Annotated in this window: 51 protein-coding genes and 1 riboswitch (2 of these 52 only partly in view); of the genes, 18 read left to right on the top strand and 33 right to left on the bottom strand. The window is 62.1% G+C overall.

Annotated features, from left to right (window positions below; all coding sequences use genetic code 11):
- From dusA to J5278_RS09075, 4 genes are all read right to left on the bottom strand, one after another.
- Window positions 1-105, bottom strand: partial view of a tRNA dihydrouridine(20/20a) synthase DusA gene (gene dusA, locus J5278_RS09090; RefSeq protein WP_247749140.1) — the beginning only. It extends 861 nt beyond the left edge of the window; the window shows 105 of its 966 coding nt (coding positions 1-105); it begins with the start codon at window positions 103-105; its stop codon lies off the left edge, out of view.
- Between the two features lie 228 nt (window positions 106-333).
- Window positions 334-534, bottom strand: coding sequence for a hypothetical protein (locus J5278_RS09085; RefSeq protein ID WP_209183960.1), 201 nt, complete (start codon window positions 532-534; stop codon window positions 334-336).
- Between the two features lie 223 nt (window positions 535-757).
- Window positions 758-979, bottom strand: coding sequence for a hypothetical protein (locus J5278_RS09080; protein ID WP_111218049.1), 222 nt, complete (start codon window positions 977-979; stop codon window positions 758-760).
- A gap of 46 nt (window positions 980-1,025) precedes the next feature.
- Complete coding sequence (locus J5278_RS09075; protein ID WP_209183961.1) at window positions 1,026-1,505, bottom strand: DUF2938 domain-containing protein; 480 nt, start codon at window positions 1,503-1,505, stop codon at window positions 1,026-1,028.
- Window positions 1,506-1,716: 211 nt separating this feature from the next.
- Between J5278_RS09075 and J5278_RS09070 the strand changes: the two genes are divergently transcribed.
- Window positions 1,717-2,919 carry an amidohydrolase family protein gene (locus J5278_RS09070; RefSeq protein WP_209183962.1) on the top strand — a complete coding sequence of 401 codons (1,203 nt, stop codon included), beginning with the start codon at window positions 1,717-1,719 and terminating at the stop codon, window positions 2,917-2,919.
- A 21-nt stretch (window positions 2,920-2,940) separates the two neighbouring features.
- Here J5278_RS09070 and J5278_RS09065 read toward each other — a convergent pair whose 3' ends face one another.
- On the bottom strand, window positions 2,941-3,963 hold the full coding sequence (locus J5278_RS09065) for a prolyl oligopeptidase family serine peptidase (protein ID WP_247750564.1): 1,023 nt from the start codon (window positions 3,961-3,963) through the stop codon (window positions 2,941-2,943).
- Between the two features lie 321 nt (window positions 3,964-4,284).
- On the opposite strand from J5278_RS09065, the gene J5278_RS09060 reads away from it, so the two are divergent.
- Both J5278_RS09060 and J5278_RS09055 read left to right on the top strand, forming a co-directional pair.
- The gene (locus tag J5278_RS09060; protein WP_209183964.1) at window positions 4,285-4,977 is read left to right on the top strand and encodes a fumarylacetoacetate hydrolase family protein; all 693 of its coding nucleotides are present in this window, start codon (window positions 4,285-4,287) and stop codon (window positions 4,975-4,977) included.
- 13 nt (window positions 4,978-4,990) lie between these two features.
- A complete protein-coding gene (locus J5278_RS09055) occupies window positions 4,991-5,521 on the top strand; it encodes a gamma carbonic anhydrase family protein (RefSeq protein ID WP_209183965.1) in 531 nt (176 codons plus the stop codon).
- Window positions 5,522-5,603: 82 nt separating this feature from the next.
- Here J5278_RS09055 and J5278_RS09050 read toward each other — a convergent pair whose 3' ends face one another.
- From J5278_RS09050 to J5278_RS08980, 15 genes are all read right to left on the bottom strand, one after another.
- The gene (locus J5278_RS09050) at window positions 5,604-5,792 is read right to left on the bottom strand and encodes a hypothetical protein (protein ID WP_209183966.1); all 189 of its coding nucleotides are present in this window, start codon (window positions 5,790-5,792) and stop codon (window positions 5,604-5,606) included.
- Between the two features lie 73 nt (window positions 5,793-5,865).
- Entirely contained in the window at window positions 5,866-6,822 is a 957-nt protein-coding gene (locus J5278_RS09045; RefSeq protein ID WP_209183967.1) for an alpha/beta hydrolase, read from the bottom strand.
- A gap of 187 nt (window positions 6,823-7,009) precedes the next feature.
- A complete protein-coding gene (locus J5278_RS09040; protein WP_209183968.1) occupies window positions 7,010-7,945 on the bottom strand; it encodes a lipid A biosynthesis lauroyl acyltransferase in 936 nt (311 codons plus the stop codon).
- A 3-nt stretch (window positions 7,946-7,948) separates the two neighbouring features.
- Window positions 7,949-8,977 (bottom strand): zinc-binding dehydrogenase, encoded by a 1,029-nt coding sequence (locus tag J5278_RS09035; protein WP_209183969.1) that lies wholly within the window; start codon window positions 8,975-8,977, stop codon window positions 7,949-7,951.
- A gap of 198 nt (window positions 8,978-9,175) precedes the next feature.
- The gene (locus J5278_RS09030; RefSeq protein WP_219258267.1) at window positions 9,176-10,462 is read right to left on the bottom strand and encodes a beta-ketoacyl-ACP synthase; all 1,287 of its coding nucleotides are present in this window, start codon (window positions 10,460-10,462) and stop codon (window positions 9,176-9,178) included.
- A 5-nt stretch (window positions 10,463-10,467) separates the two neighbouring features.
- Window positions 10,468-11,676, bottom strand: a complete 1,209-nt coding sequence (locus J5278_RS09025; RefSeq protein ID WP_209183971.1) for a beta-ketoacyl-ACP synthase — start codon at window positions 11,674-11,676, stop codon at window positions 10,468-10,470.
- Between the two features lie 42 nt (window positions 11,677-11,718).
- Window positions 11,719-12,192: a 3-hydroxyacyl-ACP dehydratase FabZ family protein gene (locus J5278_RS09020; RefSeq protein ID WP_209183972.1), complete on the bottom strand. Its 474-nt coding sequence runs from the start codon at window positions 12,190-12,192 to the stop codon at window positions 11,719-11,721.
- Window positions 12,193-12,311: 119 nt separating this feature from the next.
- Complete coding sequence (locus J5278_RS09015; RefSeq protein WP_007814022.1) at window positions 12,312-12,590, bottom strand: acyl carrier protein; 279 nt, start codon at window positions 12,588-12,590, stop codon at window positions 12,312-12,314.
- Window positions 12,591-12,713: 123 nt separating this feature from the next.
- Window positions 12,714-13,142: a L,D-transpeptidase gene (locus tag J5278_RS09010; RefSeq protein WP_142823079.1), complete on the bottom strand. Its 429-nt coding sequence runs from the start codon at window positions 13,140-13,142 to the stop codon at window positions 12,714-12,716.
- Between the two features lie 143 nt (window positions 13,143-13,285).
- On the bottom strand, window positions 13,286-14,266 hold the full coding sequence (cbiB, locus tag J5278_RS09005; protein ID WP_209183973.1) for an adenosylcobinamide-phosphate synthase CbiB: 981 nt from the start codon (window positions 14,264-14,266) through the stop codon (window positions 13,286-13,288).
- Complete coding sequence (cobD, locus tag J5278_RS09000; RefSeq protein WP_209183974.1) at window positions 14,263-15,264, bottom strand: threonine-phosphate decarboxylase CobD; 1,002 nt, start codon at window positions 15,262-15,264, stop codon at window positions 14,263-14,265. Before cobD ends, cbiB begins: the two co-directional genes overlap by 4 nt.
- Entirely contained in the window at window positions 15,261-16,565 is a 1,305-nt protein-coding gene (locus tag J5278_RS08995; protein WP_209183975.1) for a cobyrinate a,c-diamide synthase, read from the bottom strand. The genes cobD and J5278_RS08995 overlap by 4 nt, the downstream gene beginning before the upstream one ends.
- Window positions 16,562-17,401: a uroporphyrinogen-III C-methyltransferase gene (gene cobA / locus J5278_RS08990; RefSeq protein ID WP_209183976.1), complete on the bottom strand. Its 840-nt coding sequence runs from the start codon at window positions 17,399-17,401 to the stop codon at window positions 16,562-16,564. Before cobA ends, J5278_RS08995 begins: the two co-directional genes overlap by 4 nt.
- Before the next feature lie 210 nt (window positions 17,402-17,611).
- Window positions 17,612-18,559, bottom strand: a complete 948-nt coding sequence (locus J5278_RS08985) for a nucleoside hydrolase (RefSeq protein WP_209183977.1) — start codon at window positions 18,557-18,559, stop codon at window positions 17,612-17,614.
- 127 nt (window positions 18,560-18,686) lie between these two features.
- Window positions 18,687-19,049: a cobalamin biosynthesis protein gene (locus J5278_RS08980; RefSeq protein WP_209184130.1), complete on the bottom strand. Its 363-nt coding sequence runs from the start codon at window positions 19,047-19,049 to the stop codon at window positions 18,687-18,689.
- 236 nt (window positions 19,050-19,285) lie between these two features.
- On the opposite strand from J5278_RS08980, the gene J5278_RS08975 reads away from it, so the two are divergent.
- Complete coding sequence (locus J5278_RS08975) at window positions 19,286-20,032, top strand: TSUP family transporter (RefSeq protein ID WP_209184131.1); 747 nt, start codon at window positions 19,286-19,288, stop codon at window positions 20,030-20,032.
- Window positions 20,033-20,051: 19 nt separating this feature from the next.
- On the opposite strand, the gene J5278_RS08970 is transcribed toward J5278_RS08975, so the two are convergent.
- The 5 genes from J5278_RS08970 to cobU form a co-directional block, all read right to left on the bottom strand.
- The gene (locus tag J5278_RS08970) at window positions 20,052-20,477 is read right to left on the bottom strand and encodes an EamA family transporter (protein WP_142823088.1); all 426 of its coding nucleotides are present in this window, start codon (window positions 20,475-20,477) and stop codon (window positions 20,052-20,054) included.
- The gene (gene cobO / locus J5278_RS08965) at window positions 20,477-21,124 is read right to left on the bottom strand and encodes a cob(I)yrinic acid a,c-diamide adenosyltransferase (protein WP_209183978.1); all 648 of its coding nucleotides are present in this window, start codon (window positions 21,122-21,124) and stop codon (window positions 20,477-20,479) included. Before cobO ends, J5278_RS08970 begins: the two co-directional genes overlap by 1 nt.
- Before the next feature lie 127 nt (window positions 21,125-21,251).
- Entirely contained in the window at window positions 21,252-25,274 is a 4,023-nt protein-coding gene (gene cobN / locus J5278_RS08960; protein ID WP_219258266.1) for a cobaltochelatase subunit CobN, read from the bottom strand.
- A gap of 126 nt (window positions 25,275-25,400) precedes the next feature.
- Window positions 25,401-26,387 (bottom strand): cobalamin biosynthesis protein CobW, encoded by a 987-nt coding sequence (gene cobW / locus J5278_RS08955; protein WP_247749142.1) that lies wholly within the window; start codon window positions 26,385-26,387, stop codon window positions 25,401-25,403.
- Window positions 26,388-26,451: 64 nt separating this feature from the next.
- On the bottom strand, window positions 26,452-26,976 hold the full coding sequence (gene cobU, locus J5278_RS08950) for a bifunctional adenosylcobinamide kinase/adenosylcobinamide-phosphate guanylyltransferase (RefSeq protein ID WP_209183981.1): 525 nt from the start codon (window positions 26,974-26,976) through the stop codon (window positions 26,452-26,454).
- A 151-nt stretch (window positions 26,977-27,127) separates the two neighbouring features.
- Window positions 27,128-27,519: riboswitch (cobalamin riboswitch) on the bottom strand.
- A gap of 165 nt (window positions 27,520-27,684) precedes the next feature.
- Here cobU and J5278_RS08945 point away from each other — a divergent pair.
- The 5 genes from J5278_RS08945 (at window position 27,685) to pbpC (ending at window position 40,156) form a co-directional block, all read left to right on the top strand.
- Window positions 27,685-29,475 carry a chloride channel protein gene (locus J5278_RS08945; protein ID WP_142823093.1) on the top strand — a complete coding sequence of 597 codons (1,791 nt, stop codon included), beginning with the start codon at window positions 27,685-27,687 and terminating at the stop codon, window positions 29,473-29,475.
- 112 nt (window positions 29,476-29,587) lie between these two features.
- Window positions 29,588-30,442, top strand: a complete 855-nt coding sequence (locus tag J5278_RS08940; RefSeq protein ID WP_209183982.1) for an oxidoreductase — start codon at window positions 29,588-29,590, stop codon at window positions 30,440-30,442.
- A 123-nt stretch (window positions 30,443-30,565) separates the two neighbouring features.
- Complete coding sequence (locus J5278_RS08935) at window positions 30,566-32,434, top strand: glycoside hydrolase family 15 protein (protein WP_209183983.1); 1,869 nt, start codon at window positions 30,566-30,568, stop codon at window positions 32,432-32,434.
- Window positions 32,435-32,609: 175 nt separating this feature from the next.
- Complete coding sequence (locus J5278_RS08930; protein ID WP_209183984.1) at window positions 32,610-38,072, top strand: alpha-2-macroglobulin family protein; 5,463 nt, start codon at window positions 32,610-32,612, stop codon at window positions 38,070-38,072.
- On the top strand, window positions 38,072-40,156 hold the full coding sequence (gene pbpC / locus J5278_RS08925; RefSeq protein ID WP_209187485.1) for a penicillin-binding protein 1C: 2,085 nt from the start codon (window positions 38,072-38,074) through the stop codon (window positions 40,154-40,156). Before J5278_RS08930 ends, pbpC begins: the two co-directional genes overlap by 1 nt.
- Window positions 40,157-40,386: 230 nt before the next feature.
- Here pbpC and J5278_RS08920 read toward each other — a convergent pair whose 3' ends face one another.
- Window positions 40,387-41,841 carry a cobyric acid synthase gene (locus J5278_RS08920; RefSeq protein WP_209183986.1) on the bottom strand — a complete coding sequence of 485 codons (1,455 nt, stop codon included), beginning with the start codon at window positions 41,839-41,841 and terminating at the stop codon, window positions 40,387-40,389.
- A 218-nt stretch (window positions 41,842-42,059) separates the two neighbouring features.
- Here J5278_RS08920 and J5278_RS08915 point away from each other — a divergent pair, with 218 nt between their 5' ends.
- From J5278_RS08915 to J5278_RS08900, 4 genes are all read left to right on the top strand, one after another.
- Window positions 42,060-42,203: a hypothetical protein gene (locus tag J5278_RS08915; protein WP_162854764.1), complete on the top strand. Its 144-nt coding sequence runs from the start codon at window positions 42,060-42,062 to the stop codon at window positions 42,201-42,203.
- A 712-nt stretch (window positions 42,204-42,915) separates the two neighbouring features.
- Window positions 42,916-43,914 (top strand): ABC transporter substrate-binding protein, encoded by a 999-nt coding sequence (locus J5278_RS08910; protein ID WP_209183987.1) that lies wholly within the window; start codon window positions 42,916-42,918, stop codon window positions 43,912-43,914.
- Between the two features lie 241 nt (window positions 43,915-44,155).
- Window positions 44,156-45,067, top strand: a complete 912-nt coding sequence (locus tag J5278_RS08905) for a proline/glycine betaine ABC transporter permease (protein WP_111222951.1) — start codon at window positions 44,156-44,158, stop codon at window positions 45,065-45,067.
- Window positions 45,060-46,115, top strand: coding sequence for a glycine betaine/L-proline ABC transporter ATP-binding protein (locus tag J5278_RS08900; protein WP_142823100.1), 1,056 nt, complete (start codon window positions 45,060-45,062; stop codon window positions 46,113-46,115). Before J5278_RS08905 ends, J5278_RS08900 begins: the two co-directional genes overlap by 8 nt.
- Before the next feature lie 74 nt (window positions 46,116-46,189).
- On the opposite strand, the gene glf is transcribed toward J5278_RS08900, so the two are convergent.
- The 3 genes from glf to J5278_RS08885 form a co-directional block, all read right to left on the bottom strand.
- Window positions 46,190-47,365 (bottom strand): UDP-galactopyranose mutase, encoded by a 1,176-nt coding sequence (glf, locus tag J5278_RS08895; RefSeq protein WP_209183988.1) that lies wholly within the window; start codon window positions 47,363-47,365, stop codon window positions 46,190-46,192.
- Between the two features lie 159 nt (window positions 47,366-47,524).
- Complete coding sequence (locus J5278_RS08890) at window positions 47,525-48,643, bottom strand: DUF707 domain-containing protein (protein ID WP_209183989.1); 1,119 nt, start codon at window positions 48,641-48,643, stop codon at window positions 47,525-47,527.
- Window positions 48,644-48,712: 69 nt separating this feature from the next.
- Window positions 48,713-50,968, bottom strand: coding sequence for a hypothetical protein (locus J5278_RS08885; protein ID WP_209183990.1), 2,256 nt, complete (start codon window positions 50,966-50,968; stop codon window positions 48,713-48,715).
- Window positions 50,969-51,125: 157 nt separating this feature from the next.
- Here J5278_RS08885 and J5278_RS08880 point away from each other — a divergent pair, with 157 nt between their 5' ends.
- Both J5278_RS08880 and J5278_RS08875 read left to right on the top strand, forming a co-directional pair.
- A complete protein-coding gene (locus tag J5278_RS08880; protein WP_209183991.1) occupies window positions 51,126-52,337 on the top strand; it encodes a glycosyltransferase family 2 protein in 1,212 nt (403 codons plus the stop codon).
- Between the two features lie 35 nt (window positions 52,338-52,372).
- Window positions 52,373-52,711 (top strand): hypothetical protein, encoded by a 339-nt coding sequence (locus tag J5278_RS08875; protein WP_209184132.1) that lies wholly within the window; start codon window positions 52,373-52,375, stop codon window positions 52,709-52,711.
- A gap of 7 nt (window positions 52,712-52,718) precedes the next feature.
- Here J5278_RS08875 and J5278_RS08870 read toward each other — a convergent pair whose 3' ends face one another.
- The 3 genes from J5278_RS08870 to J5278_RS08860 all read right to left on the bottom strand — a co-directional run bounded on the left by J5278_RS08870 (window position 52,719) and on the right by J5278_RS08860 (window position 54,889).
- Window positions 52,719-53,423, bottom strand: a complete 705-nt coding sequence (locus J5278_RS08870; protein WP_209184133.1) for a phosphodiester glycosidase family protein — start codon at window positions 53,421-53,423, stop codon at window positions 52,719-52,721.
- Between the two features lie 227 nt (window positions 53,424-53,650).
- A complete protein-coding gene (locus tag J5278_RS08865) occupies window positions 53,651-53,809 on the bottom strand; it encodes an entericidin (protein ID WP_142823106.1) in 159 nt (52 codons plus the stop codon).
- A 144-nt stretch (window positions 53,810-53,953) separates the two neighbouring features.
- Window positions 53,954-54,889, bottom strand: a complete 936-nt coding sequence (locus tag J5278_RS08860; RefSeq protein WP_209183992.1) for a LysR family transcriptional regulator — start codon at window positions 54,887-54,889, stop codon at window positions 53,954-53,956.
- Window positions 54,890-54,963: 74 nt separating this feature from the next.
- Between J5278_RS08860 and J5278_RS08855 the strand changes: the two genes are divergently transcribed.
- From J5278_RS08855 to J5278_RS08845, 3 genes are all read left to right on the top strand, one after another.
- Window positions 54,964-55,194: a hypothetical protein gene (locus J5278_RS08855; RefSeq protein WP_209183993.1), complete on the top strand. Its 231-nt coding sequence runs from the start codon at window positions 54,964-54,966 to the stop codon at window positions 55,192-55,194.
- A gap of 60 nt (window positions 55,195-55,254) precedes the next feature.
- Window positions 55,255-55,464 carry a hypothetical protein gene (locus J5278_RS08850; protein WP_142823109.1) on the top strand — a complete coding sequence of 70 codons (210 nt, stop codon included), beginning with the start codon at window positions 55,255-55,257 and terminating at the stop codon, window positions 55,462-55,464.
- A 271-nt stretch (window positions 55,465-55,735) separates the two neighbouring features.
- Window positions 55,736-56,782, top strand: a complete 1,047-nt coding sequence (locus J5278_RS08845; RefSeq protein WP_142823110.1) for a GlxA family transcriptional regulator — start codon at window positions 55,736-55,738, stop codon at window positions 56,780-56,782.
- 13 nt (window positions 56,783-56,795) lie between these two features.
- Here the strand turns inward: J5278_RS08845 and J5278_RS08840 are convergent, their stop codons facing one another.
- Window positions 56,796-57,671, bottom strand: the 3' portion of a protein-coding gene (locus J5278_RS08840; RefSeq protein WP_247749106.1) for a diguanylate cyclase. It continues 462 nt past the right edge of the window; the window shows 876 of its 1,338 coding nt (coding positions 463-1,338); its start codon lies off the right edge, out of view — the gene reads right to left on this strand; the stop codon is at window positions 56,796-56,798.

Genomic DNA, 57,671 nt, shown 5'->3' with positions numbered 1-57,671 from the left:
CCCATGAATGATAGCATCCGCGACCACCATCTCCGTATAAAGCAACGCTTCCCGGCTGATCTGCCGATGCAAAAACCGACAATGCCGATCCGTCCAGTCGATCATAGGTGCGACGGCGAAGATCTTGCCGCCGGATGCATAGGGCGACGCTGTCGGCACGGGCGCCGTGGAGGGGGATGGGGAATTCATTGGCGTATCGCTCGGGATCTTCATGTCGGGAGCGCAGGGCCCTTGGGCGTGCGTGCATCGCTCTATATAGCGGAGCCGACAAAAAAGCGAGGCCCGGTCGGGCATGAAGCCGACCGGGCCCTGTGATGTTCCGATATTGGCGCTTTAGATAAAGGCGACCGGCATCTGGATCGGCGCGCGCTTGGCGCCGTAGTCGCGTTCGTGCGACGAGAGATTGACTTGCTTTTCCTGGGCGCGGACCAGAGCTTCGAGTGCCGGATGCAGCGCTTCTTCGCGGGAAAAGTCGATGGCATCGGTTTCGATGGAAGCGGCGCGCTTGCGGGCGTTGAAGAAATTGAAGATCATGGTCGGGGCCCTCCTGATAGCTGCCGGATAAACGACGCATGCGCCGTCTTCGTTCCCTTCCTAGCATGTGAGTCGTTAAAAATTAACCATGCTGCACTGCACTAGGAAGAGCCATCAGCATAACCCGCAACGAAGACAGCGACGCGACAGCAGCAAGGCGGAAATCGGGCGTTCCCGAGGCCATCCGACAAGGCGAATTCGTCGTCTGACGCGAACTAAATCTTTAGTCGTCGAACTCGAACTTGTGCTTGGAAAGCTGCCACTCGCCGTTCGCATCCTTCTCGACGCGCTTGTTGCCGCGATAGAAAATCGGCTTGTTGACGCGCTTGTCGATGGCATAGCGGCTCGGCGTCCATTTCGCCTTGGGGTCGGTCCCGGTCACCGAGGCCAGTGCCTCCTTGAACTTGCCTGCCTTGTACAGCGTCATGAATTCGTCGTCGGCCATGTCAAAGTCTCCTTAAGCGTCGGCGGCGCGCGCGCCGCCCGTAAATTCAGCGGATCAGCAGCGCCGTCCCGTACAGCCCGAAGCCGAATACCGTGTGAGCCACCAGGTTGAGCAGGCGAGCATTGTTCGGATTGGGCGTCTTCGATGCTGCCCAGCCGATGCCAAGCCCCGGCTGCAGCAGGAACCAGCCAGCCGCCACGGTGACGATCGCCCAGATCCAGGCAACCAGGAATGTCGGCGCCTGCAGCCAGCCCGGGCCGGTGATCGCCACCAGCAGGAAGGCATAGGCGATGCCGACAGCATAGTGGCCGATCCAGCCGAGCGCCAGTTCGTGGGCATAGGGCGCGCTCGCATTGATATCGTCGTGGAACACCGTGCCATGGCTGAGGTGATAGAACCAGCGGCCGACCGGCGCCCAGTTCGGCATGCCGCTGCCGGAAAGCCGGGCGTAGAGGATCGCCCAGAGATCCATGAAGATCGTTGCGCCAATGCCGATGACAAGGCAGCGCCAGAAAATGTCGACCATGTGAAATCCGATAATTTGGGACGCCGGAAGCAGGCGCGCACCAAACCATAGGCGCACCGGCGAAAGCAATGCCCATCCATCGAAGCCGGCCAAAAGAATCGTCTCGCCCCAAGCTTTCAGGCCTCGGATCCGGCCGCCCTTGCTGTCGCCGCCGCATTATTGCGCTACAAAGCCTCAGAAGACGCGCACGACCCTTGCGAAGGAGAGAGATTTGACCGCCATCGACACGCTTTTCATCCATGCCCGGCTGGATGACGGATCCTTCAGCGACATCGCCGTCACCGGCGGCCGCATCGTTGCCATCGGCGCCAGCGGCAGCCTCGGCACCGGCGCCGGCACGACCGTCGACCTCGGCGGCGCGCTCGTGGTACCCGGCTTCGTCGAAGGCCACATCCATCTCGACACGAGCTTCTACGGCGGCCCGTGGATTTCCCACAAGCCCTGCACAGCCGGCTTCGACGTGCACGAGCGCGTCGCCTTCCAGCACCAAAACCTCGCCATTGCCGAACCGATGGATGTGCGCGCCAGAAAGCAGCTCGAGCTTGCCATCGGCAACGGCGCCACCGCCCTGCGCAGCCATGTGATGGTCGACGGCTCCGTGGGCCTCAAGCACCTCAAGGAGATCCTGAAGGTCCGCGACGAGTATGCCGGGCTGATCGACATCCAGCTCGTCGCCTTCCCCCAGAGCGGCATCCTGAAAAGCCCGGGTACACCAGGACTGATGGACGAGGCGATTGCCATGGGCGCCGATGTCGTCGGCGGGCTCGATCCGGCCAGTTTCGACCGTGACCTCGGCGGTCATCTCGACGTCATCTTCGACATTGCCGAGCGCCGTGGCGTCGATATCGACATCCACCTGCACGATGGCGGCACGCTCGGCCAGTTCACCATCGAGGAAATTTGCGCCCGCACCCGCTCGCTGTCGATGGAGGGCCATGTTGCCGTCAGCCACGCCTATGGCCTTGGCGACCTCGCCCCTGACGCGGCAAAGCGCGCGGGCGAGCAATTGGCGGCCTCCGGCGTGTCGATCATGACCAACGCGCCCGGCAACCACGCCTTCCCGCCGGTGGCGCTGCTGCGGTCGGCCGGCGTCACCGTCTTCAGCGGCAGCGACAACATCCGCGATAGCTGGTGGCCCTATGGCGATGGCGACATGCTGGGCCGCGCCATGATGATCGGCTACCGCTCCGGCTTCTACACCGACGAAGAACTGCGCGCCGCCTTCGACGTCGTCACGACCTCGGGCGCCAAAGCGCTGCGGCTGGAGGACTATGGCCTGACGGTCGGCTGCCGCGCCGATTTCGTCACGCTGACGGCCGCCCATGTCCCGGAAGCCGTCGTCTCCGTGCCAAAACAACGCTCCGTCTACAAGGGCGGCAGGCTGGTGGCGGAGAACGGGATGGTGGTGCGGTGAGGCGGTGGCTCGCTCCTACCCTTAGCGACCCGAACCAAGCTCTCGCTTGAAGGCCGCCGTCACGATATCGATCAACTGCCTGTGGATGGCACTCCTGGAGCGGCCGCCGTCCCTGCAGATCGGATCGCCGATCTCCTTTGCCATAGCGGTCTCTTCAGCCCCCGGCTTGCATTCGGCGAACATGCTGAAATGACTGGCGTCCGGGATCGTCGAGTATCTCGACTTTAAAATCGCCTTGGCAACTCCGGCCGCATCTGCGGTGGCTGGAATTGCACCCGGCTTGCCAAGATTGACGATCTCGACGGGAATGGAAATTTCCGCGAACGTCCCGGGCTGGAAAATGTCGATCGGCGCAGGGTCGATCGCCATTGCAAATCGAATGCGCTTGTCTTCGCTATGACGGCCGGAGGACTGCATATCCATGGCATGAAGATCGACACCGCTTTGGCGAACCCAGCCACAAAGCGATGGGTTGAGCGCATCCGTGTCGCAATAGCTTGCGAGCCGCTGCGGATCGATCCGGGCACCGGCCAGCGCCAAGGCTGTGCTGCCGCCCGCTGACAAGCCCAGTGCTCCTGTCTTGTCGCTTTCCAGATGCTCTTTGAAAAAGGCGTCTTTCCCGATTGCATCCAGAGTATCGCTGATATCGCCAGGTCTCAGCCAAAGTTTCATCGTCTCCGCTGCGGATCGCCCGGCCCCCGAATTGCCAGGGTGGTTGGGAGCCGCGACGATGAAACCCTCGCTAGCCAGTGGCGCTGCGAGCCAGCTCAGCGCCTGCGCGTTTCCGGCGATACCGGCGCCATGCGAAAGCAAGACAACGGGAAATGCACCCTCCGAGATCGGAGCGCCAAGCATGGCAGGCGTTCCCACGAAGAACGTGCTTTCTCCGAGCAGCGTGGATTTTCCACCGGGGAGCGCCTGGTACCAGACGGTAACGTCTAGATCGGTGCCGCGCTCAGGCGACGGTACGGAAATTTCGCGCACTCCGACATTCTCACTGGCCAGGGCTCGCTGCTGCGCCGGCATCGTCAAGACTGTAGCCATGCACAGTATGGCGATGGTTTTTAGTGGAGAAAGCATATTGGTCCTCATGCTTGCGAGCGCCGAGGAGTAAGTTTCCGCGTGTCGTGGCGGAGAGAAGGCCGGCGCGCTTCGAAGCACAGCATCGACCACGGTCCTCAACCACGCGACCTTGATCGCAATCCCGGACGTCCGAAATCGCGATCGAGGTCCATGCCGGCGCCAGGTTGCGACCGCAGCCTTCGCACCTCCAATAAAATCATCACGCAAACGGCACCACACAGTGCTGGATTTGTTGCCGGAATCGCGAGACAACAGGCTCTGATCAGTGAAAGAGTTTGCGCCATGACCGACCTTGCCACCGTCATTCCCCTGCCCCATCCCACCCTTCTGCCTGTCGATGGAATGGCTACGACCTTTCCGGTGCGGCGTGTCTATTGCGTAGGCCGAAACTATGCCGACCACGCCATCGAGATGGGACACGATCCCAGCCGTGAGCCGCCTTTCTTCTTTCAGAAGAATGCCGACAATCTTCTCGTCGGCAGCGACTTTCCCTACCCACCACTTTCCAGCGACGTTCATCACGAGGTCGAACTCGTCATCGCGCTGAAATCCGGCGGCAGCGATATCCCGGTCGAGGCGGCCTTGGGTTGCATTTACGGATACGGCGTCGGCATCGATTTCACACGCCGCGACCTGCAGGCCGTTGCCAAGAAGGCAGGCCGCCCCTGGGAGGTTGCCAAGGCCTTCGAGCATTCGGCACCCGTCTCAGCCCTAGTACCCGCCGAGCGCACCGGTCATCCTAACTCCGGCGCCATCTGGCTCGAGGTCAATGGCGAGCGCGTGCAGAACGGCGACATCGAGCAGATGATCTGGAAGATCCCCGAAATCATCGTCGAACTGTCGAAGCTGTTCACGCTTGCCGCTGGCGATGTGATCCTGACCGGCACGCCGGCGGGCGTTGGCCCTGTCACCAAGGGCGACCGTATTACCTGTGGCGTCGATGGCGTCGCCACGATGTCGCTGACCGTCATCTGACCGGGAGAACGCCATGCCGATCTATATGCTGGGAGGACTGACCCCGAAGACGCCGCCTGCCGGACGCTACTGGCTGGCGCCGGATGCGTCGATCATTGGAAAGGTCGAGCTTGGCGAGGACGTCGGCATCTGGTTTGGCGCGGTATTGCGCGGTGACAACGATCCGATCGTCATTGGTGCACGGACCAATATCCAGGAAGGCAGCATGGTCCACACCGATGCCGGCTTTCCGGTCGTCATCGGCGAAGGCTGCACGATCGGTCACCACGCCATCGTCCACGGCTGCACCATCGGCGACAACACGCTGGTCGGCATGGGCGCCACCATCCTCAACGGCGCCCGCATCGGCAAAAATTGCCTCGTCGGCGCAAATGCACTGGTGACGGAAGGCAAGGAATTTGCCGACGGCTCGCTGATCGTCGGCTCGCCCGCAAAAGCGATCCGTCTTCTCGACGACGCCGCCATCGAAGGCCTGCGCCGCTCGGCAACAAGCTACGTCGCCAACTGGCAGCGTTTCGCACGGGATCTGAAGCTGGTCGATTAAAAGTCAAAAGCGCGCTACAATCGCTGAGATCAGCGTGTCACGCTTTACCACTGTTCCCGGACATTTCTCCGCTAGACATGCCTCAGCGTTTGTCCTCGGGGGATTTGTCGAGGGCGCGATCAAAACCCTTTTCCGCCGTCTTCTTCAGTTCTTCGCGATGGGCGTCGGCCTGTTTCGGGTCGCTCCGCGCCGCATCGCTTGTGGGATCCAGCTTTTTCGCGTCGACGTCGTTGTTGCTGTTGTTGTTGGCTGCAGCCTTGTCGTTGGTCATTCTTTTCTCCTGGTTGCCATCCCCAACCAGAAGCGATGCCATAGGTTCCAACGCAGCTATCAGCTAATGGACCTCACACGGTCGGCAGCATGCCGTTCAACCGTAGCCAGGTCTCCACCAGCTGGGTCCAGCTGCGCACCGATGGCCGGGTCTTGCCCATGCCCCAGCCGTGGCCACCGGATTGGAAGATGTGCAGCTCGGTGTCGACATCAGCAGCACGCAGTGCGCGGAACAGCATGAGGCTGTGGTCGACGGGCACGATAGGGTCATCCATCGCATGCGCGACGAAGGTCGGTGGCATGTCTTCCGTGACGTGCTGCTCGACCGAAAAGGCCTCGCGCATGTCTTCTGTCGGCTTCTTGCCGCAGATCTTCAAACGGCTCATGGTCTGGTCGAACGGCGCCATCATCGTCACGACCGGGTAGAGAAGGGCTGCGAACGCGACGTCGCTTGGCGAACTGTCGATTTCGTCGGTTTGCACGTAGAACTGCTCGGCGGCCTTGGTGGCCAGCATCCCGGCAACGTGGCCGCCGGCGGAAAAGCCCATCACGCCCAGCCTTGCCGGATCGATCCCGAGGCGTTTCGCCTCCGTGTGGAGGATCTTCATAGCCCGGATACCGTCGAGGAACGGCGCATGGATGCTCCAGCCCTCCTGCGGCACGCGATAGACGAGTTCAACGGAGGTGATGCCACGCGACGCGAAGTAGATGGCAGCCGGCGTGCTTTCGTTGACGATATCGACGCGCGCATATCCGCCGCCCGAACACATGAGCATCGCTGCCCCGGTCGGCTTGTCCGGCTTGTGGATGATAATGCGCGGCAGCGAGATCTGTGTCAGCGACCCGCGCGGCGTCAGGTTCTCGCCCTGGCCCGGACCGGCGCCACCCGGAGGTGAACCCGTCCAGAGGTTGATCACCTCGATCGTAGAATTCTGGGCAGGGTCTGGCGTGGCCGCCACCGCTGCGGTTGTCGTCGTCTGGACGGCTGCGGCTGCAACTGCCGCGCCAACCAGGAAATTTCGTCTTTTCAAATCCATCATCCCTGCCCCGTCAGAAGCATATGACTGAACTATGTCACGAATTTATTTCGAATAACGACTATAATGCACTGCAATATGGATGGTTGCTTTTTAGCATCGATTTTCGACGACTTTTCCACAATCGCAATTTTTGACACCCACTCGGATCAGCTAGGTACAATAGCGTAACCCATTGATTTCATTTCAAGACGTGCTTCTTGATATTCCACCGGTCATGATACCAGAGCCATTGCTCCGGATTTTCCCGTACCCAGCTTTCCACCTTGTCGTTCATCATCTGGGCAGTGGCCGGCAGATCGAGTGCGCCGGTATCGGTGCGCGGCAGCTCCATCCTTGGCTCGATTTCCAGCCGGAAGCGATTGTTCGGCAGCCGGACGCAGCGGGCCGGATAGACCTCGCATTCGAACTGCCGCACCAGCTTCGGCAGCAGCGGATTGGTCTTCACGTCGCGGCCGAAGAATTTCGTCCGCAGTCCCTTGCGGAATTTCTGGTCGACGAGCACGCCGACGCTGCCGCCCTCGTCCAGCTGGCGCGCGAGGGCAAAGGATGAGCCGGCATGCGAGGGAACCAGATGACCCATCCGCTTGGCGCGGAAGTCGTAGACTTTCTTTGCGACATAAGGATTGTTCGGAGGCCTGAAAAGCACGGTGACTTCAAGTCCGAAAGCGGCACTGGCCACCGGCAGCAATTCGAAATTTCCAGTATGGGCGGTAAAAACGATGAACGGCCGTGGATTGTCGCGCAATTCCAGAAAGATCGGTACGCCGGAAACCTCGATGCGGCCCGGCTCGCTCTTCTCGGGATCGAAGTCGAAAAGGCGGTCGAGGAACACATATTCCGCCGCCAGCCGCCCCATGCTCCCCCAGCTGGCAAGCGCAATTGCCTCGATCTCCGCATCGCTCTTTTCCGGAAAAGCATTGCGCAGATTGGTGAGCATTAGCGCATGACGACGCGTACGCGGACCGACCTTGCGCATCAGCCAGTCGGCAAACCGTATGCCGCCATCAGCTGGAAACAGCTTCAGGAAATTCAAGAACCCAAAGGCCAGCTGCGCGATCGACCATTGGCGAAAGTGCCGAAAGGCCAGTACGATCCGGGTGATGAAGAGCTTCACCGGTCAATCCATCTTCAGGATGATCTTGCCGAAGATCTGCCGCGACTCCATCCGCTCAAGCGCCCTGTCGATGTCGTCGAAACTTACTTCCGTGTCGATGACGGGATGCACGTAGCCGCGCGCCATCTTCTGCATGGCATCAGCCATGTTTTCCATCCGGCAGCCGAACGAGCCCATCAGCTTCAACTGCTGCTGGAACAGCATCATCAGGTTGATTTCTGTGGAGACGCCGGATGTCGAGCCGCAGGTGACCAGCCGGCCACCGCGCTTCAGGCAGAACATCGACTGTCCGAACGTGTCCTTGCCGACATGTTCGAAGACGACGTCGACGCCCTTCTTCTTGGTGAGCTTGCGCACCACGCCCTCGAAGCGGTCGACGCGGTAGTTGATGACGTGATCGGCGCCAAGCGCCTTGGCCCGTTCGATCTTGTCGTCGGAACCGACCGTGGTGATGACGGTGCAGCCAATGTTCTTTGCCAGTTGGATCGCCGCCGAGCCGATGCCGGAGCCGCCGGCATGGATGAGGATGGTCTCGCCGGACTGCAGCTTGGCATTGTCGAACAGCATGTGCTCGACTGTACCGAAGGTGACCGGGGCAAGCGCTGCCGCGATGGCATCGACGCCGGGAGGCGCCGGCACCAGCAGACGGGCCGGCAGGTTGACCTTCTCCTGCGCAAATCCGTCGAGATGAAAGCCATGCACGCCGCTGACGTTTTCACAAAGATTATCGCGGCCCGCGCGGCAGTGATGGCAAAGGCCGCAGGTGCGCGCGCCATAGATCGACACCAGCTGGCCCGGCAATACGCTGGATACGCCGGGGCCGATGGCTTCGACGACGCCGGATGCTTCGGCACCGATGACAAGCGGCATCTTGCGCTTGGCAAAGGCCATGCCGCGCCATCCCCAGACGTCGATATGGTTCAGCGCCACCGCTTTGACGCGCAACGTCACTTCGCCGGGACCGGGAGCATCCGGTTCAGGAAGGTCGGTGATTTCAAGCTTGCGGTCGTCGACGAGTTGCAAAGCACGCATGGAAAGGCCCTCCGCCCGAAGGCGTTATCAAGTAAATCGTGTGGCGACAGGCTCTAGAGCATTTCGTCCAGAACTGGAAGCCATTCCGTTGGCAGTACGCGGATGCCGGCGCAAAGGATCACGCGTCGGGCCGAATGAAAACAGCCGCCCTTTCGCAAGGCGGCTGTGTTTCAGACAAACTTGCGTCATTCGCGGCCTCTAGGCCGGATCGAGCGCCATGACAAGGCTGGCATTCTGCCCGCCGAAGCCAAACGAATTCGACAGCACCGCGTGGACCTGCGTCTCGCGCTTGACGTTCGGCACCACGTCGAGGTTGATGCTTGTGTCCGGAATGGCGTAGTTGATGGTCGGCGGCAGCGTACCCGTCAGCATCGTCTGCAACGAGAACACGGCTTCGACGGCGCCGGCAGCAGTCAGCGTATGGCCGATCATCGACTTGTTGGACGATACCGGGATGTTGGCAAGCCGCTCGCCGAAGACGGCCAGCATCGCGCCATATTCCATCTTGTCGTTTTCCGGCGTCGAGGTGCCGTGGGCGTTGATGTAGCCGATATCGGTCTCGGCCATGCCGGCGTCCGCGAGCGCCGCCCGGATCGTGGCAATGGCCGGCGCGCCGTCCGGCGAGGAGCGGGTGCGGTGAAAGCTGTCGGCCTTGTCGCCGGCGCCCTTCATGATGCCGAGGATTTTTGCCCCGCGCGCAACAGCTGATTCCAGCGATTCTAGCACCAGCGTCGCGGCACCTTCGGCAATCACGAAACCGTCCCGGTCCTTGCTGAAAGGCTTTGATGCTTTGGTCGGCGGATCGTTCTGGGTCGAAAGCGCCGAGAGCAGCGAAAAGCGGATCAGCGCCTCGGCGCTCAGCGAGCCGTCTGTCGCGACCGACAAGGCCCGCTCGGTGCGACCCTGGCGGATCGCCTCGATCCCGAGCTGGATTGCGGTGGCACCCGAGGCACAGGCTGTCGACAGCGTCACCGGCAGGCCGCGCGTGCCGAAGCGGTCGGACAACCGCTCGGAGATGGCGCCGAACGAGGCGGCCTCGTGGAACGACGGATCGGGCCGCTCGCGCATGGCGGCAAGAAAGCGTTCATAGGCATCGCCCGGATGATCGGCCGGCGGCGAGCGGTCGCCGAGCGCGAAACGGGCACTCCATTCCGGCTCGATCGGCGGAGCGGCCAGGAACAGCGGACCGTTGAAATCACCGGACAGGCCAGCCTGCGCCAGCGCCTCGACGGTGGTCTCGCGGGCAAACGCATAGGAGCGCTCGACGGCGTTGGAAATCGGCACCTCGATAAAATCGACGGTACCGGCGATGCGGGTCGAGATGTTGTCGGTCGGAAACCGCGTGATGGCGTGGATACCGGAGACGCCTGATGTCAGCGCATCCCAGTTGTCCTTCAGGCCCTGGCCGAGCGAGGTGATGATGCCCATGCCGGTAACGGCAACGATCGCTCGTCCGAGATGGTCCCTATAGGCTGCAGCTGTCATGCTCATCACTCCTGAGGCTCAGTGGACAGGACGGCAACGCCCTCGCCGCGCGTATGTCCGACGGTCGTCACGATCGCCGTCCGGGCGGCTGTGCCCATCGGCTTTTCATGGTTTGGGTCGAACGCCGGCACCTTGGCCTTGTTGGCCAGCGCCAGTGCGGCAAACGCGATGCCGAGCGGAAACTGCGTTTCGAGCCCGTGTCCGGTAACGCCGCCATAGCCACGGATCGCCGCTTCCGGGAGTGTCTTGTCCAGCACCGCCTTCTCGCGGGCTGCAATCTCGTGGAGACCGGAGCTTCCGGAGAACACGATGGTCTCGCTGCCGAAACCGATGGCAGGCTCGAGCAACCGCTCGAGGCGGGCCTCGAACTTGCCGTCGTCGCGGTTGCCGCGGTCGCCCTCGATCGCGTCGATGGTCGCATAGATATGGGCACTGCGGCTTTCGGCGTGGGCTCGTGATTCCAGAACCAGGAAGGCTCCGAGCGAGCCGACGATCATGCCGCCGCCGCCGCCTTCGCGACGAGACCACAAGGGCTGCCAGTCGCCGACGCTGTGGCCGCCGATCGATTCGAACAGCAGGATCATGTCCAGCCGCTCTGCCGAAAACGCGCCGCCGACCAGCGCATGGGTGGATTCGCCGGATTTGATGCGGTGAAAGGCGGTCTCGACCGCCGATATGCCGGCAGCCTCCTCGCCCATGAAGGTCCGCGACGAGCCGGTGACCTTGTGGACGATAGAGATATTGCCTGCGAGCAGGTTTGAAAGCTGGGCGAGAAACAGCGTTGGCCGTAGCTCTGTCGTCAGCTTTTCGTTGAGCATCAATTCGCGGTCGTTGCGCTTCAGGCCCTCGTCGACGATCAGCGTATCGACATTGATGTCGCGCTCGCCACCGCCGGCAGCAACGATCATGTCCATCGCGCCGCATGCCTCGAAATTGTCCTTGAAGCCGGCGTCGTCGAGCGCAAGACCGGCGGCAAAGACGCCGATGCGCTGCCAGTTCTCCATCTGCCGCTGGTCACCGCGCTTGGGGATCTGCTGCGACCAGTCGATCTCTGGCAACGGGTGCACGGGATAGGGCTTGAATTTTTCTGTCTCGACGATGACAGCCGGCGATGTGCCCGATGTCAGCAGCGCAACATGCGCATCCTTGCCGACGCCCTGGCAGGTTACGATACCGACGCCTGTGATGACGACGTCATTGGGAGCCTTGCTCATACATCAATCCTTTTCGGCTGCGTCGCGGATGGCCAAGCCTGTTCAGGCGCTGGCAGCAATCGCGTCGAGAAGCCCGACTTCCGTGGCGCGCTTGCGAACAATATCGGCCAGCGGCACCTCATTAAACGGCAGCGTGCGCAGCTTCAACTGCGCATCGCAGACCTTCTTGCCGGCGACAGTGATCTTCGCCTTGGTGACAGCATAGCCGGATCCGTCATGTTCCATAATGGCCTCGATATCGAGTACCGCATCCGGCTCGACGAAGGAACGCATCTTCGCGCCGTCGACGGTCATCAGGAACGGCATCGCGGCAAAATTCGTGGCGGCCAGAACGAGCATGCCGGACGCCTGCGCCATGGTCTCGATCAAGAGGACGCCCGGAACCAACGGCATTCCGGGAAAATGGCCTTCGAAAACCGGACTGTTGGACGGCACGACGGAGCGCGCCTTCAAGATACCCTTGGACAGGTCGACGGACTCGATCCGGTCGATCATCTGGAAATATTCCAGCAGCATGGTGCTCTCCGGTCCGACCCGCGAGAAAAAGCAAAGCGGGTGGGAGATAGTGCTTGGAACAAAACCGCCCGGCCGTCCTATCAAAGGCGGCAGGGCGTTGGCAAAGATGCAGCGGTAGCTCAGGCCTTGGCGGCGCGCAACTCATCGATCTTGGCGCAGAGATTCTTGAGGACGAAATACTCCTCCGTCGAGACCTTGCCTTCGTTGACTTCCTGCGTCCACTTTTCCAGCGGAATCTTGATGCCGAATTCCTTGTCGATCGCAAACACGATATCGAGGAAATCGAGGCTATCGATGCCGAGATCGTCGATCGTGTGGCTTTCCGGCGTAATCGTCGCCCGGTCGATTTCGCTCGTTTCCGCGATGATGTCGGCAACCTTATCGAATGTAGCAGTCACGCCAGTACCTCTTCAAATGATCTTTCGATCTTCGTCATAGGGAAATCCGTCTCAAAAGCCAATGGCCTGCGCGACAGCCTGCCCAAAATTTGGGACAGTGTGTCAGGCAGGGCGGTCGCTGGCTTACTGGCTGATGATAATGCGTGTGTTCTCAAGCCCGGCTTGGCTCGCCATGGAGAAGAACACAGCAGCATTCGCGGTCTGCAAGCGGACGCAACCGTGAGACGCCGGCCGGCCGAGACGGCGGACCTCGGTGGTGCCATGCACCGCATAGCCGCCGTTGAAGAACACCGCGAAGGGCATCGGGGCGTTGTCGTACTTCTTCGAGTGATGGTCGCGGGACAGCCACTTGGCCGTATAGTTGCCCGTCGGCGTGACATAGCCCGGCCGGGCCGTCGAGACTTTCCACTGATAGCGGGTGATGCCGTTTTCACTGACGGTCATCGTCTGGGCGGCAATGTCGATCCGCGCCAGGAGCGCCGAAGCATCGGCAGACGCAGCATAAAAACCGAGGCAGAGAGTTGCCACAGCAGCAGGAATTGTCGTCTTCATGATTTTCCCCTCGGTCGTTGCTTCGGAGCGAGCAATTTCGACTGGCAAAGGAATAGCACGAAGTTTTCTATATTGAATTAATTTGCACGACGCGCGCTGCCTAATTATTTTTTCCGGATCGCACGCAAATCTTTATTAAGAAATTAAAGTAAAACGAGAAAACCCGCAAGCACGGCCAGCGCCAGTACGCTGCAGGCCGTGTAGAAGATGGCCACGCCCGCCTCGACATCGCTCACGGTCGCGGTATCTCGCCCGGATCCGTTGATCATCGGTTCCCGCACAGTCTCTCCGGCATAGATACGCGGACCCGCCAGCTGTATATCGAGAGCGCCGGCCATGGCTGCCTCCGGCCTGCCGGAATTCGGCGAACGGTGCAGACCACCGTCGCGCGCGGCGATGCGAAAGGCATTATTGAGCGCCGTCACACCACGTCGCACCATCGCCCCGAGGGCAATCAACAGGATCGACAACCGCGCCGCCGGCCAGTTCGCGACGTCGTCGAGAAGCGCCGAGGCCCGGCCAAAATCGATGTAGGTCTCGGATTTATGGCCAATCATCGAATCGGCCGTATTGAGCATTTTGTATAGAAGCAGGCCCGGCAGGCCGAAAACCGCGTACCAGAGCACCGGCGCCACCACGCCATCGGAAAAATTCTCCGCCAGGCTCTCGATGGCCGCCCGACAGACAGCGGGCTCGTCCAGCGTCTCCGGATCGCGGCCGACAATGCGCGACACCGCGCGGCGTCCGCCTTCGAGCCCCTCCTGCCGCAACGCCTCCGAGACAGCAATGACATGGTCGGCGAGGCTCTTCTGGGCCAGGAAAACCGCCACCAGCACCGCTTCGATCAGCAGACCGAGCCAGCCGCACATCCCGAGCAAAGCATGCAGCACGCCACCGGCAAGTGCACTCAGCGCCAGCAAGGCCAGTATCGACACGAGACCGTTGCGACGACGGTCTGCGGCCGAAAGCCGCGTCAGATTATAGCGCTTGTCGACAAAGCTGATCGCCTTGCCGAACAGCACCACCGGATGCGGCAGTCTCGTCCAGAGCCAGTCGGGATCTCCAACGATCCGGTCGAGCAGCAGAGCCAATACGAGGATGAGCAGGTGTTCGTCGATGATCATGATGTCAACCCGGTGAGTGCCGAGGCCAGCCGGCGATCCTCTGCCGCATCGGCCGTCAGCCCGAAACGCAGCCACTCTGCGGCATAGTCGAATTTGCGGACCAAAATGTGATGCCGGCAAAGGTGCTCGTGAATCGCACCCGCCCTGCTGTCGACAACAAGGGAAAACAGATCGGTCCCGCCGGCAACCGACAGCCCCGCACCGCCCAGCACCGAGCGCAATGCGGCGCTGCGTTCGGCCAGGTGCCTGCCGATTACCGCCGTGTCTCCTGCAAACACGGTAGCCGCCAGCGACAACGCCGGACCCGAAACCGCCCAGGGTCCGAGCCAGTCCTCGAAACGTTCCTGCAGGAAAGGATTGGCGAGCACGAAACCGAGCCTGATACCCGCCAGCCCGAAGAACTTTCCAAACGACCGGAAGATTATCAGCTTGTCCATCTGGGACACCAGCGACGCAAGGCTCGCCTGCGGGCTGCCGTCTCCAAAAGCCTCGTCGACCACCAGCCACGCATCCTGCCGGCAAAGTCGATGCTGGCGCGCCACCAGTTGGTCGGGCGTATGAACGCGACCATCCGGATTGTTGGGATTGACGACCACCACCAGCCCATGCGCCTCCGTCACGGCGTCGAGATCGGCGATCTCATCGACGGCAAGGCCAGCCAGCGAAAACACGCGCCTGTACTCACCGTAGGTCGGCCCCAGCACGGCGACGCGCCTGTCCTCGACCACCAGACGCGGCAGCAGCTGGATGACCGACTGCGTCCCCGGCACCGGCAACGGCCGGCAATCGCCACTGCGGTAGTAGGTCTGCGCGGCCAGCCTGGCGCGCTCCACCAGATGTTGGTCCGGCAGCCGGTGCCATGCGCTCGCTTCTATCGGCGGGATCGCCACCGGGTTGGGGTTGATCCCCGTCGACAGGTCGAGCCAATCGTGGGCTTCGCCGCCGTAGAGATGCGCTGCGGCAGTGATGCCGCCGCCATGGGCGATCCGGCCGCTCATCCGGGCTCTCCGGACAGGTCGATCAGGTGCATATAGGAACCGGCGACATTGCCGCGCTGCAGGCCGGCCGTGCCGAGATCGTTGTCCAGGGCATCGGTAACGGCAAACAGCGGGTCGGCGTCGCCTTCGGATACCAGCGTCGAATAGTGAAATTCATGCGCTTTCATCGGCGCTTCGAAGAAGCTGCCCGGCAATGGCGTTACGCGGCGATAGCCGAGATGCCGCTTGCGCGTCTCGTAGCTGGTGACGACAGGCAGAAGCCCTAGCATCGCATGGCGCCCACCGGCTGCATCGATCAGCCCCTCACCGAGCGTCATATAGCCGCCGCACTCGCCAAAAATCCTGACGCCACGCCCGGCCGCCGCCCGCATGGCGGCGCGAAACGCGCTGGCCGAAGCAATGGCCCCGGCGTGCAACTCCGGATAGCCTCCGGGCAAATAGATGGCATCGGCATCTGCCACCGGTGCCTCGTCTGCAAGCGGCGAGAAGAACGAGATCTCCGAGCCGCGCCGCCGCCAGCCCAGCAGCATGTGTTCATAGGAAAAGGCGAAGGCGATGTCGCGGGCGACGGCGATCTTCTGGCCGAGCGGCGCCATGCGGAGAATATTGGCAGGAGAGGCCTTGGCATGTTCCGCACCGGCGCGCATCAGCAGATCGAAATCGCACTCGGCGGAAACAGCCGCTGCGGCACGCTCGACAAACTCCTCGAGCCCCGAGTGTTCGCCAGCCTGCACCAGCCCCAGGTGACGCTCTGGCACCGCCAGCCCCGGATCGCTGCGCACTACGGCGACGACGGGCATGCCGATTGCCCGCAGCGCCTGGCGCAGCATCAGCTCGTGGCGAGCGCTGCCAACCCGGTTGAGAATGACGCCGACGATGCGGATGTCGGCGCGAAAATTGGCAAAGCCGCTGACAAGCGCCGCCACCGATTGCGACGTCCGCGTCGCATCGACGACGAAAACCACCGGCAGAGACAGCATCGCCGCCAGATCGGCCGCTGTACCCTGACCATCGGCAGCGCCGTCGAAGAGGCCCATCATCGCCTCGACCACTAGCATCCTGCCGCCTTCCCGGTGGAGGGCGGCATTGGCGGCGATCAGTTCCGGGCGCATGCCCCAGGGATCGAAATTGAGGCAGGTCGTCCCGCTCGCCGCCGCATGGAAGGCGGGATCGATATAATCGGGTCCGGCCTTGCCCGGCGCCACGGCAACGCCCCGATTGCGCAGCGCCCGCAAGAGCCCGAGCGTTATCGTCGTCTTGCCCGACCCGGAGGACGGCGCCGAAATCAACAGCCCGCTCATACTCGCACCTGTCTCGGTTCGCAGATGCTTTCAGGCACCAATGTGCGCCCGGAGAGTGCGCCCAGCCAATCCAGCGATGGGCGCAGCCCTACCACCGCGCCGATGACGACGATGGCAGGCGGCGAAAGACCTGCGCTTGCAACATCCGCCTCGGCAGATCCGAGCGTCGTCTCCAGCACCTGCTGGCGCGGTGTCGATGCATTGCAGACGAAGGCGACAGGCTCGTGCAGCGACCGGCCGGCAGCAATGAGATTGGCAACGATCTGGGAGATGTGTTTCATCGCCATGTAGATGACGATCACCGGCGACCCCTTGCCGATCGCCTGCCAGTCGATGGCATCTGGCACCAGCCCCGACGAATCATGACCCGTGAGGAAGGTCACGGCGTGATTGACGTCCCGGTGGGTCACCGGAATGCCGGCATAGGCAAGTCCACCGATCCCGGCGGTGACGCCCGGCACGATGCGGAACGGGATGCCATGCTCGACGAGCACCAGCGCTTCCTCGCCACCACGCCCGAAAACGAAGGGATCCCCGCCCTTCAGCCGCAGCACCCGCTTGCCGGACCGCGCCAACTCGACCAGCCGCAGCGAAATATCGCGCTGCTTTGCCGAAGGCTTGCCCCCACGCTTGCCGGCATATTCGAGCACGGCACCGGCACCGGCGAGCCTAAGGCAGGCATCGTCGACCAGTGCATCGTGGACGATGACATCAGCCTCAGACATAGCCTTTGCAACCAGCAACGTCAGCAAGCCCGGATCGCCCGGCCCCGCCCCGGCCAGCCAGACGCTGCCCGGCTCAAGGGTTGGCAATGTGGAAAACAGGGTTTGGCTCATGATTGCTGTCCTAAGCGCCGACTACTCAAATTGCAATCTTGCCTGACGCCGCACCGGATCGTCCAACGAGCATCATAGCCCCTGCCACTCTGGCGACGAAGCCGCACTCCACTATGCCTCCGCGTCTTCCAACAATACGACCGATATCTGAAGGCAGCAGCTATGTGAAAGCGTATGGTTGAACCATAGGATGAGCGAATTCCGACACCATCACCCCACGATCACATCCCGGATCAGATCCACGACCTTCTCCGACTCGATCCCGACGCACACCGTCTGGCTCGACAGTCCGTCCCAGTGGCCCGGGGGGAAGTGGCGGCCGTCGGGCTTGACGATGGTCTGGCCCTCGGCGATGCCGCCGCAGACCACGCGGACGGCACCTGATATCGAGGTGAAGAGGTTGGGGGCGACGATGTAGGCGCTGGCGCAGCTGTCGTGCACCATCATGCCGTCCTCGACCGCGTGCTTGTAGAAATCGATGTAGGACTGCGAGAGGTCGGCGAGCAGTTGCACGTCCTTGCCGCCGGCCTTGGCCATGTCGGCGAGATAGCTGCGGCTCATTGTGGTGATGGCTGTCACGTCGAGGCCGATCAGCACAACCTTCCAGTCGGCCGTCATGACGGCGTCCGCAGCCTCGGGGTCGCCGTAGATATTGGCTTCAGCCACCGGCGAGACGTTGCCCGGCACGTAGAAGGCGCCGCCCATGATGACGACGTCCTTGACCAGTCCGGCAATCTCCGGATCGTGCCTCAGCGCCAGCGCCAGGTTGGTCATCCGGCCGACGGCGACGAGCCGTACCTCGCCGGGATTAGCCCGGACGGTATCGATGATGAACTGGTAGGCCGGGCGCGGATCGATGGGAAGATCGATGGTTTCAGGCACGTCGATATCACCGAGACCGTTGACGCCGTGCACATGCGTCGGCCAGCCATGCTCCTTGCGCGACGGATCGAAGGTTGCGTCGGCGCCTCGTGCCACCGGGCATTCGAAGCCCCATTCACGTTTCAGGAACAGCGCATTGCGCGTCGTCGTGTCGACCGAGGCATTGCCAAAGATGGTGGTGACGCCGATCAGGTCGATCTCGGGATGACGGTGCAGGAAAAGCAGCGCCATAGCGTCGTCGACGCCGGGATCAGTGTCGTAAATGACCTTGTGCATGGAAATTCCTCATCGCGGCACGGAGCCGGCAGCCATCTCGGCCAGCGGCGAAAGACGTCACCATACCGGCGCCGGGCGGTTTCGCAATATCGCAGATGCCCGGCCGGTCGGTCGTCCAGCACGAAATTCAAACGACGGCGGCAATTGCCACGGTGGCGAGCACGGATTTGAGTTTCGGCACGATGAGCACGGCCTCAGGCCCCGCCCCGGCCAGCGCCGCAGCTTCCGCGACACCATGGCAACCGACGAGTGCGAAAATCTTGTCGGAGGGATTTTGCAGCCGCGGCGTCTCGCGCTCGAGCCGCTCGGCATCGAAAAACAGGGCCGGAATGCCGTAATAGGCCGCAACGGCAAGGATAGCCGGCTCCTTCGCCTTGCCGTCGATCGAGGATAGCGCCTGGAGGTCACGGGCATCGAGACCAGCTCCCGCGAGGGCGCACTTTGCCAGGGCCAGCAACTCGACGTCCGATGCGCCGCTCTCGCAGCCCATGCCGATCACAAGGCGGGACCTGCCGGACGATTGCCGATCGGAAGACGAATGGGTCACGCATGCTCTCTTCGGTAACAATGGCGATCTGTCTAGGCTTCAGCGCGGCTCACGTCAATTTTCGTCGCCCCCGCAAACAACGATTGCAGCCGGCAAGCGCGGGTGCCAGAAGACGCTCCAGTGAAATCGGGTGGCCCGCCGTGCAAGACATCTCCTTTCAACTGCTCCTGCTTCTGTTCATGGCAGCATTCTTTGCCGGCTTCGTCGATTCGATTGCCGGCGGTGGCGGATTGATTACCGTTCCGGCCATGCTGATCGCCGGCATACCGCCGCTGCAGACGCTCGGCACCAACAAGCTGCAAAGCATCTGCGGCTCGGCCTCGGCGACCATCGCCTACGCCCGCAAGGGCCATGTGCAATTGCGCGAGCAGGTGCCGATGGCAGCCATGGCGGCGCTCGGTGGCGTGCTCGGCGCGCTGCTGGCGACGATCATGCCAGCAGATCTGTTGCGCACCATCATGCCTTTCCTGCTGATCGCCATCGCTCTCTATTTCGCGCTGAAGCCCAACATCAGCGATGTCGAGACCCACAGGCGGATGACGGCGCTGATGTTCGGCCTGACCGTCGTGCCGCTGGTCGGCTTCTACGACGGCGCCTTCGGCCCCGGCACCGGCTCGTTCTTCATGCTCGGCTTCGTCAGCCTCGCCGGTTTCGGCCTGTTGAAGGCGACCGCCCATACCAAGCTTCTGAACTTCGGCTCGAATTTCGGGGCGCTTGTAGTCTTCCTGTTTTCCGGCGCCATCCTCTGGAAGATCGGCATCCTGATGGGCATCGGCCAGTTTCTGGGCGCCCAGGTCGGCTCGCGGCTTGCCATGCGTATCGGCGCAAAAGTCATCAAGCCGCTGCTGGTCGTCGTCTGCATCGCCTTCGCGATCAAACTGCTGGCCGATCCGAACAATCCCGTCAGGCTTTGGCTCGGCTACTGAGGGCTCCAGGGAACGCCGATTAGAACAGCGCCAGCAGCAGCGCACCGCTGGCAATCAGCGCAACGCCGAGCCAGTTGACCATTCCAAGCTTTTCCCCGAGGAAGACGACGCCGAAGATGGCGACCAGTACGATCGACAGCTTGTCGATAGGCGCGACGCGGGCCGCATCGCCGAGCTTCAGGGCCCGGAAATAAGCGATCCACGAGCCGCCGGTAGCAAGGCCGGACAGGCCGAGGAACAGCCAGGTCTTGGCAGAAATCGTCGAAGGCGCCTGCCATTGGCCGGTGGCGGTAACGATAGCGGCGAGGATGACGATGATCACCATGGTGCGGATCAGCGTCGCGAGATCCGAATTGACGCCGGAGATGCCGATCTTGGCGAAGATCGCGGTCAGCGCCGCGAAGGCGGCCGACAGGATCGCCCAGAAAACCCAGCTCTGCGTCATCAATATTCCACTCCGGCCTGCCCCTTGATCCCGGAGCGGAACGGATGCTTGATCAGCTCCATCTCGGTCACCAGGTCGGCGATCTCGAACAACTCTTCCTTGGCATTGCGGCCCGTCAGCACGACATGCGTCATATAAGGCTTTTCCGTTTTCAGAAACTCGATGACCTCGGCCAGATCGAGATAATCGTAGCGCAGCGCAATGTTGATCTCGTCGAGCAGCACCATCGAGTTGCGCTCGTCGCGGATAAGCTCCTTGGCCTTCTCCCACGCAGCTCCAGCCGCCGCCACGTCGCGGGCGCGGTCCTGCGTCTCCCAGGTGAACCCCTCGCCCATGGTGTGGAAGGCGCATATATCCGAGAAATGCTTCTCGATCAGATCGCGCTCGCCCGTCCACATCGCGCCCTTGATGAACTGCACGACGGCGGAGCGCTTGCCGTGGGCAATATGCCGAAAGATCATCCCGAAAGCGGCCGAAGACTTGCCCTTGCCCTTCCCGGTGTGGACGATGATCAGCCCCTTGTCGCCGCTCTTCGTCGCCATGATCTTATCACGCGCCGCCTTCTTCTTCGCCATCTTCTCGGCGTGGCGGCTATCGTCGGGCCTTTGCTCCGGCGCGGTCACGCCGTCGGTTGTGTCTTCGCTCATGGCTGTCGTCCTGAAATCTCGGGCTTCTGTGCCAGCGGGCCGCCCGGCCGGAAATGGAAACCGATTTGCGGCTCGCTAATTGTTTTCGGCGTGTGCAGAAAACTGGTCATACTCTCTACAACGACTATCATGCCAGCGCCTCTTCGCCTGTTTGCATCAGAGCGAACCGCGCCGAGTTGCTGCGCGGTGTCCACAGCTGGCGATCGATCGCCTCCAGCAGCCGCTCCTTCATTTCAGCGAAGGCAGCGGGGTTCTTCTCCGTCATGAAATCGGCAACGCGGGCGTCTGCTACGAAGGCCTGGTAGACCGCCTCGAAGTGGTGATCGCGGACGGCGCCTGTCGTTGCCGAAAAGGCGAACAGAAAATCAACGGTCGCAGCGATCTCGGCGGCACCCTTGTAGCCGTGGCGCATGACGCCGGAAATCCATTTCGGATTGACGACGCGGCCGCGCACCACCCGGCCGATCTCTTCCTCAAGCGAGCGGATCACCGGCTTTTCGGGCCGCGAATGGTCGTTGTGATAGATAGGCGGCCGGGCACCGCCCAGTTGCTCGGCCGCCGCCGCCATGCCGCCCTCGAACTGGTAGTAATCGTCGCTGTCGAGCAGGTCGTGCTCGCGGTTGTCCTGGTTCTGCACGACGGCCTGAATCGATGCCAGCCGCTCCTCGAACACACCGCGCTCGGCTTTGCCATCTTCACCGGCGCCATAGGCGTAGCTGCCCCAGACTAGATAGGCCTCGGCGAGATCGGCGCGCTTCTCCCAGCCCTTTTCGTCGATCAGCGCCTGCAGGCCAGCACCGTAGGCGCCCGGCTTGGAGCCGAAGACACGATAGCCGGCCCGTTTTGCTGCTGCAACCGCATCCAGCCCCTCGGCCATCAGGCGCGCGGTTTCTCCCTGCATGCGGGCTGCGATCGCATTGTCCTCAGGGTCTTCATCCAGCGCGCCCACAGCCCGGACGGCCTTGTCGAACAGCGCGATCTGCTCGGGAAAGGCATCCCTGAAGAAGCCGGAAATCCGCAGCGTCACATCCACCCTAGGACGACCAAGCATGGCCGGCGGTATGATCTCGTAGCCGGTGACCCGCCGAGACGCCATGTCCCACAGGGGCTTGACACCAATCAGCGCCATCGCCTGGGCAATGTCGTCGCCACCGGTGCGCATATTCGACGTGCCCCAGGCCGTCAGGCCGATCGAGACCGGCCATTCGCCATGATCCTGGACATAGCGCCGTACCAGCAGTTCGGCCGAGGCCTTGCCAAGCTGGTAGGCCGCCGGCGTCGGCACCGCGCGGCTGTCGACGGAATAGAAGTTGCGGCCCGTCGGCAGCACGTCCGGCCGGCCGCGCGTCGGCGCGCCCGACGGGCCCGGAGGCACGAAGCGGCCGTCGAGACCGGCCAGCAGCCCGTCGATCTCGGCCGGTCCACAGGCCTGGATCGAGGGTTTCAGGCGGGACTCAATTTCGGCAAGCACGGCCTGCGTCTGCGACCAATCCGGCGGGCAGAGGCTGGTGCCATCGACCAACCGCGCGGCCAGCAATTCGATGCGCTCCACGGTATCGCCGTTGGTGCGCCATGGGTCGCCGGATACATCGACGAGGATTTTCGGGCGCTGGCCTGCCCAGGCATCGGCCATCCCGCAGTCGAGCGGGTCGAAGGTTTTGGGTTGCGGAGGTTTACCCCCCTCTGTCCTGTCGGACATCTCCCCCACAAGGGGGGAGATCGATGGGGCGGCGGCAATCTCCACACTGAAGTCCGCTTTTGCACCAAGCTCCGCAGGTGCATTTTTGTGACCATGGCGCGGCATACCAATCTCCCCCCCTGTGGGGGAGATGTCAGCAGAGCTGACAGAGGGGGGTAGAGCGGCAGACACAACCGCCGCAAGCCCAGCATCGGCAGCAATCGCCCGCTGCAGGCTCTGGTCGCCGCCCTCGCCCAAACCGCGCGGCACGCGGGCCAGCGCCACCGTCAGGTCTGTCAGCAGCCGCCCCTGCGGCGACACGCCGAAGACGTGCAGCCCGTCGCGGATCTGCATTTCCTTCAGGTCGCAGAGATAGGCATCGAGCTTCTGCAGCGCGCTGTCCTCGCTCTCGCCCTTGGCAATGCCCGCATCCTGATCGAGCCCGATATCAGTGACGAGATCGAGGATCTGCTTGCGCAGCAGCAGGATGCGGCGCGGGTCGACGCCGGAGGCTTCGTAATACTCGTCTACAAGCGCTTCGAGGTCCTTCAGCGGACCGTAGCTTTCGGCGCGCGTCAGCGGCGGCGTCAGGTGGTCGATGATCACGGCACTGGTGCGGCGCTTGGCCTGCGTGCCCTCGCCGGGATCGTTGACGATGAACGGATAGAGATGCGGCATCGGCCCGAGGATGGCCTCGGGATAGCAGGTCTCCGACAGCGCCAGTGCCTTGCCCGGCAGCCATTCGAGGTTGCCGTGCTTGCCCATGTGGATGACGGCATGGGCACCGAATTCCAGGCGCAGGAATGCATAGAAGGCGAGATAGCCATGCGGCGGTACGAGATCCGGCGAGTGATAGCTCTCCTTCGGATCGATGTTGTAGCCGCGCGCCGGCTGGATGCCGACCAGCATTTCGCCGAAGCGGGCAAAAGACAGGGCGAATGCGCCATCGACGACATAGGTGTCGCCCTCAGGCCCACCCCAGCGCGCCGACACTTCATCCTGAATCTGAACGGGAAGAGACGCAAAGAAGGTCTTGTAACGACTCATCGAAAGCGTTTCGCGGATGACCTTCCCGTCGCGGCCGGAGTTGGTCGGCCCCTGCATCAGATGGGTGATCAGCGCATCGCCATCTGCCGGGATATCGGCCACCGGATAACCGTTCGCCGCCATCGCCCGCATGACTTCCACCGTGCCGGCCGGCGTGTCCAGCCCGACGCCGTTGCCAAGCCTGCCGTCGCGGTTCGGATAGTTGGCCATGACCAGCGCCACACGCCGAGAGGCCGCCGGCGTCCGACGCAGCCGCGCCCAGTTGGCGGCGAGCGCTGCGGTATAGCGCATGCGATCGATCGATGGCTCGCTGCCGACGATATTAGCCTCCACCCGCTCGTCGTAGCGGGCTGCGGCCTTGAACGATACGGCGCGCGACAGCACGCGGCCGTCGACTTCGGGCAGCGCCACGTTCATGCCTAGATCGCGCGCCGAAAGACCCTGCGCCGAGGCAGTCCAGGCCTCCTTGGAAGACGCGGAGAAGATCGCCTGCAGCACGACGGCGTCGCTCGCCTCCAGCACCGTCGGCTTCCGGTCTGCGCCGGGGGCGGAGATCGCAAAGCCCGTGGTGTTGATGACCGCATCCGGCAACGCGGCGCCAAAAATGTCCGCGATGATGGACTTGGATGCCGGGTCCTTGAGACTATAGGCGAACACCGGCAGCGGCCGCACACCGGCCTCGACCAGTGCCGATATCATCGCCTCGACAGGCCGGGTCTCCCCGCTCTGAACGAGAGCCCTGTAAAAGCTGATTGCGACAATAGGCCGTTGCCCCCGGTTATTCTCCCCCCTTGTGGGGGAGATGTCGGCCCGGCCGACAGAGGGGGGTAACGTCGTAACCTCAGAGGCCGCCAGCCATTCCTCAACATCGACAACACCCTGCCCCGGCCACCAGATGCCGGCCTTGGCAAGCGGGCTCGCCGGCTGCGGTTTTTCGGCTCCGGACAGCATCGCCGACGCATAGGCCAGAAACGCCCGCGCGTTATCGTCGCCGCCCTCGATCAGGTAGGCCCACAACGCATTGAGATCGTCGAGCGCGATGTTGGAAAACGGCATGACGCCCGGATCCGGCTTGGAATCGCCCGGTATGACCGCGATCTTAACCCCCTGCCGTGTCGCCACTGAATGCAGCGCTTCCAGGGCATATTGAAAATAGCTGGCGCCACCGAGCGCCCGGACGATGATCATCTTCGCATGCCGCGCCGTCCGCTCGACATAGGTATCGACCGACATCGGATGTTTCATGCTGAGCAGGCTTGCCAGACGCAGCGAATGGGTGCCGTCATTGTGGGCATAAGCCGCAGCGATAGCGGCAAGCTCGGTATCGGCTGCCGACAGAAACAGGATATCGCCCGGCGATTGACCGAGGTCGATCGCCTCGTCGCCATCGGATATCGAGCCCTTCTGGGCTAGGAGAAGATGCATGTAGCACCTCCCCGATGGGCGGGTTCTAGCACGGGGCGGCGCCCCCCTCTGTCCTGTCGGACATCTCCCCCACGAGGGGGGAGATGTCACGCAGTGACAGAGCGGGGTAAGCCACGGCAAAGACCATCAAACAAGCACCTCGATCGCACTGCGTACCGCCGCCTGGTCCATATCGTGCAGCCCGATCACCACCAGACGCGTCGCGCGGACTTCGCCCGGCGTCCAGGCTCGGTCGAAATAATGGTCGACACGGCTGCCGACGGCTTGCAGTTGCAGCCGCATAGGCTTGCCCGGCACATCGACGAACCCCTTGAGACGCAGCACGTCGTGATGGCCGATGACTGTCTTCAGCCGCTCGATAAACGTGACCGGCTCGGCGATAGGCCCGAGGTCGACAACGAAACTGTCGAACTCGTCATGGTCGTGCGGCGTGCCGTCGGCATGCTCGATCTCGTGGTGGGACAGGCGGTTGCCGACATCGGCCTCCGTGCCGATCCCGAGCCCGAGCAGCACGGCTGCCGAAACCTCGCCGTTGCGAGCCTCGATCATCGGGGGCTTGCGCTCGGTGCGCGACTGGACCTCGGCACGCACGGCCGCAATGCCGGCGGCGTCCAGCAGGTCTGTCTTGTTGAGCACGATGAGGTCGGCGCAGGTCAGCTGGTCCTCGAACAGTTCCTCGATCGGGTTGTCATGGTCGAGCGAGGCATCTTCCGCCCGCGCCGCATTGACGGCGTCGTGGTCGTCGGCAAACCGGCCGGCAGCGACGGCAACGCTGTCGACAACGGTGATCACGCCATCGACCGTCACGTGAGTGCGGATGTCGGGCCAGTTGAAGGCCGCCACCAGCGGCTGAGGCAGCGCCAGGCCGGATGTCTCGATGACGATGTGGTCGGGCCGCGGGTTGCGGGCAAGCAACTGAGTCATCGTCGGAATGAAGTCATCGGCGACCGTGCAGCAGATACAGCCGTTGGTGAGCTCGATGATATCGTCGGCAGAGCAGTTCTCGGCACCGCAATCCTTCAACACGTCGCCGTCCACGCCGAGATCGCCGAACTCGTTGATGATGAGGGCGATGCGCTTGCCGCCGGCATTCTGCAGCAGGTTGCGGATCATCGTCGTCTTGCCGGCCCCGAGGAAGCCGGTGATGACGGTGGCGGGAATTTTCTGTTGCAATGAATCAGCCTTTCATTTTCAGCGGCAGTCCGGCGGCGACGAAATAGACGTCGGTGGCCTCAGCCGCGATCATTTGGTGGAGACGTCCGGCATGGTCGCGAAAATCCCGCGCCATGCGGTTTTCCGGCACGATGCCGAGGCCGACCTCGTTGGAGACGAACACCAGGCGCGCCCTTGCGCCCGGCAGGAATTTGCAGAGTGAGGCGAAGGCGGCAGCCATGTCGCGCTCCTCCATCATCAGGTTGGTGACCCACAGCGTCAGGCAATCGACAAGAACAGCGCGGCCGGGCGCGTCGATGGCACCGAGTGTGCCGACAAGATCGAGCGGCTCCTCATGCGTCGTCCAGCCCTCGCCGCGATCGACGCGGTGTTGGCGGATGCGCTCCGCCATCTCGGCATCCCAGGCTCGGCCGGTGGCGACGTAATGGCGGTCGAGGCCGGAGCCTGTAACGAGCGCCTCGGCAAAAGACGACTTGCCGGAGCGCGCGCCGCCGAGCACGAGGGCCGTTCCGAATGTTGGGGATGACATCAGGTTGTTCCGATCCTCACGCGGTTCTGCGCGAAGCTGCAAGCGTGCAACAGTTCGGATCAGGCAAGCGCGCCGCAATGACGCGCAAAAGCAAACGTTCAGCCATGACAACCTCCGTGCTGGCAGCGGGACGACGTCCCAAAGGGTGGGCTTTTCGCCCGGCACGGATGGCAGGTCTCCTGGCTCACGGTTGCAATCTCCGGCCGAAACGACGGATATCGTTCCGGCCGGAGATCACGGGTCTCTCTCGCCTTCCCGGCAGGTCATCATGAAAAGGCGGACGATTCGTAGATGAAGAGGCGTCCCACCCCGGTAAATCATGATGCCACGCCAGTGGCTTTTCCGATGCCTTCGACTTCAGGCCCGCCTGCACCATTGCAGAACATCACCCGTCGTCCCGGAACACCGGACGAAAGACCCTGACCGTTCTACAGTCGCGGGGTCGGCTGCGATAGGAGCGCCCTGTATGGGTCCGCCCGGTCACATTCCCTTTTGATCCCATACCGTTTTCACGGCGCGGGAACCTTCCGTTATGCGTTCAGGATTAGGCCTTCGCCTTATGCAAGTCAACTGATCGACGAATTCGGTTTCTGCCATATATGTGTTGAAACGGCGCTGAAATCATTCCCGGCGGCGGTCTTTTTGTCGCAATTGCCAGTGTAAAGACGTCCTGCTTTAAACAACCGCCTCTCTTTCATGCGTAACGCCATGCTTCAACGATTCCATGCGCCCCGCTTTCGCACCCTCCGGTCGCTTTTCGAAGCCGGGCGGATGCGCGCGATCCTGCGACAGAGCGAAGTCGGCCTCGTCATAGCCGGCGCCTTGGTCGGCGTGACGTCCGGGCTGGCGGTGACGGCCATGAGCCTGATCTCTCGCCAGATGCACATGCTGATCTACGGTATCGGCGATGACGGCAGGCTGAGCAGCGCGGTGATCGACAACAAGCTGTTGTTGCTGCTGGCGCCGATTGCCGGCGGCGTGCTGCTGGGGCTGATGCTGTTCATTCTCTCCAAGACCCGCAAAAAGCCGATGATCGACCCGATCGAGGCCAACGCGCTTCACGGCGGCCGGCTGTCGCTGACCGATAGCATTCTAGTCTCCATCCAGAACCTCATATCCAACGGTTTCGGCGCATCCGTCGGGCTGGAGGCCGGCTATACGCAGATCGCCGCCGGGATCGCCTCGAAACTCGGACTGAAACTGCAGCTGCGCCGCGGCGACCTTCGCACCCTTGTCGGCTGCGGTGCGGCCGGAGCCATCGCCGCAGCCTTCAGCGCCCCCCTCACAGGCGCCTTCTATGCCTTCGAGCTGATCATCGGCAGCTACACCATCGTCACCCTGACCCCGGTCGTCGTTTCCGCCCTCGTCGCAACGCTGGTCGCACGCCTGCTCGCCGGCAGCGACGTGATGATCGACATCGGAGATTTCGGCAGCGTCGTGCCGGCCGACTACATTCCGGCCCTGCTTCTCGGCGCCGTCTGCGCCGGTTGCGGCATCCTGCTCATGCAGGGCGTCTCCTTCATCGAGGAGCTGGCCCGCAAGAGCGCCATCCCCCAGTATGTCCGCCCGGCACTCGGTGGCATCGTCGTCGGCATGCTCGCGCTGATCTCGCCGCAGGTGCTGTCGGCCGGCCACGGTGCGCTGCATCTCAATCTCGGCCGCGATATCGCCATCCCGGCCTTGATCGGCATCCTGCTGCTGAAGTCGCTGGCCTCGGCGGTTTCGATCGGCTCCGGCTTCCGTGGCGGCCTGTTTTTCGCCTCGCTGTTCATGGGCGCCCTGCTCGGCAAGATCTTCGCCTACTCCGCGCCCTACTTCGATCACGCGACGCTGACGCCGGTCATCTATGCCGTGGTCGGCATGAGTTCGCTGGCCGTAGCAGTCATCGGCGGCCCGCTGACGATGACCTTCCTGGCGCTGGAAATAACGGGCGACTTTCCGATCACCGCGCTGGTGCTTGCCGCCGTCATCACCTCGTCGCTCGTGGTGCGCACCACCTTCGGTTACTCCTTTGCCACCTGGCGCTTCCACCTTCGGGGCGAGAGCATCCGCAGCGCCCACGATGTCGGCTGGATCCGCAACCTGACCGTCGCCCGGATGATGCGCCCCGACGTGCGCAGCGCCAACGTCAACATCAGCATCGCCGACTTCCGCCATGATTTCCCGATCGGCTCGACCCAGCGGGTCGTGCTGCTGGACGATGCGGAGAAATATGCCGGCATGGTGCTGGTGCCGGAAATATACGCCAGCCCCGTCGACCAGGACGATGGCGATCGCGGCCTTGGCGATTTCATCCGCTACAAGAACGACTTCCTGCAGCCGCAGATGAATGCAAAGCAGGCGGCCGCGATCTTCGACAAGACCGAAAGCGAAGCGCTGGCTGTGGTCAACAATCTGATCGAGCGAAAGGTCATCGGCCAGCTGTCGGAAAGCCATACCCTGCGGCGCTATTCGGAAGAGCTCGACCGGCGCCGGCGAGAGGAGTCAGGCGAACTCTGAGCCCGCAATCAATTTCAGTATTGACGCGTACGCACCACGCTCTAACTCAGTTGCATCATAACGTCCGGTACCGTGCCAAGTAGCGCTGCCGGCCCAAGCACCGAAAGCAAACATGGCAAACTCCTCCACGCCCGTCTGGTTCATCACCGGCTGCTCGACCGGCTTCGGCCGCGAACTCGCGACATTGGTACTCGAACGCGGCTGGCGCGCCGTCGTCACCGCCCGTGGCAAGGAGCGCGTCGCCGATCTCGTCACGGGTCACGAAGACAGCGCCCTGGCGCTGGACCTCGACGTCACCGACAAGGACCAGATCACCGCCGCCGTCAAGGCCGCCGAAGAACGCTTCGGCCAGATCGACGTGCTGGTCAACAATGCCGGCTACGGCTACCAGGCCTCGATCGAAGAGGGCGACGACGACGCCATCCGCGCCCAGTTCGATGCCAACGTCTTCGGCCTCTTCGCCATGACCCGGGCCGTATTGCCGGGCATGCGCAAGCGCCGCCGGGGCCACATCATCAACATCACCTCGGTCGCCGGTCTCGTCGGCTTTCCCGGCTCCGGCTACTATGCAGCCAGCAAGCACGCTGTCGAGGGCATGTCGGACGCGCTTGCCGTCGAAGGCCGGCCGCTCGGCATCAAGGTCACCTGCATCGAGCCCGGCCCATTCCGCACCGATTGGGCCGGCAGATCGTTGCAGCAGACGGTCTCCGGCATCGCCGACTACGAAGAGACCGTCGGCGCACGGATGGCCTCGACGTCAGCCATCAGCGGCAAGCAGAAGGGCGATCCCGTTCGGGCTGCAAAGGCGATGATGATGGTGACGGAACTGGAACACCCGCCGCGCCACCTGGTGCTCGGCGCTTTCGGCGTCGATGCCGTATCGAAAAAGCTTTCGGACAGTCTGGCCGAAGTCGAACAGTGGCGCGACACATCGATTGGTGCAGATTTCCCAGAGTCCGAACAATAAGCTCACAGCTATGGCGGCATTCCTCTTACCGCCCTTGAAAAGCCGGTCGTCCACAGCGACGACCGGAAACCACCTTACTGCGCCGTCGCGGATAGGCCGTGGCGAAAAACAGGGACAGCATGGATGACTGACAACAGGTCCGCTGCAACAGACATCGGCAAGCATGAGCCACCGCCCCTGAACGAAGGCCACCTGACCGCCATCCCACGGCCAGTGGCCGACCATGGAACCATCGGCAATCTGCGCACCACCGCTCTGGTCGCCCGCGACGGTGCCATCGACTTCCTGTGCTGGCCGAACTTCGACAGCCCCAGCGTCTTCCTGGCTTTGCTCGATCCGGAAAAGGGCGGCGCCTTCGAACTCTCGCCGGATATCGCCGGCGCGCGCACCATCCAGATGTACGTCCCCGAAACCAACGTCCTGATGACGCGCTGGCTCGGGCATGCCGGCAGCGCCGAAATTACCGACCTGATGCCGAGCCCGACTACGACCGGCGAGAGCGTCTGCCGGATCGTGCGCCGCGTCGCCGTCACGCGCGGCACAGTCACCATCCGGCTGAAATGCTGGCCACGCTTCGACTACGCCCGCACCATCCCGGACGTTACCGTCGATGAACACGGTGCCGTCTTCAGCGGACCGGACGGCTTGCGCCTGCGCCTGACCGCACCGGTGGCACTGACGCCGATGAACGGCGGAGTGACGGCGGAATTGACGCTCAAGGTCGGAGAGCAGGCGGATTTCACCTTCGGAGACGACGACGGCGTGCTCATGCAGACCGAGGAGGTGTCGTGCGTCATCCTCGAGACAAAAAACTACTGGCAGAAATGGGCTGCCCGGTCGACCTATCACGGTCGCTGGCGGGATGCCGTGACCCGCTCGGCACTGGCCCTTAAACTGATGACCTCGCTAAGCCACGGCTCTATGGTCGCTGCCGCCACCTTCGGCCTGCCGGAGGCGCCCGGCGGCGAACGCAACTGGGACTATCGCGCCACCTGGATCAGGGATGCATCGTTCACGGTCTATGCGCTGATGCGGCTCGGCTACCAGGAGGAGGCAATGGCCTTCAGCCGATGGACCGGCGCGCGCACCCAGCAAGACTGGGACGGCCAGCTTCTGATCATGTACCGGATCGACGGCAGTTCCGATCTGGAGGAAGTCGAGCTGGACCATCTGGCAGGTTACGGCGGCGCACGCCCCGTGCGTGTCGGCAACAAGGCTGCCGAGCAGATCCAGCTCGACATCTACGGCGAGCTGATGGACTCTATCTACATCAGCAACAAATACGGAGAGGCGATCTCCGATCGGGGCTGGCGCGGCGTTCAGCGCTTTGTCAATTACGTTTGCGACAACTGGCAGCTACCGGATGCCGGCATCTGGGAGGTGCGCAACGAACCGTCCGAGCATCTGCACTCCCGGCTGATGTGCTGGGTGGCCGTCGACCGCGCGATTAGGCTGGCTGAAAAGCGCTCGCTGTCCGCCCCCTTCGAAAAATGGGTGACGACGCGCAACGAGATCAGCGAAGACATCTGGGCGAATTTCTGGAACGACGAACTCGGCCACTTCGTGCAGGGCAAGGGTGCAACCAATGTCGATGGCGCACTGCTGCTGATGCCGTTGGTACGTTTCGTCAGCGCCACCGACCCGGCGTGGCTGGCGACGCTCGATGCGATCGGCGACCAGCTGGCCGACGACAGCCTGGTGAAGCGCTACAAGCAGGAAGATGGCCTCGACGGCCAGGAAGGTGCGTTTGCCGCCTGCTCCTTCTGGTATGTTGAATGCCTCGCCCGCGCTGGTCGCCTCGACGAGGCACGCATCAACTTCGAAAAGCTGCTGCTCTACGGCAACCACCTGCAGCTCTATCCGGAAGAGTTCGATGCGCGCGGCGAGTTCCTCGGTAATTTCCCGCAAGCCTTCACGCATCTCGCCCTCATCAGCGCTGCCTTCTATCTGGACAGGGCACTGGATGGCAAATTCGGTCAGTGGCGGGCATAGAAGGGCACGGCTTGTTAGCGTCACTGCTTCCCGAATAGTTTGATTTTTATCGGATAACGCGCCGAAGGTGTGTTGTCGTGTTTCATTTCAGGGCGGTTGCATCTCAGCGATTGACAATTTGCCGATATGTTTCAAGAGTGCGCCGCATCGGCTGACTGCTTGGGGGGTATGGGCTATGTCACGGCGCGCGATTATCGGACTGTCGGCTCTTTTGTTCGGCGCTTTCCTTTCTCTCGCGCCCGGACAGGCGGCGGACGCAAGCCGCCAGGTGGTGACCACCCCCGGCGGCGATTATTTCGGCTTCGACCTGCGCACCGTCCAGAACCAGACAATCGAGCAATGCGAGGCGACCTGTATCGCCGATCGCTCCTGCCGCGCCTTCACCTACAATCCGAAGGTGAAATGGTGTTTCCTCAAATCCGACTTCAACCAGCTGAACGATTTTCCGGGCGCCATTGCCGGCAAGATCGTCGAAGTCACAGCCCAGCCCGACATCGGCGCCGCACCCGCTTTGCCCTTCATCAGCGACAAGCTGCGCGACGATGCGGCGAAGGCAAAGGCGAACCTCGCTCTGACCGATGACCAGAAGACGCAAGGCGTCCAGAGCCTGGTGGCGCTCGCCCATGTCGAGCAATCGGCAAAGAATCCGGCAGAAGCCGTAAAAGCCTTTCTTGGCGCCCTCTCCATTACGCCGGAAGATCCCATCCTCTGGATCGAAACGGCGCGTACAGCAAACAGCATCAAGAACAATACTGAAATCGCCGGCCAGGCCGCCATTGCCGCGTTGAACGGCTATCAGCTGACCCGGACCAAGGAGAGCCGCGCCGACGCCCTCGCAGTGCTCGCGGCGTCGCTGGCCAATTCGGACAACGCCCGCGCCGCTCTCAGCGCCTACAAGGCGAGCCTGGCGCTGGTCAATTCCAAGACCGTTGCCGCTGCCTATGCCGACCTCAAAAGCCGCAAGGGTTTCCGCATTCTCGCCAATACCATCGACAATGACAGCACGACCCCGCGCGCCTGCGTGCAGTTCTCTGAAAAGCTCATCAAGAGCGGCACGGACTACACACCCTTCGTCACCGTCGACGGCGCAACGCCGAAGGCTATGGAAGCCAAGGACGACCAGATCTGCGTCGAGGGACTTGCCCATGGGCAGCGCTACAAGATCTCCTTTCGCGCCGGCCTGCCCTCCTCGGTCGATGAAACGCTAGAAAAGACCGCCGACGTCAGCATCTACGTCAAGGATCGCACCGCCTCGGTGCACTTCACCGGCGACAACTTCGTGCTGCCGCAAACCGTTCGCCACGGCATCCCGCTCGTCTCCGTCAACGCGACCACAGCAAATCTGAAACTTTACCGGATCGGCGACCGTGGCATCGCGCCGCTGCTCACCTCCTCGCAGTTCCTGACGCAACTGGATGGCTACAGCGCCCAGCGCCTGCAGGATGAATCCGGCGAACTGGTGTGGCAGGGCGCCATCGACATCAAGTCCGATCTCAACAAGGACGTCGTCACCAGCTTCCCGGTCGACCAGGCATTGCCGCAGCGCAAGCCCGGCATCTACGTGATGACCGCAACCGTGCAGAACGGCGGCGGCCAGGAATGGGATTCCCAGGCGACACAATGGTTCGTCGTCTCGGATATCGGTCTCTCCACCTATGCCGGCACCGATGGCCTCAGCGTCTTCACCCGCTCGCTTGCCACTGCCAAGCCGCTGGCCGGCATCGAGTTGCAGCTGCTCGCCAAGAACAATGAAATCCTCGGCACGGCCAAGACCGATGAAAACGGCCATGCCACCTTTACCGCAGGCCTGATGCGCGGAACGGCGGCCATGACGCCTGCCGTCATCACCGCCAAGGACGGCGATAAAGACTATGTGTTCCTCGACATGACGCGCGCCGGCTTCGATCTGTCGGATCGCGGCGTCACGGGCCGCAAGACGCCCGGCGCCATCGACGTGCTCGCCTGGACAGAACGCGGCATCTACCGCGCCGGCGAGACGGTGCACGCCTCGGTGCTCGCCCGCGACAGCGCCTCGGCGGCTATCGAGAACCTGCCGCTGACCTTTATCTTCAACCGGCCAGATGGCGTCGAGGATCGCCGCGTCGTCAGCAATGGCGGCCTGCTCGGCGGCTATACGATCGACTTGCCCCTGCAGACAAACGCCATGCGCGGCACCTGGACGATGCAGGTGTTCACCGACCCGAAGGGCACGGCGATTGGCGAAAAGCAGTTTCTGGTCGATGATTTCGTGCCGGACCGGATAGAGTTCGATCTGAAGAGCGAGGCAACGACCATCGACCTCGATGCGCCCGCCGCAGTGACGGTGGACGGTCGCTACCTCTATGGCGCGCCTGCTGCCGGACTCATCATCGAAGGTGACGTCGCGCTGAAGACGACGCGCGAAAGCGCCGATTTCCCCGGCTATCTGTTCGGGCTTGCCGACGAGCAGGCGAGCGAGGACACCAAGGTGCCTCTCGAAGGCCTGGAGCCGGTCGACGACCAGGGCCACGAGACCTTCGATGTTTCGCTCGCCACGCTGCCTTCCACCACACAGCTGTTGAATGCCAATATCACGCTGCGCATGCAGGAAGCCGGCGGCCGTGCCGTCGAGCGGTCGCTGACGCTGCCGGTCAAGGCGCAGGGACCGATGATCGGCATCAAGCCGGAATTCGACGGTAATCTCAGCGAAAATGCCATCGGCAAGTTCCATGTCATCTCCATCGACCGGGATGCAAAAAAGCAGGCGATGTCCGGTTTGAACTGGAAACTGCTGAGTATCGAGCAGAACTACCAGTGGTACCGCGACGGCTCCGGATGGAAGTATGAGCCGGTGAATTCGACGAAGCTGGTCGCCAACGGCACGATTGATGCGACAGCCGAAAACGGCGCCGAAATCGCAGTTCCCGTCGCTTTTGGGCGCTATCGTCTAGAGATCGAAACCGCTGCCGTCGATGGCCCGGCCTCCAGCGTCGAGTTCGACGCCGGCTGGTACGTTGCGGCATCTTCGACCGAGACGCCGGACGCCCTCGAAGTCGGCCTCGACAAGGAAAGCTATGCTGTCGGTGACACCGCCAAGCTGAAGATTTCCCCACGCTTTGCCGGCGAAGTGCTAGTCACCATCGGCACCGAAAACCTTGTCTCGACCCAGACGGCGAGCATTGCGGCCGGCGGTGGCGAGATCGACATTCCGGTGACCGAGGCTTTTGGCGCCGGCGCCTACGTCACCACCACCCTCTTCCGTTCGGGCGATGCGCAGGACAGCCACATGCCGATGCGAGCCATCGGCGTGAAATGGCTGAAGGTCGATCCCGCCCAGCGAAAACTGTCCGTCAAGCTGACGCCGCCGCAAAAGACCCTGCCACGCCAGCCTCTGGTCATCCCGGTGGAAGTCGCCGGTGCCGGTATAGGCGAAGAAGCCTATGTGACCGTCGCAGCCGTCGATGTCGGGATCCTCAACCTGACGCGCTACGAAGTGCCGGATCCCGATGGCTGGTACTTCGGCCAGCGTCGGCTCGGGCTTGAAATCCGCGACCTCTACGGCCGGCTGATCGACGGCTCGCTCGGCGCCATGGGCACCATTCGCACCGGTGGCGATGGCGCGGCGGTGGCACTACAGGGCAGTCCTCCGACCGAAAAGCTGGTCGCCTTCTTCTCCGGCCCGGTCAAGCTCGATGCATCGGGCAAAGCCAACATCACATTCGACATTCCGCAGTTCAACGGCACCGCTCGTATCATGGCTGTTGCCTGGTCGAAGCACGGCGTCGGTCATGCCAGCACCGACGTCGTCATCCGCGACCCCGTCGTCGTCACCGCCAGCCTGCCGAAATTCCTCGCCCCCGGCGACGCCAGCCGCCTGCGGCTCGACATCGCTAACACCGATGCGCCGGAAGGCAATTACCAGGTACAGGTCACCAGCAACCCGGCTGTCAGCATCGCCATGAAGGATGCGTCGCAGACCTTAAAGCTGGCAGCAGGTGGCAAGGTCGCCCTGACCCTGCCGCTGACCGGCGCACAGCCGGGAGCCGGTGTCGTCTCGATCAAGCTGTCGGGCCCGAACGGCCTGTCGCTCGAGCAATCGCTCGACATTCCCGTCCGTCCGTCGTCCCTCCCTGTCACCGAATCCCGGCCGCTGACGATTGCGGCAGGCGCAAGCCTGACCGTCAACGGCGAGCTTCTGGCCGACAGCCTGTTGCAGGGCGCCTCCGTCAGCCTCAATGTCGCCCGCGCCCAGGGCTTCGATATCCCGGCGCTGCTGATGAGCCTCGACCGGTATCCCTACGGCTGCACCGAGCAGTTGACCAGCCTTGCCATGCCGCTGCTCTATTTCAGTGAGCTCGCCAAGAAATCCGGCATGCCCGACGATCCCGATGTTCGCAAGCGCGTGCAGGACGCAATCTACAAGGTGCTCGCCAACCAGTCCTCGTCCGGCAGCTTCGGGCTCTGGAGCCCCGGCTCCGGCGATCTCTGGCTGGACGCCTACATCACCGACTTCCTGACCCGCGCCCGCGAGCAGAAATTCGACGTGCCGGATGCAGCCATGGTGCAGGCGCTCGACAACCTGCAGAATGCGGTCGGCATCGACGCCAACATCAAGGACAACGGCAACGAGATCTCCTACGCGGTCTATGTTCTCGCCCGCAACCGCAAGGCGGCGATCAGCGACCTGCGCTATTACGCCGACACGATGCTGTCGAATTTCCCGACACCGCTCGCAAAGGCGCATATTGCCGCGGCCCTCGCCCTCTACAGCGATGCGCAGCGCTCGCGCAACACCTTCCTGGATGCCATGCAGACGGCGGAGAAGGATGCCGAGACCAAGGTCAGCTTCGTACGTTCCGACTACGGCTCGTCGTTGCGCGACGGTGCCGCCGTGCTGGCGCTTGCAACTGCAGCCCGACCGGTGCCCCCGATCGTCTCGGACCTTACCAAGCTCGTCGTGCGCGAATGGCAGAAGAAGGGCAACACCAGCACGCAGGAGCAGACCTGGATGCTGCTTGCCGCCCGCGCCTTGCAGACCGGCGATGAAGACCTGAAGCTCGCAATTGACGGCACCCCCCATACGGGTGCCTACAATGCTCGCCTGACCGGCGACGAACTGCTGGCACACCCGATCACCGTCACCAACCAGACGGCCCAGCCGATCTCCGCCACCGTCACCACCATCGCTGCGCCGAAACAGCCGCTGACCGCCAGCAGCCAGGGATTCACGATCGAACGCAGCTTCTATACCTTCGGTGGCGAGGAGGCGAATATCAGCCAGGTCAAGCAGAACGAGCGCTACGTCGTCGTCCTGAAGGTCAACGAAGCCAACAACTGGCCTTCGAAGATGATGATCACCGACCTCCTGCCTGCGGGCTTCGAGATCGACAATCCGGGGCTGGTCAACAGCGCCCAGCTGTCGAACTTCGATTTCCTGCAGGAGGTCAATCCGGCCCATGTCGAGTTCCGCAGCGACCGATTTGCCGCAGCCGTCGATCGCGCTGCCGACGAAACGGGCGAGATAACACTCGCCTACGTCGTGCGCGCCGTGACGCCCGGCACCTACGACATGCCCGGCGCCAATGTCGAGGACATGTACCGGCCGCAGTTCTTCGCCCGCACGGCGACGGGCCGCATGGAGGTCGAGGCAGCAAAATAATGCGGTTCTGGCGCACCCTCGGCATCGGCACATCGGCATCGCTGCTTCTGGCGCTGGCGGCTGGCCTCGGCCTCGAGGCAGCCGACAAGGCCTATCCGCCGCCGCTTGAAAAGGCCATGGTGACATCGGCCGAGGTGCTCGACAGCGATGGCCAGTTGCTGCGCGCCTTTGCCACGCCGCAGGGTCGCTGGCGCCTTAAGACGACAGCTGCCGACGTCGATCCGCAGTTCGTCCGCATGTTGGTCGCCTATGAGGACCGGCGATTTTACGAGCATCACGGCGTCGACATCGTGGCCATGGGGCGGGCGGCCCTTCAGTTCGTCACCCACGGGCGCATCGTCTCCGGCGCCTCGACACTCTCGATGCAGGTGGCAAGGCTTATCGAGCCGCGCCCCGAGCGAACCTTCGGGGCAAAACTGCTGCAGCTGGCCCGCGCCATCCAGATCGAGCGCCGGCTAAGCAAGACCGAGATCCTCGACCTATACCTCACCCACGCCCCCTATGGCGGCAACCTCGAAGGCATCCGCGCCGCAAGCCTCGCCTATTTCGGCAAGGAGCCCCGGCGATTGACAGTGGCCCAGTCGGCCTTGCTGGTGGCGCTGCCGCAACTGCCGGAAAAGCGCCGGCCCGACCGCCATCTGCAGGCGGCAGAGGCTGCACGAAAACGGGTGCTGACCCGCATGGCCGTGGCCGAGATCGTCGGCGACAGCGAGGCCGGGCGCGCCGAGTTCAGCCCCATCCCCGCCCGCCGGCTGCAACTTCCGGCCTATGCCGCGCATCTCGCCGAGGCGGCCCTCAAAAAAGAACCGTCGGTCGGCCAGCACCACACGACCCTCAAGCGCAGCATCCAGCAAGGGCTGGAAGCCGTCGCCCGCGAATCTGCAGCCAGGCTCGATCCAAAAGTATCGCTGGCCATGGTCATGGCCGACAGCCGCACCGGCGAAATCGTCGGCGAGGTTGGTTCCGCCAACTATTTCGACGCCAGCCGCTCCGGCTGGATCGACATGACACGGATCAACCGATCGCCCGGCTCGACGCTGAAACCATTCATCTATGGGCTCGCCTTCGAGGAAGGCCTGCTCTCCCAGGAAACGATCATCGAGGACCGGCCCGCCGATTTCTTCGGCTACCGGCCAAAGAACTTCGACACCACCTACCAGGGCGACGTCACCGTCCGCCAGGCCCTCCAACTCTCCCTCAACGTCCCGGCCGTCCGCGTGCTCGATGCCGTCGGGCCATCCCGGCTGCTGGTCCGCTTCCGCCGCGCCAATGTGCGACCGGTACTGCCGGCGAATGAAACGCCCGGGCTCGCTATCGGCCTCGGCGGGCTCGGCATGACGCTGAAGGACCTCGTGCAGCTCTACGCCGGCCTCGCAAACCGCAGCAATCCGGTGAAACTCGGCGACGGCATCGTCGACAAGCCCGAAGTCGTGGACAGCCAGCCGCTGCTGGAGCCCGTTGCCGCCTGGAATGTCGCAGATGTGCTATCGGGCATCATCGCACCCGCCGGCAGCGCCCAGCACGGCATCGCCTACAAGACCGGCACCAGCTACGGCTACCGCGATGCCTGGTCCGTCGGCTATGATGGCCGCTATGTGCTTGGCGTCTGGGTCGGCCGTCCCGACAATGGCGCAGTCCCCGGCCTCACCGGCTACGCCTCCGCAGCGCCCATCCTGTTTCAGGCCTTCGCAAAATCCGGCGTCGGCATCACGCCGCTGCCGTCAGCGCCGATCGGCGCGGTGCGCATCGCCCAGGCGCAGCTGCCGATCAGCCAGCGGCGCTTCTCGATGGATGCCAGCGGCCTTATGGCCGCCACGACCCGAGAGCCTGCCCCGCAGATCGTCTATCCGCCGGAAGGCGCCCATGTCGAACTCGGCGAAACCAGCGACGGCCTGATGATGCCGCTGGTGCTGAAGCTGCAGGGCGGCCGCGCGCCCTTCCGGTGGCTCGCCAACGGCAAGCCCCTCGCCGCCATCGCCCGCAACCGCGTCAGCCAATGGACACCCGACGGCGATGGTTATTCCACCCTCACAGTCATCGACGCCGCCGGCCGCGCCGCAACGGTGGGTGTGTTTCTGCAGTAGCGGCAGTTCGCTGCTGGGACCGATCGATGGGTTTCATCCACCCCGTAAATTTGGCAGTCAACAACCTGCGGCGCGTCAGCGCCGCGATGGGGCTTTTTGCGGTAAAAGTCACTCGCTCTCATCGACTCGAGCGCACTGACAGCCGTGACGGGCACAGGAATAAAGGAAAGAGAAAGGGAGCTTGGCCTGTTGTGCACGACTGCGGAATGGCAGAAACATCGGCCTCGCACCTATCCCAGTAGCCGTCCGAGCCAGTCCTTGTCGAGCACCGCTTCGAGTTCGCTGGCGACATCGTCCAGGGCCTTGTCGACGCTCTCGCGGTAGTTGCTGCGGTCGCCGGAGAGGCCGAAGCTTTGGAGGAGGCGGGCGCGGTAGGTGTCGCTTTCGAACAGCCCGTGCAGATAGGTCCCCATGATACGGCCATCACTGGAGATTGCTCCATCCGGACGGCCATCGATGATGACGGGCGGGCGGGCGCAGTCGCTGCCGGTCGTCTCGCCCAGGTGGATCTCGTAGCCGCTGAGCGGTGCATCATACTCCGTCGACCGCGCAAAGCTGTTGCGCACCGTCTTTTCTGGCGCCATCGATGTCTCGACATCGAGGAGGCCGAGACCCGGCATTTCCAGCACGTCGCCCTCGATGCCGAGCGGATCGCGGATAGTCGTTCCGAGCATCTGGTAGCCGCCGCAGACCCCGATAACCCGTCCGCCACGCCGCACATGCGCCGCAAGGTCGCGGTCCCACCCCTGCCTGCGAAAATGCTCGAGATCTGATATCGTCGACTTTGAGCCCGGCAGGATCACCAGTGAAGCGTCCGTCGGCAGCGGATCGCCGGGGCGTACGAAGACCAGGTCGACATCCTGCTCGGCCCTGAGCGGGTCGAGGTCGTCGAAATTGGCGATGCGCGGCAAAACCGGTACCGCGATCTTGAGCGCCCCCGCACCACCACGCGCCAGCCGCTCCAGCACCACCGAATCCTCTGCCGGCAGCCTTCCCGCCGACTTCAGCCACGGCACGACGCCGAAGCAGGGCCAGCCGGTAAAGCTGTGAATTGCCGCCAGCCCGTCGTCGAAAAGCGACACGTCTCCCCGGAACTTGTTGATGATGTAGCCTGCGATCATCCCCCGGTCCTCATCGGACAGAATGGCATGCGTGCCGACAAGCGAGGCGATGACCCCGCCCCTGTCGATGTCGCCGACGAGAACGACGGGAACGCCGGCCTTGGTCGCAAAGCCCATGTTGGCGATGTCGCCGGGCCTCAGGTTGATTTCGGCCGGCGACCCCGCACCCTCGACAATGACGAGGTCGGCGCCATCGCCGACATGGGCAAAGCTTTCGAGTACCGACGCCAGCAATCTCGGCTTCAGCGCCTGATAGTCCCGCCCCTTGGCCTGCCCCCAGACCTTGCCTTGGACGATGATCTGGCTGCCCACCTCCGATTGCGGCTTCAGCAGCACCGGGTTCATGTGGATGGAGGATGGGACGCGCGAGGCGAGCGACTGCAGCCACTGGGCTCGGCCGATCTCCCCGCCGTCGTCGGCAACGGCGGCGTTGTTCGACATGTTCTGGGGCTTGAAGGGACGGACCCGCAGTCCCCTGTTTGCGGCAAGGCGGCAGAGGCCCGCTACCAATACCGTTTTTCCGACATCGGAGCCGGTTCCTTGCAGCATGATCGCCCTGGTCATAGTCTGAAATTCCCGGTATCGGCTCGTCTTGAGCCCCTGCTCTACAGCCGTTCTGTCGAAATTATCGAGCGATATGACCGAGCTTCGGCGGCCAACTGGATGACTACTCTATTTGCGACAAACGATGACGACTTCGCTCGTTGTTTCGTGTCGACAACAGCATTATCTGCACGCCACATCACGCACAAGGCCGGGCTTCCGGCGCAGAGGATACCGGAATGCTTTTCGTCTTCAACAACAAGAATTCGATCCAGATCGCCTGGGGCTCGAAGGTCCCGTCGCAGAAGGCCGAAAGCCGCGCACAGGAACTGGATATCCGCAGCGGAACGGTTGGCGTCGTGCGCACGGGCTCCGCTGGCTAACACGCCAGACTGCACCGCTCGATCCATACCCCACACGCACAGACGAAAATCGCGCCGGCTGCAGGACAGCGCGGCGCGATTTATATACCGGAGGTCTTCGGCAGAGGCGCGAGACAGGCTTTCTCCGGGACGCAGTACCTGATCCGGAGAAACAGCGGTGTCGCCGCCTTGGCACAATCAATAGACGGACACGGTTACCGGATGGTTATTGAGACGTTAATTAAGAATGAATCGTGTTTTTTTTCGATTTTTTTCACGGCCCGCGCTCAGCCATCGAAGGACGCGAATGGAATACAAAACGTCTTGCGCAGGCGTAGCAATTGAACTTTTCTCCATGTCCGCACTTTAGAAGGACCTTTTTTGCCTCGCGTGTGCACAATTTGCAGCCAGTAGCCTCACCTCTCAGGCTATTTTGAAGGCTTTTCCGGCAGCTCAGCGATAGTCCCGGCATCTGTCCGCACATCCCCCCCGGTTGATTTCTCCGCATGAATCCTTAGGCTCGATTTCAAGGTATGAAAAAGCGCGCCCCGGGGGATCTTCTATCCTCAGGCACAATAACAGCGGACATACCAAAGGGGACCGGCATGGACGCTTTCGGGCGCCTGGATCGGTGAAGCAGATACGGTCAGGGATGGGCGCGCCACATCGTGGGCGACCTCCGTGGCCGGATGCACGAACGTGATCAACGGCAAAAAACTGGGAGAACTTTCACATGAAGAAGCTCATCGCTTCCGTTATATTCGCAGCAGGTACCTATGCGCTCGCAGGCTCGGCAAGTGCAGCGGAGTGCGGCGACATCTCTATCGCCGAAATGAACTGGGCCTCCGCCGGCGTCGCTGCGCAGGTCGACAAGATCATTCTCGAAAACGGCTATGGCTGCAAGGTATCGCTGGTGACCGGCGACACCCAGCCGACATTCACCTCGATGAACGAAAAGGGACAGCCGGATATCGCCCCGGAACTCTGGGTCAACGCCGTTCGGACCGCGCTCGACAAGGCCACCGCCGAAGGTCGCCTGATCGAGGCTGCCCCGCTGCTCAGCGACGGCGGTGTCGAAGGCTGGTGGATACCGAAATTCCTCGCAGACGCCCATCCGGACATCAAGACCGTGCAGGATGCCCTGAAGCATCCAGAGCTGTTCCCTGCCCCGGAAGACAAGACCAAGGGCGCCGTCTACAACTGCCCGTCGGGTTGGAACTGCCAGATCTCGACCGCCAACCTCTACAAGGCGCTTGGCGCCGAGAAGGAAGGTTTTGCGCTGGTCGATACGGGCTCGGCAGCCGGCCTCGACGGTTCGATCGCCAATGCCTTCGAGAAGAAGACCGGCTGGCTCGGATACTATTGGGCACCGACCGCGATCCTCGGAAAGTACGAAATGGTCAAGCTGAGCTTCGGCGTTCCTCATGACAAGAAGGAATGGGATGCCTGCACCTCGCAGCAGGATTGCGCGGCCCCCAAGGTCAATTCCTATCCTGTCTCTGACGTCTTTACCGTCGTCACCAAGTCCTTTGCCGAAAAGGCCGGCGTTGCCATGGACTACGTCAAGACCCGCAAATGGGACAACGGCACCGTCGGCAAGGTGCTGGCCTGGATGACGGACAACCAGGGCACCAACGAAGACGGCGCGAAGTACTTCCTCAAGACCTATCCGGACATGTGGACCAAGTGGGTGGCTCCCGATGTCGCGACGAAGGTCAAGGCTTCGATCTGAACGATGCGACGGCAGGCCGGAAGGCCTGCCCTCACCTCTCGCCGCTGCAAGGATCGCGTCTCCCCATTGGAAGCGCATGCACCGAGGGGGTCACGCGACCACACTGCATCCGCCTGAAGGCGGACAGGCGAGCAGACTGAGAACCGGCATCAGCACTACACCACGGACGGCAATCTTGATAGCCACACGGATTGCGCGTCACTGCCCCGATAAAAAGGGCCCGGATAAAAAGGGGAATGTGATGGCTCTGCAATGTAGTTTTCTGCCGAATTTCCTGTGTAACTTCCCGGCGATCAACGACACGATCATCCGCGAAGGCCGCAAGAACATCGACGACGGCTTTCGCGGCATGGTGCGCTCCTGGGGCGCTGTGATCGACATCGTCGTCCAGCCGCTGCAATGGTTCCTGAACTACCTCGAGTGGCTGTTCACCAACACGCCTTGGTTCATCATCCTCGCGGTCATGATGGCCATCGTCTATCTCGCCAGCCGCAATATCAAGATCGTCATCGGCACCGCCATCTCCATGGCCCTGATCGGCGTTTTTGGGCTGTGGAACGATACGATGATCACACTCGCGATGGTCACCGTCTGCACCCTGATCGCCATCGTCATCGGCCTGCCGATCGGCATCCTCATGGCACGCTCCGACCGTCTGCAATCGGTGATCAATCCGACGCTCGACGTCATGCAGACCATGCCGAGCTTCGTCTACCTCATCCCGGTCGTCGTCATCTTCGGTATCGGCAAGGTGCCAGGCCTGATCGCTGTGGTGATCTACGCCGTGCCGCCGATGATCCGCCTTACCAACCTCGGGATACGACTGGTCGACAAGGAAGTGCTGGAGGCAGCAGATGCTTTCGGATCCTCCCACACCCAGAAGCTCTTCAATGTGCAGATCCCGCTGGCACTGCCGACCATCATGGCCGGCATCAACCAGACCATCATGATGTCGCTTGCCATGGTTGTCGTCGCCTCGATGGTCGGGGTGGGCGGTCTCGGCAAGAACACGCTGCAGGCGATCAACAACCAGTTCTTCACGGTTGGCTTCCTCAACGGCTTTGCGCTCGTCGCCATCGCCATCATTTTCGACCGTACCAGCCAGGCATACGGCAGGCGGCTGCAGAAACATTCGGAGGTGGTCCATGGCTAGTCACGCGATAGAGATCAAGAACCTCTACAAGATCTTCGGCCCCCGCGGCCGCGAGTACGTCGAGCAGGTGAAAAACGGCCTCGGCAAGACCGAACTCAACGTCAAGCACGGCCATGTGCTCGGGCTGCAGGACATCAACATCAACATGCCGGCCGGCGCCATCACCGTGGTCATGGGTCTCTCCGGCTCCGGCAAGTCGACGCTGATCCGCCATATCAACCGGCTGATCGACCCGACCGCCGGCGAGGTGCTCTACGACGGCGTCGACGTCTGCAAGATGACCGAGAGCGCGCTGCGCGAATTCCGACGCCACAAGACGGCGATGGTGTTCCAGAAGTTCGCGCTGCTTCCCCACCGCACTGTGATCGAAAACACCGTCTACGGCCTCGAGATCCAGGGGGTGCCACGCGCGGAGGCGCAGAAGAAGGGCCGCCACTGGATTGCACGCGTAGGCCTCGATGGCTTCGAGAACCACTTTCCGAACCAGCTGTCGGGCGGCATGCAGCAGCGCGTCGGGCTTGCGCGGGCGCTGACCAATGACGCCGATATCCTGTTGATGGACGAAGCCTACTCGGCGCTCGATCCGCTGATCCGCGTCGATATGCAAAGCGTGCTGCTCGACTTGCAGAAGGAACTGAAGAAGACCGTCGTCTTTATCACCCACGATCTCGACGAGGCGTTGCGGCTCGGCGACAGGATCGCCATCCTGCGCGACGGCAAGGTCATCCAGCAGGGCTCCGGCCAGGACATCGTCCTGCAGCCCGCCGATGAATATATCAGCGCCTTCGTCAAGGAAGTGAACCGCGGACGGGTCATCAAGGTGCAAACGGTGATGAAGCCGATCTCCGGCGAAGGCTCGTCTATGCGCCTTGCGGGCGACATGACACTGGAGATGGCTGCGCGCCAGATGACCGGCGCCAACCAGACGGTGGCCATGGTGGTCGACGCAGCCGGCAAGCCGATCGGCTCGCTCGATCTGCACAGCATCATCCTGGCGATGGTGACGCCGACCAGCCACACCGTCCCGGAAGCAAAAGCGGCGGCCTGACGCCGCCGCTGACGATTTACGATTGAACAGACGCGATCAAGCGGCCCGCAGCAATGCGGCGCCACTTCTCGCTGTTACTTTCCGCCGCCAAAGGCACGGCCCTCGGCGAAGTGCGGCATGACCATGCTGTCGAAGGTCTTCAATGCCGCGCCGATGGCCTGGTGCATGTCGAGATAGCGGTAGGTACCGAGCCGGCCGCCGAAATGCACATTGGCCTCCGCATCCGCCCGTGCGCGGTAGCGCAGGAACACATCCTTGTCCTGGCGCGTGTCGATCGGATAATAGGGCTCGTCCTTGCGCTGTGCGGAACGCGAATATTCGCGCACGACGACTGTCTTTTCGTTCTGGTAGTTCCGCTCCGGATTGAAGTGGCGGAATTCGAGGATGCGGGTAAAGGGCACATCCTCGTCGGCGTAATTCATGACCGCCGTTCCCTGAAAATCGCCGACATCCAGCGTCTGCTGTTCGAAATCGATCGTCCGCCACCCAAGCTCGCCCTCGGAATAATCGAAATAGCGATCGATCGGGCCGGTGTAGATGATCGGCAGCCCAGCCGGCAGCTGGGACTTGATGTCGAAGAAATCGGTACCGAGCATCGTCTGGATATGCGGCGAGGCCAGCATGCGATCAAAGATGGCGGTGTAGCCGTCTTTCGGCAGGCCCTCATAGGCATCGTTGAAATAGCGGTTCTCGAAATTGTAGCGCACCGGCAGCCGGGTGATGATGTGTTCAGGCAGGTCGCGCGGGTCCGTCTGCCACTGCTTGGCCGTGTAGCCGCGAATAAATGCTTCGTAGAGCGGCCGGCCGATCAGCGAGATCGCCTTTTCCTCGAGGTTGGAAGGGTGCTTGCCTTCCATCTCAGCCGCCTGCCCGGCGATCAACGCCCGCGCTTCGTCGGGCGAGAACCGCTTGCCGAAGAACTGGCAGATGGTCGCAAGGTTGATCGGCATCGAATAGGCTTGGTCGCGGTAGCTCGTGTAGACCCGATGCTTGTAGTCGGTGAAGCCGGTGAAGCGGTTTAGGTAATTCCACACCGTCTCGTTCGGCGTGTGGAACAGGTGTGCGCCGTAGCGATGCACTTCGATCCCGGTGTCCTTGTCGAACTCGCTATAGGCGTTGCCACCGATATGATGACGGCGATCGACGATCAGCACATTCTTCTTGAGGTCAGTCGCCACCCGCTCGGCAATGGTCGCTCCATAAAATCCGGCGCCGACGATCAGCAGGTCGATATTGGAAAAATCGGTCATAGTGTCTCAGCACCTTAGCGGAAGGTCCGCATCCCTTCATCGGGGCCCCGGAGGGCTGTCGGTATGGGGGAAGCGGTCACCAGTGAAACGGGCCCCGGGTGAAGGCCAGCGGCTTTCAAATCGATCGGATCGAAGCTGCAGGCCTTCCACCTTGGCGGCTTACCAAACGCCCTGCATCTTGACGGGCGTGTAGCGGTAGGAGTTGAACAGTGCGGCTTGCTCATCGACAGCCGCCTGAACATTGTAGGTAGCACCTAGAGGCCTCGTATGGGCCACCCCTACCGCATCGATGATAGCCATGCGGTTTGCAGGGCGACCGAGGAAAGCAGGCCAGAGATGGTCGAGGCCGTAGCCGGACTCCGCATCGCGCATCGAGCCGATGCAGATCTTCAGGGCAGCCTTGGAGAAGATCGGGCACATGATCTCAATGAACCCCTCGTGCCGCAAAATGCTGTTCGGCCGCTGGATCGTGATCGGATGGTTGGGGAAGCAACCCGGACCCTGCTTGAGCGACGGCTGCGCCAGTTCCAGCCCGTGCTTGCGGGACAGATGAAACATCCGATTGACGGTATCGCCATCGCAAAGCAGGTCGTCATCCGGGAGCCAGACGCGGTCGTAACCCCAGAGCGGGCTTCCCTCGTAGAACAGGTCGGAAATCAGCCTGAACTTCTTGCGCTTCGGAAGATGGGCGAGATATTCGAACGGGCTTTCGACGACGGGATCTTCGGCACCGTAATAGCCGACGCACAGATCCCAGCTGCGCGTCGCGGCATCCAGCCCGTCGAACCAGCGAGGATGCAGCGACTTAGAGTTGGCGGGGACAACGACGAGGTTGGGACGCTTAGGACCGTTTGCCGGCTGCACCAGGAACTTTGCGTTGCGCTCGTGCGACAGCTGCGTCGCAAACATCGGATGCTCGGGGTGAGGTGTCGACGTGAGCATGTAGATTGCAACAACGCCATCCACCACGCCCCTGCCTGCCAGCAATGCTACCTTCGACCCCTCCATGCGGGAGACATTGAAGACGATCGAAGGCAGACCGGTCTCGTCGATGAAGCACAAGAGGCCATTGACGACTTGCCAGTAATCCGTCGACGCATTGAAAAAATTGCCAACCAATCCGCCCGGAGCCAACACGAGGAACGGCGACAAGGTGCCGCGCTCCAGGTCGGCAAACTGCCAGAACGTTCCGGTTAGCATTTCTTCCGTTACCGGATCGGATTCGCTCAACCCAGCCAGAAAGTCTGAAGCTGTGTTTTCTCTTGTCGAAGCCAGCATATTCACTGTTTCTTCCCCTTCATGTCCCACCCCTGCTCGGTCTGTCCCGATCGTAGTTTCTTGAGTGATTTACGAAACTCGTCTCACTTCGTGGCGTTCGCCACGCATGTTGGTGATCGTCAGCGCCTTACCGTCTTCTGCGGGATCGAGCACGTCGACCATTTTGGATTGCATCCAGCCGACAGCTGCCCTGCCGTCCGTCATTGGGAACCAAGAGGCGACGATCTGCCCCTCGATGGTCACGGAGAAGTCGTTTCCGAAGGTCACCCGCTGGCCCGAATTTGTTTGCCACGTGCCGACGACGACACCGAGATACGGAAAGTAATTCGCCGCATTCGGCACGTTGGTGATGACGCAGACGAGCTGGTCCGGACGGCCCCGCCGGGGAATGATAGCGGCGATCTCGTAGGTCGCGCTGACCGTCTTGAAGAGGCCGAGCCACTGGCCGGGATGGAGCACGGCGCAATGGCTGTGACCGTCATCATAGCAGGCGATTACATGGTAGTTGAGACGGGCGCTGTCGTGGAGCTTGGCAATCAGGGCCGGCAGCGCATCCGGGGTGAAATGCTCGAGGACATCGGCAGAGCAGCAGATGTCGGCGCGCGGCAATGCATCCGTCAGCACGTTGGTGCTCTGGAAATGCACATTCGACGGCAACTGCCCGAGAAGCGGCGAACGCGCCCAGTCGAGGCCGATGACATTGCGGACCGATCCGGCAATAGCGCGCAGGAACCGTCCATTGCCACAACCGACTTCGGTCAGCGTTTCCGGCCGGGCCGACGCGATGACGGCTGCATGATCGACAAGCCAGTTATTGTTCTGGTAGCCGGCATCACCGTCGTGGAGACGCTGGTAGTCCGCCGCAGTAACGTTCCTGGCAGCGACATTCCGGTCGAGACCCGCCGCATATCCAGACTGCAGCAACTGGCTGTCGACAAGCCGCCTGGCATCGGGATCGGCACGCAGCGAGACAGCCAATTCCGCGAATCCGGCAAATGTAGCCCGTGCGACCTTGGTCATGATGTTGTCGCCGACGCTAGCAGCCAGACCGGCGCTATGCATGACAAATGCCGTCTGCGCGGCTAGGTCGTGCTCGATGCCCTGCCCCTGTGCAGCGACAATTTTTTCAGCGGGCGCGTTCCGCCAGTTGCCAGCCTGAGCTGCATTCCTGTCGTTGGCCTCGGCAAGCTGGGATTTGACGTTACCCAGTTCGCGCCGCAACATTTCAACATTCGCATGCGTCCTGAAAAGTTCGTCACGCTCGCCGGTGAAAATTGGCGGCACGTGCCGTACCCTGCCGAGCAGGGCCTTTTCGATGCAGCGATCGATGGTTTGACGGTCTTCGATCGAAAAACAGCAGTTGTCCAGATAGTAGGACACAAAGCGCGCTGCCCGGCCTTCCTCTGGCTGCGAGCGGTGGGTGAATGCTGCGTCGAGGTCAGCGAGCGATCCGCACGGAAAGCCGCCCAGTTCATACTCGCTGGATGCGAAAGTGAAGACCGCCTTTTCGTAAAGCAGAGCCTCCAGGCCAACGCCTGAATTGGCGACGATCACCGTTTCGCACTGCTCCAGATGCCGATGGATGGAAGCCGTCGATACCATCACATTGCGGTGCCGGGCCTGCACTTCGTCAAGGGTTCGTGTAACGAGGCCATTGGTGCATTGCGGATGCCGCTTGACCACAAGCAACCGCCCGGTGACATCGGCTTGAGCCGCGGCATGGCGCAGAACCTCGAGCGGATCGATACGACAAAACTGGGCGACGGGATCTTCGAGCAACTGCATCGGGAAATAGACAAAGGGGCGGCCTGCATCGAAAGCTTCGCCCGATTGTTCGTACTTCGACGTATTGCCGGCCCTGAGAGCCATCACCAGCGCCTTCACGCGGCGGCGGGCGGCCTCGGTATTGACCGCGTCGATACCTTCCGCATGCAGCTCCGGAAACCGCGCAAGTGAACTCCAGCCGGAAAAACCATTCTCGTCGAAGGAATACCAGCCGACGATCGGCGTTTCCTTGATGCGCCAGATATTCGGACCATCGCCGACCGAGTGATAGGAGATGGTGATACCGCCGTTCGGCGGGCGTCTTGGGGCCAGATGCGTCCCGAATGGCACGATGGAGAGATTGGTCGTCACGCGGCGACGACCGAGGCCTGCGCAGAGTTCAGAGAACATCTTGCGATGACGGTCCCCGTCGGCTTTGACGGTAAACCAGAATTCCGGAACCTCGAGGTCCACCGGCACAGACGCGACGTCCGGCGCGAAGGATCCATCCAACAACGGCTTGTTCGGGATGCCGGTATTCCAGGCAACTGTGGTGGGCATCGAGAATCCTTTGATGTCTGATCTGTTGCCAGAGGATTCCAGCATTAGCTTGCGCCAGCCTGTTCGGCACACGCATGGAGAGTCTCGAACCTCGCCTCCAGCCCCACGAAAGCAACCGCTTCTATCCAAGCGCAAAGCCTGCTGACTGGAGAACCCGATGTCCCTCAATGAACCGCTGATCCTGTCGATATGCGTTCCCACCTATAATCGGCAGTTCCTGCTCGAGCGGAACGTCACCTTCCATCTGGATGCTTTCCGGCGGATCGGCATTCCCTTCGAGATCGTCATCGTCGACGACTGCTCGACCGACGATACTGCGGCCTATATTGCCTCGCTCGCCGACCAGCCGGAGATCTCCGCCTTCCGTCGCGCGACGAATTCCGGCTTTCTCAGCAACTATGCCTTTGCCATGCAGCGCGCCCGCGGTCGCTATGCTGTGTTTCTCGGCGATGATGACCTGCTCATTCCGGAAAAGGTCATCGAATATCTTCGGTTGATGGAGGCGGACAGCGAGATCGGCGTCGTACAAGCTCCGTGGCTGCTGGTCGATGCGCGGCCCGGCGGCGGCGATATGTCGCCATTCTACCATGTCGCCTCCCCGACCAGGCATCGCAAGGGCGACTTCCGCGCCCTGCTCGATTTCATCATCAACGGCCATATCTTCCCCGAGTTCATGATCATCCGCCGGGAAGTGCTGCTGCGGTCGATCTCCAGCCCGACACCCTTCATTTTCTGGGCCTTCCTCTACACGACACGAGCTCTCGACAAGGCCGATATCCTGTTCATGCCGGAGCCGTTCGCGCGCGTCACCGCCGTCTCGGACGATCCGCGCCTGCAGCAGGGCAATAAGGAATGCATGTTCCAGTGGGACAGCTATCGGGGGGGGCTGGAATATCTCGCCTCGCAGGCGCTGCGCACGCCGGATCTCCCGCAGGACTACCGCGCTTCCCTGATGGCCCGCATCACCGGCTTTATGCTGCAGCGCCAGGCGGTGGCCTTGCGCCTGCACGTCTCGGCAAAGAACTGGGTCGAGGCCTACATCATGTATCACCGCATGGCTGTCTATCAGCCACAGCCTCTCACGGCCGATGCCTATGGCCAGATCTGCAAGCTCGCGGGCATCGTAACCGCAGCCACAGAGGCCGTCGCCTTCAACGGCGAACCGGCGATCCTCGATCCGGTTATCAACGATACGACGCTCAGCCTGCTGCCGGAATCGATCCAGCAAAAGCTTACCCGCGACCAGCGGACCGGAATGGACGGCGACCGCCCCCGCGCCTACCTGCGGTTCACGCCCGAATTTCCCGAGCGCCACGGTGCGAAGGATGGCGTTTTCGATATCATGAAATACATGGCGCAGTTCGTCTGACCCGCATTTCCCAGCCATTTGAGAGCATGACCACCATGACGACAGCCTTTGCCGACCGCGACGCCATCGCCGCCAGACTTTCCACACTGGCTGACGCCGACCGCTCCGTCATCGCCCTGATCATGGAAAATCCGCTACAGGATGTCAGCCTGATCGAGGGCCTGCACTGGCACCTGGATCAGGCCTCGAAAGCCAAGTTCCTCAACAGCATGAAACTCGAAGCGCTCGGCGAATGGCTCGGAAATGCCGCACCGGCCCGGCTGCAGATCCGCCTGTCCGAAGTGGCGAAATCCAGCCAGCACCCGTCATATGCGGCGTTTAGGGCAGGTCTGACGCGATCGGGCGGCCTGGAGCGCGCCTTTCCGAAGGTCTGAACGGCTTTCAGTCAGGCATCACAGCTGTCACGGCGATGATTGGCCCGAGCGGAAATGCGCTGTCTTCCCTCTGCCACTCCGGCACATAGAGGCTGGAGATGCTGCCGTCCAGGAACAGGGCGTTGCGGCAGCCGAGCACGTCGCGAAACAGCGTGGCGAAATCGTGAAAGCGCACCTCGCCGTCGGACACCACGAACACTGCTTTTCCGTCCGCATCGACACCGACACCATTGCGCCTCTTGAGGCTTGTGCTGTCGATCAAGAACGACGGGTGAAGCGCCCCGTCGATCACTAGCATCGGTCCCGATTGCGTGGCGTAGAGCGGCTCGATACCGGCGGCGGCAAACGCCTTTGTCTCCATGACGCCGACAGCGCCGGGCTGAATGTAGAACACGCCGTTCGGCAGCAGGCGGAAATTTCCCCAGCCTGTGCCGGTGTCGAGCGCCTTCTGCTGGCTGCCGCCCTCGACATAGAGACCGACCGGGCTCTGGTCGGGCTCGTACATGCCACCGTTCATGGCAAAGCGCAGCGATAGCCGGTCACGCGCCAGTGCATCGCGCAGCGCCGCGAACGAGCCGTATGGCTTTCCGGCGCTACCGTTGGAAAACAGGCGGATGTTGTCTTTGGCGGGGTCGAAGCTGCAGACGATGTAGCTCGCCCCGAGATGCTCCACCTTGCGGCAGTTGCCGCCGGTCACCGGTGTCTCGGCCATGACGGGCGTCGAGACGAGCCCTGCCAGAATAATCAACCATCGAAACAAACGTCACGCTCCCCGGCAACAGGCAAATTCAAGACAACAGATGCGGCGGCAGATAGGTGACTTCAAGGGTTGCTCGGTGCGCGTAGTGGCGAGCCCGAATAATGACCCGGATGATAAAGAGATAAAAAATAATAAGGTGTCGGCCGCGACATGCGTCGCAGCCGACAGAATTCGTCAGATTACTGAGCTGCCTTCTTGACAGTGTGGCCAGCCGTCTGGGTCGCGTTGACCGTGTTGGCAGTGTCCTTGCCCATGCCTTTAATGGTATTGGCGCAGGATGCGAGAAGCATCAGGGAAATGCAGGCGACGCCGACTTTTGCGATGACGGAAGAAGACATGATTAGCGGTCCTTCGTGAATGGGTTTTTGACGACAATAAGGCAGAAAGTAAACCTTCCGTCCCCAAAACGCGCCACATTGAAAAAGGTTCACATAAATAACGACGTGGATGCGGTGCCAGCCAAAAGCCCGTGAGACAGGGCCTCAGGCCGCCCGCGCCATCTCGCCGAAAGCGTGCCGGATGCTTTCCGCGACAGCCGCTATTGGTCCCGTGACTTCGCGCGCAGTCAGCAACCGGATATCGAAAGTCGTCAATTCCGGCAGCCCTTCTTTCGCGCCGAGTATAGCCATGTCTTCGGTGACGTAGGAGCGGGGCAGAGGCGCTACGGCGAGATCAGACACGACGGCCGCGCGTTGGGCAGTGGTATGGGCGCTGAGGAAGGCTACGCGATAGTTCCTTTTCGCCTGCTGCAGCTGGTGGATTGCATCGGAGCGCCATATGCAGCCGTCCTCCCAGATCGATATCGGCAGAGGATCCCGGCGATGGGCCGTGCCGCATTTCGCACCGGCCCAGACAAGCCGCTCGGTGTAGATGACGTCACCCTCCGTCGGAAATGGCCTCGTCGAACAATTGATGAGCGCCAGGTCGAGTCGTTGTTCCGCGAAGCGCTTCTTGAGGGCAAGGCTCATGTCGACCACGACGTCGACCATGATGCTGGGATAGCTCTGCGAGAATCGCTTCAGGATGCTCGGCAGCAACCGCTCGCCTATGTCGTCCGGCGCTCCGAGCCTGACGACGCCGCTCAGTTCCGGCATGATGAAACGCGACACCGCCTCGTTGGACAGCGCCAGCATGTTGCGCGCGTAGGAAAGCAGCATTTCGCCATGTTCGGTGAGGCTGACGGAACGGGCATCGCGCAGGAACAGGACGACACCGAGTTGCTCCTCGAGCTTCTTGATCTGCATGGACACCGCTGACGGCGTGCGATGTACGGCCTCGGCCGCCGTTGAGAAGTTGCCGGTCTCGGCAATCGCCACGAAGGTGCGAAGGACATCGTTGTCGAGCAACGGCACGGATCGGCGCAGCGGAACGTTCATCGACGCATCTTTCAATTTTTCTGATTTATATAGCAATATCATTTCGTTTTGCTGACTGTCAATTAGCTTCTATAGCATCGATCTCACCGCCACCTTGAACAGCAGAGGAACGAGCCATGATCCGCTCCTACCTATCCGATGTCATCGATCACTGGACCAACAGTCGAGACCGCGCGCTGCGCCAAACAAACGCTGCGACCCTCAGACAAATGTCCCACCTGCCCCCGCATCTTGTAGCCGACGTCAACGCCCGCGGCTTTCCACCCGACACCGCCCTTCCACAAATCGGAACAACGGCAACCGTCAACTTTTCTTATGGATGCTATAAAATCTATTCGTTTGAATGATGAGTGATACAGGCCCATATCAGCGTGGCCAACATCAACACAACCAAAAGGAGATCAATCATGACCACCATCAGCTATAGACGCCCTTCCCACGGGCGCCCGTCGTTTATCCTCTTCAGCGGCACGCTTTCCCGCCTGTCCGCCTACGTTCTTTCGCTGGCCGATCGCTGGTCTGAGCATCAGGCTGCCAGGCAGATCGAAGCGATGCCATTCGACATGCGCAAGGACTTTGGCTGGCCTGCTGCCGACATTTCGAGCGACCGCAAATGATGCGACAAAATACGACATTTCCGGTCGATTTCAGGGCGACGCTCGGCTGATTAGCAGCGTCGCCAATCCAACCTTCAGTAATATATTAATCGTTATATTTCATGGACTTATGAGTCTTACCAGATCCTATATCGTAAGCTTTTGCCTTGACTTTTTTTGACAAATCATAAATCTTTGACGTGACGCAAATAAGCCTTTGTGGCCATCATCTTCCATGAGACTGTCGCTTTCAGACTAATTTTCTGCTGAAATCGATATGAGGGACGCGGGCATGGTGGTAGCGCAGCATCAGGTGGAGCAAGGCAAGACGCCCGGCAAGAAACGCTCGATCGTTTTCTTCCTTATCCCGCACTTTACGATGCTGCCATTTGCGGCAGCGATCGAGACATTGCGCATTGCCAACCGTATGCTTGGCTATACTGCCTACAGCTGGCGACTTGCCTCGACCGACGGCGACAAGATCTATTCATCGAGCGGCATTGGCATCGAGGTCAACTCGTCGCTGGCCGATGAGCGACGATATCTGGGCGGAGAGAGCCGGCCCAGCATGGTGCTCGTCGCCTCCGGCATCTATGTCGAGGAGTTCCAGAACAAATCGGTCAATGCCTGGCTGCGAGAATCCTACAATCGCGGCGTCGCTGTCGGCAGCCTCTGTACAGGCGCCCATGTGCTTGCCCAGGCGGGGCTCCTGAACGGCAAGCGCTGCGCAATCCACTGGGAAAACCTGCCGGGTTTTGCCGAAGCCTTTCCGCAGGCCGAAGTCTATGCCGACCTCTACGAAGTCGACAGCAATCTCTACACCTGCGCCGGCGGCACGGCCTCGCTGGACATGATGCTCAACCTGATCGGCCAGGATTTTGGCGAGAATCTGGTCAACCGCGTCTGCGAACAGGCGCTCACGGACCGCGTCCGCAGCCCGCACGACCGCCAGCGTCTGCCGCTCCGAGCACGGCTCGGTGTCCAGAATGCCAAGGTGCTGGAGATCATCGAGGTAATGGAAAGTCACTTGTCTGAGCCACTCTCGCTGCTCGACATCGCCGACGACGCCGGCCTGTCGCGTCGCCAGATCGAGCGGCTGTTCCGACAGGAAATGGGCCGTTCCCCTGCCCGCTACTATCTCGAGATTCGCCTCGATCGAGCAAGGCACCTTCTGGTGCAGTCGTCGATGCCGGTGGTCGAAGTCGCCGTCGCCTGCGGCTTCGTCTCCGCGTCGCACTTCTCGAAGTGTTATCGCGAACTCTACAACCGTTCGCCGCAGCAGGAGCGGGCCGAGCGCAAGCTGACCATGTCAAACGTCCGCACCGGCGTCGTCATCTGAAGCCGGATAACGGCTACCGTCCCTCTTCCGCCGCCATCCTAGTGTCGGAGAAGACACGATTGCGCCCGCGGTGCTTGGCCATATAGAGAAACTGGTCGGCAGCGTTGAGATAATTCTCGAACGTCTCCTGGGCGTTGATCGACGCTATGCCGATTGACACGGTCACCGACAGCGCCTCGCCGTCTGCCTGGATTTTCAGACCGGAGATATTTTCGCGCAGTTCCTCGCAGAACTCGGTTGCGACGGATGAGTCCATGTCTGCGAACAGGATGGCAAATTCTTCGCCGCCGATCCGCGACAGGAGGTTGCGGCTGCCTTCCAGAAACGTCTGCAGCCGCGTCGCGACCGCCTTCAGCACCTGGTCACCGATCTCGTGACCGTAGGTGTCGTTCAGCCGCTTGAAATGGTCGATATCGAGGATACCGATGGATGGTCGTGTCTCCAGCCTGAGGCAGTCATTGGCAAGGCGCGGGCCCTGATCGAAGAAGTAACGCCTGTTATAGAGACCGGTGAGATAGTCGACCGAGGCGGCGGCGCGCAGCTGGCGCATTTGCGACAGCGTGTCGATCACCCGGCTGATCCGGTATTTAAGCTCTTCGGCAACGAAAGGCCGACGCAGGAAATCCGTGGCACCAGCTTTCAGGTACGCCGTTGCGGCCAATCGGTCGTCCGACGCAGATAGGCCGATGACCCGCAGGCGATCGGAATTCCGCCTATGGGTGATCTGCCGTGTCAGTTCCCATCCCGTCCCGTCCGGCAGCGCATCGTCGATCAGGACCAGCTCGATCTCGGAATACTGATCCAGCGCCTGGATAGCGGCAGCACCGCTCGCTGCTTCATAGACCTCGAAGCGCTGCATCTCGAGACTGTCGACGAGCATCTTCCGGGC

Origin of the sequence: Rhizobium sp. B21/90 (assembly GCF_019355815.1) — a bacterium.
Lineage (GTDB): Bacteria > Pseudomonadota > Alphaproteobacteria > Rhizobiales > Rhizobiaceae > Rhizobium > Rhizobium rhododendri.
The sequence above is the reverse complement of the archived record's forward strand: the minus strand, read 5'-3'. Positions and strand labels throughout refer to the sequence as shown.

Bases quoted from the DNA above. Each gene is read 5' to 3' on its own strand.
- J5278_RS08940 (WP_209183982.1), top strand. From the start codon at position 29,588: ATGGCAAACTCCTCCACGCCCGTCTGGTTCATCACCGGCTGCTCGACC.
- cbiB (WP_209183973.1), bottom strand. From the start codon at position 14,266: ATGATCATCGACGAACACCTGCTCATCCTCGTATTGGCTCTGCTGCTC.
- cobA (WP_209183976.1), bottom strand. From the start codon at position 17,401: ATGAGCCAAACCCTGTTTTCCACATTGCCAACCCTTGAGCCGGGCAGC.
- cobU (WP_209183981.1), bottom strand. From the start codon at position 26,976: ATGTCATCCCCAACATTCGGAACGGCCCTCGTGCTCGGCGGCGCGCGC.
- pbpC (WP_209187485.1), top strand. From the start codon at position 38,072: ATGCGGTTCTGGCGCACCCTCGGCATCGGCACATCGGCATCGCTGCTT.
- J5278_RS08975 (WP_209184131.1), top strand. From the start codon at position 19,286: ATGGCAGCATTCTTTGCCGGCTTCGTCGATTCGATTGCCGGCGGTGGC.
- cobW (WP_247749142.1), bottom strand. From the start codon at position 26,387: ATGATCCGCAACCTGCTGCAGAATGCCGGCGGCAAGCGCATCGCCCTC.
- J5278_RS09060 (WP_209183964.1), top strand. From the start codon at position 4,285: ATGACCGACCTTGCCACCGTCATTCCCCTGCCCCATCCCACCCTTCTG.
- J5278_RS09055 (WP_209183965.1), top strand. From the start codon at position 4,991: ATGCCGATCTATATGCTGGGAGGACTGACCCCGAAGACGCCGCCTGCC.
- J5278_RS08900 (WP_142823100.1), top strand. From the start codon at position 45,060: ATGGCTAGTCACGCGATAGAGATCAAGAACCTCTACAAGATCTTCGGC.
- cobN (WP_219258266.1), bottom strand. From the start codon at position 25,274: ATGCATCTTCTCCTAGCCCAGAAGGGCTCGATATCCGATGGCGACGAG.
- J5278_RS09020 (WP_209183972.1), bottom strand. From the start codon at position 12,192: ATGCTGCTGGAATATTTCCAGATGATCGACCGGATCGAGTCCGTCGAC.
- J5278_RS08915 (WP_162854764.1), top strand. From the start codon at position 42,060: ATGCTTTTCGTCTTCAACAACAAGAATTCGATCCAGATCGCCTGGGGC.
- J5278_RS08985 (WP_209183977.1), bottom strand. From the start codon at position 18,559: ATGCACAAGGTCATTTACGACACTGATCCCGGCGTCGACGACGCTATG.
- J5278_RS08890 (WP_209183989.1), bottom strand. From the start codon at position 48,643: ATGCTGGCTTCGACAAGAGAAAACACAGCTTCAGACTTTCTGGCTGGG.
- J5278_RS08920 (WP_209183986.1), bottom strand. From the start codon at position 41,841: ATGACCAGGGCGATCATGCTGCAAGGAACCGGCTCCGATGTCGGAAAA.
- J5278_RS09085 (WP_209183960.1), bottom strand. From the start codon at position 534: ATGATCTTCAATTTCTTCAACGCCCGCAAGCGCGCCGCTTCCATCGAA.
- J5278_RS08870 (WP_209184133.1), bottom strand. From the start codon at position 53,423: ATGGCCGAGACACCGGTGACCGGCGGCAACTGCCGCAAGGTGGAGCAT.
- J5278_RS08945 (WP_142823093.1), top strand. From the start codon at position 27,685: ATGCTTCAACGATTCCATGCGCCCCGCTTTCGCACCCTCCGGTCGCTT.
- J5278_RS09065 (WP_247750564.1), bottom strand. From the start codon at position 3,963: ATGGCTACAGTCTTGACGATGCCGGCGCAGCAGCGAGCCCTGGCCAGT.
- J5278_RS08880 (WP_209183991.1), top strand. From the start codon at position 51,126: ATGTCCCTCAATGAACCGCTGATCCTGTCGATATGCGTTCCCACCTAT.
- J5278_RS09030 (WP_219258267.1), bottom strand. From the start codon at position 10,462: ATGACAGCTGCAGCCTATAGGGACCATCTCGGACGAGCGATCGTTGCC.
- J5278_RS08970 (WP_142823088.1), bottom strand. From the start codon at position 20,477: ATGACGCAGAGCTGGGTTTTCTGGGCGATCCTGTCGGCCGCCTTCGCG.
- J5278_RS08935 (WP_209183983.1), top strand. From the start codon at position 30,566: ATGACTGACAACAGGTCCGCTGCAACAGACATCGGCAAGCATGAGCCA.
- J5278_RS08885 (WP_209183990.1), bottom strand. From the start codon at position 50,968: ATGCCCACCACAGTTGCCTGGAATACCGGCATCCCGAACAAGCCGTTG.
- J5278_RS08930 (WP_209183984.1), top strand. From the start codon at position 32,610: ATGTCACGGCGCGCGATTATCGGACTGTCGGCTCTTTTGTTCGGCGCT.
- J5278_RS08845 (WP_142823110.1), top strand. From the start codon at position 55,736: ATGGTGGTAGCGCAGCATCAGGTGGAGCAAGGCAAGACGCCCGGCAAG.
- J5278_RS09050 (WP_209183966.1), bottom strand. From the start codon at position 5,792: ATGACCAACGACAAGGCTGCAGCCAACAACAACAGCAACAACGACGTC.
- cobO (WP_209183978.1), bottom strand. From the start codon at position 21,124: ATGAGCGAAGACACAACCGACGGCGTGACCGCGCCGGAGCAAAGGCCC.
- J5278_RS09075 (WP_209183961.1), bottom strand. From the start codon at position 1,505: ATGGTCGACATTTTCTGGCGCTGCCTTGTCATCGGCATTGGCGCAACG.
- J5278_RS08905 (WP_111222951.1), top strand. From the start codon at position 44,156: ATGGCTCTGCAATGTAGTTTTCTGCCGAATTTCCTGTGTAACTTCCCG.
- J5278_RS08995 (WP_209183975.1), bottom strand. From the start codon at position 16,565: ATGAGCGGGCTGTTGATTTCGGCGCCGTCCTCCGGGTCGGGCAAGACG.
- J5278_RS08855 (WP_209183993.1), top strand. From the start codon at position 54,964: ATGATCCGCTCCTACCTATCCGATGTCATCGATCACTGGACCAACAGT.
- J5278_RS08860 (WP_209183992.1), bottom strand. From the start codon at position 54,889: ATGATATTGCTATATAAATCAGAAAAATTGAAAGATGCGTCGATGAAC.
- J5278_RS09010 (WP_142823079.1), bottom strand. From the start codon at position 13,142: ATGAAGACGACAATTCCTGCTGCTGTGGCAACTCTCTGCCTCGGTTTT.
- J5278_RS08865 (WP_142823106.1), bottom strand. From the start codon at position 53,809: ATGTCTTCTTCCGTCATCGCAAAAGTCGGCGTCGCCTGCATTTCCCTG.
- J5278_RS09035 (WP_209183969.1), bottom strand. From the start codon at position 8,977: ATGCGTGCTTTGCAACTCGTCGACGACCGCAAGCTTGAAATCACCGAC.
- J5278_RS08850 (WP_142823109.1), top strand. From the start codon at position 55,255: ATGACCACCATCAGCTATAGACGCCCTTCCCACGGGCGCCCGTCGTTT.
- cobD (WP_209183974.1), bottom strand. From the start codon at position 15,264: ATGAGCGGCCGGATCGCCCATGGCGGCGGCATCACTGCCGCAGCGCAT.
- J5278_RS08980 (WP_209184130.1), bottom strand. From the start codon at position 19,049: ATGGGCTGCGAGAGCGGCGCATCGGACGTCGAGTTGCTGGCCCTGGCA.
- J5278_RS09025 (WP_209183971.1), bottom strand. From the start codon at position 11,676: ATGAGCAAGGCTCCCAATGACGTCGTCATCACAGGCGTCGGTATCGTA.
- J5278_RS08875 (WP_209184132.1), top strand. From the start codon at position 52,373: ATGACGACAGCCTTTGCCGACCGCGACGCCATCGCCGCCAGACTTTCC.
- J5278_RS09080 (WP_111218049.1), bottom strand. From the start codon at position 979: ATGGCCGACGACGAATTCATGACGCTGTACAAGGCAGGCAAGTTCAAG.
- glf (WP_209183988.1), bottom strand. From the start codon at position 47,365: ATGACCGATTTTTCCAATATCGACCTGCTGATCGTCGGCGCCGGATTT.
- J5278_RS08910 (WP_209183987.1), top strand. From the start codon at position 42,916: ATGAAGAAGCTCATCGCTTCCGTTATATTCGCAGCAGGTACCTATGCG.